Origin of the sequence: Rhizobium leguminosarum bv. viciae USDA 2370, assembly GCF_002008365.1 — a bacterium.
In the GTDB taxonomy this organism is placed as follows: domain Bacteria; phylum Pseudomonadota; class Alphaproteobacteria; order Rhizobiales; family Rhizobiaceae; genus Rhizobium; species Rhizobium leguminosarum.
The window spans coordinates 1-55,622 of sequence record NZ_MRDL01000032.1; the positions used below are offsets into that span (position 1 = coordinate 1).

61 protein-coding genes and 4 tRNA genes (1 of these 65 running past the window's edge) are annotated in these 55,622 nt (G+C 60.4%); 14 read left to right on the plus strand and 51 right to left on the minus strand.

Going from position 1 to position 55,622, the window contains the following annotated elements:
• On the plus strand, positions 1-205 hold a 205-nt coding region (locus BS629_RS39480), incomplete at its 5' end, for a hypothetical protein (RefSeq protein ID WP_205928668.1).
• Here the strand turns inward: BS629_RS39480 and rplQ are convergent.
• From rplQ to rpsL, 31 genes are all read right to left on the minus strand, one after another.
• Positions 202-624 carry a 50S ribosomal protein L17 gene (rplQ, locus tag BS629_RS13610; RefSeq protein ID WP_003558556.1) on the minus strand — a complete coding sequence of 141 codons (423 nt, stop codon included), beginning with the start codon at positions 622-624 and terminating at the stop codon, positions 202-204. The two genes, BS629_RS39480 and rplQ, sit on opposite strands and share 4 nt — an antisense overlap.
• Before the next feature lie 123 nt (positions 625-747).
• The gene (locus BS629_RS13615) at positions 748-1,758 is read right to left on the minus strand and encodes a DNA-directed RNA polymerase subunit alpha (RefSeq protein WP_003547579.1); all 1,011 of its coding nucleotides are present in this window, start codon (positions 1,756-1,758) and stop codon (positions 748-750) included.
• Positions 1,759-1,855: 97 nt separating this feature from the next.
• Positions 1,856-2,245, minus strand: a complete 390-nt coding sequence (rpsK, locus tag BS629_RS13620; protein ID WP_003547577.1) for a 30S ribosomal protein S11 — start codon at positions 2,243-2,245, stop codon at positions 1,856-1,858.
• A gap of 133 nt (positions 2,246-2,378) precedes the next feature.
• Positions 2,379-2,747: a 30S ribosomal protein S13 gene (rpsM, locus tag BS629_RS13625; protein ID WP_003573772.1), complete on the minus strand. Its 369-nt coding sequence runs from the start codon at positions 2,745-2,747 to the stop codon at positions 2,379-2,381.
• A gap of 222 nt (positions 2,748-2,969) precedes the next feature.
• Positions 2,970-3,620 (minus strand): adenylate kinase, encoded by a 651-nt coding sequence (locus BS629_RS13630; RefSeq protein WP_017963910.1) that lies wholly within the window; start codon positions 3,618-3,620, stop codon positions 2,970-2,972.
• On the minus strand, positions 3,617-4,957 hold the full coding sequence (gene secY, locus BS629_RS13635) for a preprotein translocase subunit SecY (RefSeq protein ID WP_018241644.1): 1,341 nt from the start codon (positions 4,955-4,957) through the stop codon (positions 3,617-3,619). The genes BS629_RS13630 and secY overlap by 4 nt, the downstream gene beginning before the upstream one ends.
• A 235-nt stretch (positions 4,958-5,192) precedes the next feature.
• Positions 5,193-5,669 carry a 50S ribosomal protein L15 gene (rplO, locus tag BS629_RS13640; RefSeq protein WP_003547567.1) on the minus strand — a complete coding sequence of 159 codons (477 nt, stop codon included), beginning with the start codon at positions 5,667-5,669 and terminating at the stop codon, positions 5,193-5,195.
• Positions 5,670-5,685: 16 nt separating this feature from the next.
• A complete protein-coding gene (rpmD, locus tag BS629_RS13645; protein WP_003547566.1) occupies positions 5,686-5,895 on the minus strand; it encodes a 50S ribosomal protein L30 in 210 nt (69 codons plus the stop codon).
• 14 nt (positions 5,896-5,909) lie between these two features.
• Positions 5,910-6,479 carry a 30S ribosomal protein S5 gene (gene rpsE / locus BS629_RS13650; RefSeq protein WP_017963908.1) on the minus strand — a complete coding sequence of 190 codons (570 nt, stop codon included), beginning with the start codon at positions 6,477-6,479 and terminating at the stop codon, positions 5,910-5,912.
• 130 nt (positions 6,480-6,609) lie between these two features.
• Positions 6,610-6,972 carry a 50S ribosomal protein L18 gene (gene rplR / locus BS629_RS13655; protein ID WP_018241643.1) on the minus strand — a complete coding sequence of 121 codons (363 nt, stop codon included), beginning with the start codon at positions 6,970-6,972 and terminating at the stop codon, positions 6,610-6,612.
• 12 nt (positions 6,973-6,984) lie between these two features.
• On the minus strand, positions 6,985-7,518 hold the full coding sequence (gene rplF / locus BS629_RS13660; RefSeq protein WP_017963907.1) for a 50S ribosomal protein L6: 534 nt from the start codon (positions 7,516-7,518) through the stop codon (positions 6,985-6,987).
• A 42-nt stretch (positions 7,519-7,560) separates the two neighbouring features.
• Positions 7,561-7,959: a 30S ribosomal protein S8 gene (rpsH, locus tag BS629_RS13665; protein WP_003547562.1), complete on the minus strand. Its 399-nt coding sequence runs from the start codon at positions 7,957-7,959 to the stop codon at positions 7,561-7,563.
• 12 nt (positions 7,960-7,971) lie between these two features.
• Positions 7,972-8,277, minus strand: a complete 306-nt coding sequence (gene rpsN / locus BS629_RS13670) for a 30S ribosomal protein S14 (RefSeq protein WP_003547561.1) — start codon at positions 8,275-8,277, stop codon at positions 7,972-7,974.
• A 32-nt stretch (positions 8,278-8,309) separates the two neighbouring features.
• Positions 8,310-8,867, minus strand: coding sequence for a 50S ribosomal protein L5 (gene rplE / locus BS629_RS13675; RefSeq protein WP_018067987.1), 558 nt, complete (start codon positions 8,865-8,867; stop codon positions 8,310-8,312).
• Positions 8,860-9,168 carry a 50S ribosomal protein L24 gene (gene rplX / locus BS629_RS13680; protein ID WP_003547559.1) on the minus strand — a complete coding sequence of 103 codons (309 nt, stop codon included), beginning with the start codon at positions 9,166-9,168 and terminating at the stop codon, positions 8,860-8,862. Before rplX ends, rplE begins: the two co-directional genes overlap by 8 nt.
• A gap of 11 nt (positions 9,169-9,179) precedes the next feature.
• Positions 9,180-9,548 (minus strand): 50S ribosomal protein L14, encoded by a 369-nt coding sequence (rplN, locus tag BS629_RS13685; RefSeq protein ID WP_003573790.1) that lies wholly within the window; start codon positions 9,546-9,548, stop codon positions 9,180-9,182.
• Positions 9,549-9,807: 259 nt separating this feature from the next.
• Entirely contained in the window at positions 9,808-10,047 is a 240-nt protein-coding gene (gene rpsQ / locus BS629_RS13690; RefSeq protein ID WP_003547557.1) for a 30S ribosomal protein S17, read from the minus strand.
• A 12-nt stretch (positions 10,048-10,059) separates the two neighbouring features.
• Positions 10,060-10,260, minus strand: a complete 201-nt coding sequence (rpmC, locus tag BS629_RS13695; protein WP_018241642.1) for a 50S ribosomal protein L29 — start codon at positions 10,258-10,260, stop codon at positions 10,060-10,062.
• A gap of 12 nt (positions 10,261-10,272) precedes the next feature.
• The gene (gene rplP / locus BS629_RS13700; protein WP_003573792.1) at positions 10,273-10,686 is read right to left on the minus strand and encodes a 50S ribosomal protein L16; all 414 of its coding nucleotides are present in this window, start codon (positions 10,684-10,686) and stop codon (positions 10,273-10,275) included.
• Between the two features lie 36 nt (positions 10,687-10,722).
• On the minus strand, positions 10,723-11,454 hold the full coding sequence (rpsC, locus tag BS629_RS13705) for a 30S ribosomal protein S3 (protein ID WP_003547554.1): 732 nt from the start codon (positions 11,452-11,454) through the stop codon (positions 10,723-10,725).
• Entirely contained in the window at positions 11,454-11,843 is a 390-nt protein-coding gene (rplV, locus tag BS629_RS13710) for a 50S ribosomal protein L22 (protein WP_003547553.1), read from the minus strand. Before rplV ends, rpsC begins: the two co-directional genes overlap by 1 nt.
• A gap of 2 nt (positions 11,844-11,845) precedes the next feature.
• Positions 11,846-12,124, minus strand: a complete 279-nt coding sequence (gene rpsS / locus BS629_RS13715) for a 30S ribosomal protein S19 (protein WP_003547552.1) — start codon at positions 12,122-12,124, stop codon at positions 11,846-11,848.
• Between the two features lie 15 nt (positions 12,125-12,139).
• Complete coding sequence (gene rplB / locus BS629_RS13720; RefSeq protein WP_018241641.1) at positions 12,140-12,976, minus strand: 50S ribosomal protein L2; 837 nt, start codon at positions 12,974-12,976, stop codon at positions 12,140-12,142.
• A gap of 11 nt (positions 12,977-12,987) precedes the next feature.
• On the minus strand, positions 12,988-13,281 hold the full coding sequence (locus BS629_RS13725; RefSeq protein ID WP_003547550.1) for a 50S ribosomal protein L23: 294 nt from the start codon (positions 13,279-13,281) through the stop codon (positions 12,988-12,990).
• Positions 13,278-13,898: a 50S ribosomal protein L4 gene (gene rplD / locus BS629_RS13730; RefSeq protein ID WP_003573800.1), complete on the minus strand. Its 621-nt coding sequence runs from the start codon at positions 13,896-13,898 to the stop codon at positions 13,278-13,280. The genes BS629_RS13725 and rplD overlap by 4 nt, the downstream gene beginning before the upstream one ends.
• Positions 13,899-13,911: 13 nt before the next feature.
• A complete protein-coding gene (gene rplC, locus BS629_RS13735; protein WP_018067989.1) occupies positions 13,912-14,553 on the minus strand; it encodes a 50S ribosomal protein L3 in 642 nt (213 codons plus the stop codon).
• 39 nt (positions 14,554-14,592) lie between these two features.
• Complete coding sequence (gene rpsJ / locus BS629_RS13740; protein WP_003547547.1) at positions 14,593-14,901, minus strand: 30S ribosomal protein S10; 309 nt, start codon at positions 14,899-14,901, stop codon at positions 14,593-14,595.
• Between the two features lie 154 nt (positions 14,902-15,055).
• On the minus strand, positions 15,056-16,231 hold the full coding sequence (tuf, locus tag BS629_RS13745; protein ID WP_018241634.1) for an elongation factor Tu: 1,176 nt from the start codon (positions 16,229-16,231) through the stop codon (positions 15,056-15,058).
• A gap of 68 nt (positions 16,232-16,299) precedes the next feature.
• Positions 16,300-18,399, minus strand: coding sequence for an elongation factor G (fusA, locus tag BS629_RS13750; protein ID WP_018241640.1), 2,100 nt, complete (start codon positions 18,397-18,399; stop codon positions 16,300-16,302).
• Between the two features lie 29 nt (positions 18,400-18,428).
• On the minus strand, positions 18,429-18,899 hold the full coding sequence (rpsG, locus tag BS629_RS13755) for a 30S ribosomal protein S7 (protein ID WP_003547538.1): 471 nt from the start codon (positions 18,897-18,899) through the stop codon (positions 18,429-18,431).
• A gap of 77 nt (positions 18,900-18,976) precedes the next feature.
• Positions 18,977-19,348, minus strand: a complete 372-nt coding sequence (gene rpsL / locus BS629_RS13760) for a 30S ribosomal protein S12 (protein WP_003547537.1) — start codon at positions 19,346-19,348, stop codon at positions 18,977-18,979.
• 495 nt (positions 19,349-19,843) lie between these two features.
• Between rpsL and BS629_RS13765 the strand changes: the two genes are divergently transcribed.
• A complete protein-coding gene (locus BS629_RS13765; RefSeq protein WP_018241639.1) occupies positions 19,844-20,137 on the plus strand; it encodes a hypothetical protein in 294 nt (97 codons plus the stop codon).
• 139 nt (positions 20,138-20,276) lie between these two features.
• On the opposite strand, the gene rpoC is transcribed toward BS629_RS13765, so the two are convergent.
• The 14 genes from rpoC to BS629_RS13830 all read right to left on the minus strand — a co-directional run bounded on the left by rpoC (position 20,277) and on the right by BS629_RS13830 (position 35,974).
• The gene (gene rpoC / locus BS629_RS13770) at positions 20,277-24,485 is read right to left on the minus strand and encodes a DNA-directed RNA polymerase subunit beta' (RefSeq protein ID WP_018241638.1); all 4,209 of its coding nucleotides are present in this window, start codon (positions 24,483-24,485) and stop codon (positions 20,277-20,279) included.
• A gap of 190 nt (positions 24,486-24,675) precedes the next feature.
• A complete protein-coding gene (gene rpoB, locus BS629_RS13775) occupies positions 24,676-28,815 on the minus strand; it encodes a DNA-directed RNA polymerase subunit beta (RefSeq protein WP_018241637.1) in 4,140 nt (1,379 codons plus the stop codon).
• A gap of 262 nt (positions 28,816-29,077) precedes the next feature.
• Entirely contained in the window at positions 29,078-29,458 is a 381-nt protein-coding gene (rplL, locus tag BS629_RS13780) for a 50S ribosomal protein L7/L12 (protein ID WP_018241636.1), read from the minus strand.
• Between the two features lie 58 nt (positions 29,459-29,516).
• Entirely contained in the window at positions 29,517-30,035 is a 519-nt protein-coding gene (gene rplJ / locus BS629_RS13785; protein ID WP_003547522.1) for a 50S ribosomal protein L10, read from the minus strand.
• A 329-nt stretch (positions 30,036-30,364) separates the two neighbouring features.
• The gene (gene rplA / locus BS629_RS13790) at positions 30,365-31,066 is read right to left on the minus strand and encodes a 50S ribosomal protein L1 (protein WP_012757015.1); all 702 of its coding nucleotides are present in this window, start codon (positions 31,064-31,066) and stop codon (positions 30,365-30,367) included.
• A gap of 4 nt (positions 31,067-31,070) precedes the next feature.
• Positions 31,071-31,502: a 50S ribosomal protein L11 gene (gene rplK / locus BS629_RS13795; RefSeq protein WP_003547518.1), complete on the minus strand. Its 432-nt coding sequence runs from the start codon at positions 31,500-31,502 to the stop codon at positions 31,071-31,073.
• 177 nt (positions 31,503-31,679) lie between these two features.
• Positions 31,680-32,210 (minus strand): transcription termination/antitermination protein NusG, encoded by a 531-nt coding sequence (nusG, locus tag BS629_RS13800; protein ID WP_003547516.1) that lies wholly within the window; start codon positions 32,208-32,210, stop codon positions 31,680-31,682.
• A gap of 17 nt (positions 32,211-32,227) precedes the next feature.
• Complete coding sequence (gene secE, locus BS629_RS13805) at positions 32,228-32,428, minus strand: preprotein translocase subunit SecE (RefSeq protein ID WP_003547514.1); 201 nt, start codon at positions 32,426-32,428, stop codon at positions 32,228-32,230.
• Positions 32,429-32,623: 195 nt separating this feature from the next.
• Positions 32,624-32,699 (minus strand) — tRNA-Trp (locus BS629_RS13810).
• 167 nt (positions 32,700-32,866) lie between these two features.
• Positions 32,867-33,760, minus strand: coding sequence for an NAD-dependent epimerase/dehydratase family protein (locus BS629_RS13815; RefSeq protein ID WP_018241635.1), 894 nt, complete (start codon positions 33,758-33,760; stop codon positions 32,867-32,869).
• Between the two features lie 171 nt (positions 33,761-33,931).
• Positions 33,932-34,066, minus strand: a complete 135-nt coding sequence (locus BS629_RS40220) for a hypothetical protein (RefSeq protein ID WP_003547509.1) — start codon at positions 34,064-34,066, stop codon at positions 33,932-33,934.
• 202 nt (positions 34,067-34,268) lie between these two features.
• On the minus strand, positions 34,269-35,444 hold the full coding sequence (gene tuf, locus BS629_RS13820; protein ID WP_018241634.1) for an elongation factor Tu: 1,176 nt from the start codon (positions 35,442-35,444) through the stop codon (positions 34,269-34,271).
• 347 nt (positions 35,445-35,791) lie between these two features.
• Positions 35,792-35,865: transfer RNA gene (locus BS629_RS13825), tRNA-Gly, on the minus strand.
• A gap of 24 nt (positions 35,866-35,889) precedes the next feature.
• Positions 35,890-35,974 (minus strand) — tRNA-Tyr (locus tag BS629_RS13830).
• Positions 35,975-36,175: 201 nt separating this feature from the next.
• On the opposite strand from BS629_RS13830, the gene rlmB reads away from it, so the two are divergent.
• The 3 genes from rlmB (at position 36,176) to BS629_RS39210 (ending at position 37,754) form a co-directional block, all read left to right on the plus strand.
• Complete coding sequence (rlmB, locus tag BS629_RS13835) at positions 36,176-37,066, plus strand: 23S rRNA (guanosine(2251)-2'-O)-methyltransferase RlmB (protein ID WP_018241633.1); 891 nt, start codon at positions 36,176-36,178, stop codon at positions 37,064-37,066.
• 327 nt (positions 37,067-37,393) lie between these two features.
• On the plus strand, positions 37,394-37,552 hold the full coding sequence (locus BS629_RS39205) for a hypothetical protein (RefSeq protein ID WP_003558513.1): 159 nt from the start codon (positions 37,394-37,396) through the stop codon (positions 37,550-37,552).
• Between the two features lie 64 nt (positions 37,553-37,616).
• Entirely contained in the window at positions 37,617-37,754 is a 138-nt protein-coding gene (locus BS629_RS39210) for a hypothetical protein (protein WP_018241632.1), read from the plus strand.
• Positions 37,755-37,786: 32 nt separating this feature from the next.
• Here the strand turns inward: BS629_RS39210 and BS629_RS13840 are convergent, their stop codons facing one another.
• Together BS629_RS13840 and BS629_RS13845 are read right to left on the minus strand one after the other, a co-directional pair.
• A complete protein-coding gene (locus BS629_RS13840; RefSeq protein ID WP_172643992.1) occupies positions 37,787-38,206 on the minus strand; it encodes a hypothetical protein in 420 nt (139 codons plus the stop codon).
• 195 nt (positions 38,207-38,401) lie between these two features.
• A tRNA-Thr gene (locus BS629_RS13845) sits at positions 38,402-38,477 on the minus strand.
• Positions 38,478-38,635: 158 nt separating this feature from the next.
• On the opposite strand from BS629_RS13845, the gene BS629_RS13850 reads away from it, so the two are divergent.
• The 3 genes from BS629_RS13850 to BS629_RS13860 are packed head-to-tail and all read left to right on the plus strand — an operon-like array spanning position 38,636 to position 40,979.
• Positions 38,636-39,409 carry an NAD kinase gene (locus BS629_RS13850; protein WP_018241630.1) on the plus strand — a complete coding sequence of 258 codons (774 nt, stop codon included), beginning with the start codon at positions 38,636-38,638 and terminating at the stop codon, positions 39,407-39,409.
• A 4-nt stretch (positions 39,410-39,413) separates the two neighbouring features.
• Complete coding sequence (locus tag BS629_RS13855; RefSeq protein ID WP_018241629.1) at positions 39,414-39,929, plus strand: hypothetical protein; 516 nt, start codon at positions 39,414-39,416, stop codon at positions 39,927-39,929.
• Between the two features lie 33 nt (positions 39,930-39,962).
• Complete coding sequence (locus BS629_RS13860) at positions 39,963-40,979, plus strand: alpha/beta hydrolase family protein (RefSeq protein ID WP_018241628.1); 1,017 nt, start codon at positions 39,963-39,965, stop codon at positions 40,977-40,979.
• A gap of 57 nt (positions 40,980-41,036) precedes the next feature.
• Here the strand turns inward: BS629_RS13860 and prfB are convergent.
• From prfB to BS629_RS13875, 3 genes are all read right to left on the minus strand, one after another.
• Positions 41,037-42,168 (minus strand): peptide chain release factor 2 gene (gene prfB / locus BS629_RS13865; RefSeq protein ID WP_104891241.1). Its coding sequence is split into 2 segments (ribosomal slippage): positions 41,037-42,098 and positions 42,100-42,168, totalling 1,131 coding nucleotides; the frame shifts between segments, so codons are not numbered across the junction.
• Between the two features lie 100 nt (positions 42,169-42,268).
• Positions 42,269-44,728 carry a penicillin-binding protein 1A gene (locus BS629_RS13870; RefSeq protein WP_018241626.1) on the minus strand — a complete coding sequence of 820 codons (2,460 nt, stop codon included), beginning with the start codon at positions 44,726-44,728 and terminating at the stop codon, positions 42,269-42,271.
• Between the two features lie 375 nt (positions 44,729-45,103).
• Positions 45,104-46,360 carry an N-acetylmuramoyl-L-alanine amidase gene (locus tag BS629_RS13875; RefSeq protein WP_018241625.1) on the minus strand — a complete coding sequence of 419 codons (1,257 nt, stop codon included), beginning with the start codon at positions 46,358-46,360 and terminating at the stop codon, positions 45,104-45,106.
• A gap of 623 nt (positions 46,361-46,983) precedes the next feature.
• On the opposite strand from BS629_RS13875, the gene BS629_RS13880 reads away from it, so the two are divergent.
• Positions 46,984-49,842 carry an Rne/Rng family ribonuclease gene (locus BS629_RS13880; protein WP_018241624.1) on the plus strand — a complete coding sequence of 953 codons (2,859 nt, stop codon included), beginning with the start codon at positions 46,984-46,986 and terminating at the stop codon, positions 49,840-49,842.
• Between the two features lie 144 nt (positions 49,843-49,986).
• Positions 49,987-50,097, plus strand: coding sequence for a type II toxin-antitoxin system VapB family antitoxin (locus BS629_RS40225; RefSeq protein WP_018447561.1), 111 nt, complete (start codon positions 49,987-49,989; stop codon positions 50,095-50,097).
• A gap of 162 nt (positions 50,098-50,259) precedes the next feature.
• Here BS629_RS40225 and BS629_RS13890 read toward each other — a convergent pair whose 3' ends face one another.
• On the minus strand, positions 50,260-51,918 hold the full coding sequence (locus tag BS629_RS13890) for an acyl-CoA dehydrogenase family protein (protein WP_018241623.1): 1,659 nt from the start codon (positions 51,916-51,918) through the stop codon (positions 50,260-50,262).
• Positions 51,919-52,097: 179 nt separating this feature from the next.
• Here BS629_RS13890 and BS629_RS13895 point away from each other — a divergent pair, with 179 nt between their 5' ends.
• From BS629_RS13895 to dprA, 4 genes are all read left to right on the plus strand, one after another.
• Entirely contained in the window at positions 52,098-53,054 is a 957-nt protein-coding gene (locus tag BS629_RS13895) for an aspartate carbamoyltransferase catalytic subunit (RefSeq protein WP_018241622.1), read from the plus strand.
• Entirely contained in the window at positions 53,051-54,340 is a 1,290-nt protein-coding gene (locus BS629_RS13900) for a dihydroorotase (protein ID WP_018241621.1), read from the plus strand. Before BS629_RS13895 ends, BS629_RS13900 begins: the two co-directional genes overlap by 4 nt.
• A gap of 293 nt (positions 54,341-54,633) precedes the next feature.
• Positions 54,634-55,254, plus strand: coding sequence for a glycerol-3-phosphate 1-O-acyltransferase PlsY (gene plsY / locus BS629_RS13905; protein ID WP_018241620.1), 621 nt, complete (start codon positions 54,634-54,636; stop codon positions 55,252-55,254).
• Positions 55,254-55,622, plus strand: the start of a protein-coding gene (dprA, locus tag BS629_RS13910; RefSeq protein WP_018241619.1) for a DNA-processing protein DprA. It continues 774 nt past the right edge of the window; only the first 369 of its 1,143 coding nucleotides appear in the window; the start codon lies at positions 55,254-55,256; its stop codon lies off the right edge, out of view. The genes plsY and dprA overlap by 1 nt, the downstream gene beginning before the upstream one ends.

Consider the following 55,622-nt stretch of genomic DNA (forward strand, 5'->3'; position numbering starts at 1 on the left):
AACTGCTTCCATGGAACTGGACACCGCCGACCATCGACGCTCAAGCGGCGTGACCAGCGGCCTTCACCGTATGCTTACGAAGGAACTGCGGAGAGCGAGTCTGAATGATTTTGCGCAATGGAGCCGGTCTCGTCACTATATCAGAAACAAAAACAGCCGGGCTTTGCAGCCCGGCTGTTCTGTTTCCGCAGGAGCGGAAGATTAAGCGGCGACAGCCTGCTCTTCGGCAGCGACCCGGGCCTTGTCGGCTGCGCCCTTGGCATAGGCATCGCGATCCACGAATTCGATCACAGCCATGGCGGCATTGTCGCCCTGGCGGAAGCCGGCCTTCATGATGCGCAGGTAGCCGCCGTTGCGGGTGGCGTAGCGCGTTGCGATCGTGTCGAACAGCTTCGAGACGACAGCGGCATCGCGGATCTGCGAGATCGCCTGACGGCGAGCGTGCAGGTCGCCGCGCTTGCCGAGCGTGACGAGCTTCTCGACGATCGGACGGATTTCCTTGGCCTTCGGCAGGGTCGTGACGATCTGCTCGTGGGTAATCAGCGAAGCCGCCATGTTGGCGAACATCGCCTTGCGGTGGCTTGCAGTTCTATTCAGCTTGCGGCCGGCTTTACCATGGCGCATTGCTATTCTCCTTTAATGCAGGTGCCCTTACGCTAAGTGGGCCTGCCGTTTCCTGGCACATGCAGGCGATCGGCCTGCTGTTTGACGGGGAAAGGCAGCCGAAAGAGCCTGCCTTTTGTTTTCTCAGTATTGGTCTTCGTAACGCTTGGCGAGATCTTCGATGTTCTCGGGCGGCCATGCCGGCACTTCCATACCGAGGTGCAGGCCCATGGAAGCGAGAACTTCCTTGATTTCGTTCAGCGACTTGCGACCAAAATTCGGTGTGCGGAGCATTTCTGCTTCGGTCTTCTGAATGAGGTCGCCGATGTAGACGATGTTGTCGTTCTTCAGGCAGTTTGCCGAACGGACCGACAGTTCGAGTTCGTCCACCTTCTTCAGGAGAGCCGGGTTGAAAGCGAGTTCGGTGACTGCTTCCTCTTCGGTTTCCTTCTGCGGCTCGTCGAAGTTGACGAAGACGCCAAGCTGATCCTGGAGGATGCGCGCCGCAAAAGCGACGGCGTCTTCGCCGGTGATCGAGCCATCGGTTTCGATGGTCATGTTCAGCTTGTCGTAGTCGAGAACCTGTCCTTCGCGGGTATTTTCAACCTTGTAGGACACCTTCTTGACCGGCGAATAGAGGCTGTCGACCGGGATGAGACCGATCGGAGCATCTTCCGCACGATTGCGTTCGGCCGGAACGTAGCCCTTGCCGTTGTTGACGGTGAACTCCATGCGGATCTCGGCGCCCTCGTCGAGCGTGCAGATGACATGCTCGGGGTTGAGGATTTCGATATCGCCGACCGTCTGAATGTCGCCAGCCGTGACAACGCCCGGGCCCTGCTTGCGCACGACCATGCGCTTTGCATCATCGCCATCCATCTTGATGGCGATTTCCTTGATGTTGAGCACGATGTCCGTCACGTCTTCGCGGACGCCCGGGATCGAGGAGAATTCATGCAGCACGCCATCGATCTGCACCGCCGTGACGGCAGCACCGCGCAGCGAGGAGAGCAGAACGCGGCGAAGCGCGTTGCCGAGCGTGAGGCCGAAGCCGCGCTCCAGCGGTTCGGCAACAAGCGTCGCCCTGGTGCGCGAGCTCGAAGAGAACTCCACCTTGTTCGGCTTGATCAGTTCCTGCCAGTTCTTCTGAATCATGAGTTTGCCTTCCGTTCGTTGCCACCATCCAATCGTGGCAACCGAGCTTGAAAACCACCGGGAGCGCGAAGGCGCTCACCGGTGACGAGAGCGATGATCAGACGCGGCGCTTCTTGCGCGGACGGCAGCCATTGTGCGGGATCGGGGTCACGTCGCGGATGGACGTGATCATGAAACCTGCAGCCTGGAGCGCGCGCAGAGCCGATTCACGACCCGAACCCGGACCGCAAACTTCGACTTCCAGCGACTTCATGCCGTGCTCCTGGGCCTTCTTGGCGCAGTCTTCGGCAGCGATCTGGGCGGCGAACGGGGTCGACTTGCGCGAGCCCTTGAAGCCCTTGGCGCCAGCCGACGACCAGGCGATCGCATTGCCCTGCGCGTCGGTGATGGTGATCATCGTGTTGTTGAAGGTCGAGTTGACGTGAGCGACACCCGACGAGATGTTCTTGCGCTCGCGACGGCGAACGCGGACGGCTTCCTTAGCCATGGTATTCCTTTCGTTGATCTCTTCACCGCCGTAATGCCAGCGGCTACACCGGAACGGCGCCTATATGGTCCCGCTCCAAACTCAAAAGAGGCCGGCGCAGACCGCCAGCCTCCCCACCCCGGTTTCCCGGAAATTACTTCTTCTTGCCAGCGATTGCCTTTGCCGGACCCTTGCGGGTGCGGGCATTGGTGTGCGTGCGCTGACCGCGAACCGGAAGGCCGCGGCGATGACGCAGGCCGCGGTAGCAGCCGAGGTCCATCAGACGCTTGATGTTCATCGCGGTATCACGACGAAGATCGCCTTCAACCTGATAGTCGCGGTCGATGGCTTCGCGGATCTGAAGGACTTCTGCGTCCGTCAGCTGATGCACACGACGTTCGGCCGGGATACCGACCTTTTCGACGATTTCCTGTGCGAATTTCGGACCGATCCCGTGAATGTAGGTCAGCGCGATAACAACGCGCTTCGCAGTCGGGATGTTGACGCCAGCGATACGTGCCACGCCTGTTCTCCTTGCATTCCAGTTGCCATCCGGCAAGTGGGCTTCGTTATGCGGCTCTTGAGAACCGCCCGTTCAGATTTACGTCCGTAACATGTCAAAACGACCGCACCCGGACTTCCCTGGGAAATCCGCGCCGATCGCATGGAATGTCGCGAGTTGGCGCGGTGTTTAGCGGAATCACTGCTGAAAAGCAACCGTTCCGCCAAGTTTATTTTCAAAGCCTTAAAGCTTGGAAAGAATGCTTTCGACCTCGGCCGTCACCTGATCGATCTCTGCCATGCCGTCCACGGACTTGAGCTTGCCCTTGGCATGGTAATAACCGATCAGCGGCGAGGTTTCCTTGTAGTAGACCTGCAGCCGAGCCGTCATGGTCTCCGGGGTGTCATCGGGACGGCGCTTGAAGTGCGTCGAACCGCACTTGTCGCACACGCCCTCAGCAGCCGGAACCTTATCGGTATCGTGATAGACGCTGCCACACTGTGCACAGGAGTAGCGACCGGCAACACGTCGGATCAATTCGTCATCATCGACACGGAATTCAATGACAACGGAGAGGCCGAGACCCTTTGCCTTCAGCATCGCCTCGGTGGCATCAGCCTGGACGAGCGTCCTGGGGAAGCCGTCGAGAATGAAGCCGTTGGCGCAATCGGGTTGATCGATTCGCTCGGAAACGATGGCAATGACGATCTCATCCGAGACGAGCTTGCCGGCGTCCATAACCGCCTTCGCGCGCTTGCCGACATCCGTGCCGGCGTTAACCGCTGCACGCAGCATGTCCCCCGTGGAAAGCTGCGGAATGCCGTGCTTTTCCACGATCCGCTGGGCCTGGGTTCCCTTACCCGCGCCCGGCGGCCCCAAAAGGATAAGTCTCATCGCCCCCTCTTTCCTCCACGCAACTTCGATTTCTTGATCAGGCCTTCGTATTGCTGCGCGATCAGGTGACCCTGGATCTGTGCAACCGTATCAAGAGTTACGCTAACCACGATCAAAAGCGAAGTCCCACCAAGGGCTAATGGAATGCCGGTTTGCGACACCAGAATCTCTGGGAGAATGCAGACGAAGACGAGATAGATCGCGCCGATCACCGTGATGCGGGTCAGCACGTAGTCGATATATTCGGCAGTGCGCTCGCCCGGGCGGATGCCGGGAATGAAGCCGCCATGCTTCTTCAAATTGTCGGCCGTGTCCTTCGGATTGAAGACGATAGCCGTATAGAAGAAGGCGAAGAAGGCGATCAGCGCGCCGTACAGCACCATGTAGAGCGGCTGGCCATGACCGAGGGCCGCGACGATCGATGTCGCCCAGGAAGGCATTGCCGTGGTATTGGCGAAACCCGCGACCGTTGCCGGCAGCAGCAGCAGAGACGACGCGAAGATCGCCGGAATGACACCTGAAGTGTTGAGCTTCAGCGGCAGGTGCGAGGTATCGCCCTGGAACATCCGATTGCCAACCTGCCGCTTCGGATACTGAATCAGCAGCCGGCGCTGGGCGCGTTCGACGAAGACGATGATGCCGATGACGGCGATCGCGACGATGATGACGAGCAGGATGAGGAAGGTCGACAGCGCACCGGTGCGGCCGAGTTCGAGCGTGCCGGCAAGAGCAGTGGGAAGGCCGGCGGCGATGCCGGCGAAAATGATCAGCGAGATGCCGTTGCCGATGCCGCGCGAGGTGATCTGCTCGCCGAGCCACATCAGGAACATCGTGCCGCCAAGCAGCGTCAGAACGGTGGAAACACGGAAGAACCAGCCTGGCTCGACGACGAGGCCCTGACCGCTTTCAAGGCCGGCGGCAATGCCATAGGCCTGGAGCGCACCGAGGATGACGGTGCCATAGCGGGTATACTGGTTGATGATCTTACGGCCCTGCTCGCCTTCCTTCTTGAGGTTTTCGAGCGCCGGCACGACCGAGGTCATGAGCTGCACGATAATCGAAGCGGAGATATAGGGCATGATGCCGAGCGCGAAGATCGCCATGCGCTGAACAGCGCCGCCCGAGAACATGTTGAAAAGGCCGAGAATGCCGCCTGACTGGCCGCGGAAAGCCTGGGCATAGGCTTCGGGATTGAGACCCGGAAGCGGAATATGCGTGCCGAGTCGGTAGACGAGGAGAGCTGCCAGTGTGAACCACAGGCGCTTCTTCAAATCCTCGGCTTTGGCGAAGGTCGAAAAATTGAGGTTGGATGCCAATTGTTCCGCTGCAGAAGCCATGCGTTTCTCCGCGCTACCAATTCCGGCGTCTCTGGGGGACAGACCGGACCCGGAATCAGTATGAAATTATTCAAAACCGGGCTCAGGACGGATTGCGGCGCAACCCCTTGCCTCACCCTTGTTTTCGAGTCTTACCGGCATGACGCGGGCGCGCCAGCCAAGTTTTTGTGAGGCCCACATATGGGAGCAAAATCGCCCGGTGTGAAGCACCCCGGGCGATATATCATCAGATTATTTATTCGGCTGCAGCCGGAGCCGAAAGCAGCGTCACGGTGCCGCCGGCCTTTTCGATCTTCTCGACAGCAGGCTTGGAGGCGCCTGCAACGACGATGGTGATCTTGGCCTTGATCTCGCCGTCGGCGAGAACGCGAACGCCGTCCTTGACGCGGCGGATGACACCAGCAGCCTTGAGGGCAGCTGCGTCAACGGTCGTCTTGGCATCGAGCTTGCCGGCGTCGATCGCCGTCTGGATACGGGCCAGCGACACGACAACAAAATCGGAAGCGAAAATGTTGTTGAAGCCGCGCTTCGGCAGGCGACGATAGATCGGCATCTGGCCGCCTTCGAAGCCGTTGATGGCGACGCCCGAACGGGACTTCTGACCCTTCACGCCGCGACCACCTGTCTTGCCCGAGCCCGAACCGATACCGCGGCCGAGGCGCTTGCGGCTGTGGGTCGAGCCTTCGTTGTCCTTGATTTCATTGAGTTTCATGAGCGTTTCCTCCGTCTCACTTCTCGTCGACGACGCGAACGAGATGCTGGACAGCACGGATCATGCCACGAACCGAAGGAGTATCCTCCAGCGTGCGGCGACGGTGCATCTTGTTCAGTCCGAGACCGATCAGCGTGCGCTGCTGGACGTCCGGACGGCGAATCGGGCTGCCGATCTGTTCGATCGTGACAGTCTTCGCTTCAGCCTTCTTGGTAGCCTTGGCCATCTGTCAAACTCCTCTTATTCTTCAGAGGCGTTGCCGGAGGCGCCACGACGAGCCTGCAGCGTTGCATACTTGATGCCGCGCTGAGCTGCGATGTCCTTCGGGTGAACCTGGTGCTTCAGAGCGTCGAAGGTGGCGCGAACCATGTTGTAGGGGTTCGACGAACCGGTCGACTTGGCGACGACGTCGTGCATGCCGAGCGTCTCGAATACGGCGCGCATCGGACCGCCGGCGATGATGCCGGTGCCGACCTTGGCCGAGCGCAGCAGAACCTTGCCGGCGCCGTGGCGGCCATGAACGTCGTGATGCAGCGTACGGCCGTCACGCAGCGGTACGAAGATCAGCTCGCGCTTGGCGGCTTCGGTTGCCTTGCGGATGGCTTCCGGCACTTCACGTGCCTTGCCATGGCCGAAGCCGACGCGGCCCTTCTGGTCGCCAACGACGACGAGTGCTGCGAAACCGAAACGACGGCCGCCCTTGACGACCTTGGCGACGCGGTTGATCGCGACAAGCTTGTCGACGAATTCGCTATCGCGCTCTTCACGGCTCTGGCGGTCGTCCCGCTGCGGCCTTCTTTCCTGTGCCATTGTCCTCTTCCTTTTTCTTTTCCGGGTGCAATCGGCAAACAAATGTGGACCGCATCAGCCTCCCCTTTCGGAGAGTGCCTGCGGTCCGGCGAAAATCCGGCCGGCGCTTGAGCGTCCGGCCGGAAACTGATCAGAAGGTGAGACCGCCTTCGCGGGCCGCTTCGGCGAGAGCCTTGATGCGGCCGTGATAGATGAAGGCGCCACGGTCGAACACGACTTCCGTAACACCGGCCTTGGAGGCGCGCTCTGCGAGGAGCTTGCCCACAACGGCAGCGGCGGCGGTATCGGCACCGGTCTTCAGAGAACCGCGCAGATCCTTCTCGAGAGTGGAGGCAGACGCAAGCGTCTTGCCGGCCACATCATCGATGACCTGGGCGTAGATGTTCTTCGAGGAGCGATGAACCGACAGGCGCGGACGGCCATTGGCCACCGACTTGAGATGACGGCGCACGCGGTTGGCACGACGTGCAAGTGCTTCTTTCCTGCTAGCCATTTCGCGTGATCCTTACTTCTTCTTGCCTTCTTTGCGGACGATCCGCTCGTCAGCGTACTTGACGCCCTTGCCCTTGTAAGGCTCGGGACCGCGGTATTCGCGGATTTCGGCGGCAACCTGACCGACCTGCTGCTTGTTGATGCCGCTGACGACGATTTCCGTCGGCTTCGGAACAACGATCGAGATACCGACCGGCGGCTCGTAGATCACGTCGTGGCTGAAACCGAGAGCGAGCTGCAGGTTCTTGCCCTGCATGGCGGCGCGGTAACCGACGCCGTTGATTTCAAGCTTGCGCTCGAAACCGTCCTTGACGCCCTTGAAGATGCCTTCGATCATCGTGCGGGACATGCCCCACTTTGCGCGCGCATCCTTGGTCTGGTTCACCGGCGTCACGACGACGGCGTTATTTTCAAGCTTGAGGCTGATTTCGTCGTTAGCAACGAAAAACAGCTCGCCCTTCGGGCCCTTTGCAGTCACCTTCTGGCCATCGACCGTAGCCGTGATCCCAGCAGGCACCTGAACGGGCTTTTTACCGATACGAGACATGTTTCAATCCTGTCTGTTCGCTATGGAGATCCCTGCCCGATCTTAGAAGACCGAGCAAAGAACCTCGCCACCAACGTTCTGTTCGCGAGCCTGGTGATCGGCCATCACACCCTTCGGAGTCGAAAGGATGGTGATGCCGAGACCGTTCGCGACCTGCGGAATGGACTTGACCGAGACATAAACCCGGCGGCCCGGCTTGGACACACGGCCGATCTCACGGATCACCGATGCGCCTTCATAATATTTCAGCTCGATGCTGAGTTCCGACTTGCCATTGCCGAAATCGACAACGGAATAGCCACGGATGTAGCCTTCGGACTGCAGAACATCGAGAACACGTGCACGGAGCTTCGAAGCAGGCGTCGAGACCGACGACTTGCGGCGGGAAGCGCCGTTACGGATGCGAGTGAGCATATCGCCCAACGGATCAGTCATTGTCATGTAACCTGCTCCTTACCAGCTCGACTTGACGATACCCGGCACCTTGCCGAGATTGCCGAGTTCACGCAGCGCAATACGCGACATGCGCAGTTTGCGGTAATATGCGCGCGGACGCCCCGAAACTTCGCAACGGTTGCGAATACGGGTCTTCGATCCATCACGCGGCAGGGATGCCAGCTTGATCGAGGCCTTGAACCGCTCTTCGATCGGAAGAGCCTGGTTCATGATGATCGCCTTCAAACCAGCCCGCTTAGCGGCCTGGTTGGCGACCGTAGTACGGCGGCGCTTGTTCTTTTCAACTGCGCTTGTCTTCGCCATGTCAGGTTCCTTTTCTACGCTCGTCGTTACGGTTATTGACGGAACGGGAAGCTGAACTCTTTCAGAAGAGCCCGTGCTTCGTCGTCGGTCGTCGCCGTCGTGCAAACGATGATGTCCATGCCCCACATCTGATCAACCTTGTCGTAGTTGATCTCAGGGAACACAATGTGCTCCTTGATGCCCATGGCGAAGTTGCCACGGCCGTCAAAGCTCTTCGGGTTCAGGCCGCGGAAGTCGCGAACGCGCGGGAGCGCGATGTTCACGAGGCGGTCCATGAACTCGTACATGCGGGCGCCGCGCAGGGTGACCTTCGCGCCGATCGGCATCTGTTCGCGGACCTTGAAGCCTGCGATAGAGTTACGTGCGCGGGTGATGACCGGCTTCTGGCCGGCGATCGCAGCGAGGTCGGCGGCAGCTACCGTCGGCTTCTTCGAGTCAGCGGTCGCTTCGCCGACACCCATGTTGATCACGATCTTGTCGAGCTTCGGGATCATCATCTCGTTGGCGTAGGAGAACTGCTCCTGCATCGCCTTGCGGATGCGCTCGACATATTCCTTCTTGAGCCGCGGCTCATATTTTGCCTCAGCCATCGATCACTTCTCCAGAACGCTTGGCCACACGGACCTTCTTGCCGTCAACAACCTTGAAACCGACGCGGGTCGGCTTGCCGTCCTTGTCGATGATTGCAACGTTGGACAGGTGAACCGGGGCTTCCTTGTTGATGATGCCGGCTTCCTGGGTCTGCGTCTGGCGCTGGTGGCGCTTGACGACGTTGACGCCACGAACAACGGCACGATCTTCCTTCGGCATGACCTGGACAACTTCGCCGGTACGGCCCTTGTCCTTGCCAGCGAGCATGACGACCTTGTCGCCCTTACGAATCTTCTGCATCGCTTCGCTCCTTACAGTACTTCGGGAGCCAGCGAGATGATCTTCATGTGGTTCTTGGCGCGAAGTTCGCGCGGAACCGGTCCGAAGATACGGGTGCCGATCGGCTCTTTCTTGTTGTCGATGAGGACTGCTGCGTTGGTGTCGAAGCGGATGACGGAGCCATCCGGACGACGGATATCCTTAGCGGTGCGAACGACAACCGCCTTCATCACGTCACCCTTCTTCACACGGCCGCGCGGGATCGCTTCCTTGATCGAAACGACGATGACGTCGCCGATCGAGGCATACTTGCGCTTCGAGCCGCCCAGCACCTTGATGCACATGACACGACGTGCGCCGGAATTATCCGCGACGTCGAGGTTTGTTTGCATCTGAATCATATCAGGTCGCCTTCTTGGTTTACCGGAATGGTTGGGCTAGCCCCCTACTCCGGCTTATGAAAATTTTCGCCGGCCGAGCTGCCATGACGGCAGCACAGACGCGGCAATAGCTGAATAGCGCGGGATCGATCGTGCCAGGGTGGTTTCCCGAACGGGACCTTCCGTGCGCTCAAAGCAAAAGAACGCCCGGCATTCGAGCGTTCTGACGCTGCTTCATACAGATATTTCGGCGAGACGCAAGGCCTCGCGCAAAATTCTGTTACTTGCCCTGGGCGGAAATCACCGTCCAGCGCTTGTCCTTGGAAATCGGCGCGCATTCCTCGATGGATACGGTATCGCCGATCTTGTACTGGTTGTTCTCGTCGTGGGCCTTGTACTTCTTGGAACGACGAACGGTCTTCTGGAGCAGCGGGTGAGCGAAACGACGCTCGACACGAACCACTACCGTCTTCTCGTTCTTGTCGCCAACGACGACGCCCTGCAGGATGCGCTTCGGCATATTTTTCTTCCTTTAGGCCTTAACTTCTGCCGCCTTCTGGCGGGCAATGGTTTTCACGCGGGCGATATCCTTACGGACTTCGTTGATGCGCGAGGACTTTTCGAGCTGGCCGGTTGCCTTCTGAAAGCGCAGGTTGAACTGCTCTTTCTTCAGCTTGGCAAGCTCGTCCTTGAGTTGGTCAGCGCTGAACGCGCGAACGTCTGAGGCTTTCATGAGCTCAATCCCTTACTCTGCAATGCGCTGAACGAAGCGCGTCTTGACCGAGAGCTTGGCAGAGCCGAGGCGAAGCGCCTCACGGGCGATTTCTTCGCTGACACCGTCGATCTCGAACATCATACGGCCGGGCTTGACCTTGCATGCCCAGTATTCAACGGAGCCCTTACCCTTACCCATACGGACTTCGGTCGGCTTTGCGGTTACCGGAACGTCCGGGAACACGCGGATCCATACACGGCCGGCGCGCTTCATATAACGCGTGATCGCGCGGCGGGCCGCTTCGATCTCGCGCGCGTTGACGCGGTTGGGTTCCTGTGCCTTCAGGCCGAATTCGCCGAATGCCAGGTCAGAACCGCCCTTGGCGACGCCCTTGATGCGGCCCTTGAACTGCTTGCGGTACTTGGTACGCTTTGGCTGCAACATTTTCTTATTCTCCGAACTTCTCTGCCACGCGCGCTATCAAGCGTTGTCGCGGCGACGGTCTCTGTCGCGGTCACGATCACGGCTTGCCGGACCCTGGGCGTCACCTTCCATCGCACGGCGCTCGGAAGCCATCGGATCATGCTCAAGGATTTCGCCCTTGAAGATCCAGACCTTGATGCCGCAGATGCCGAATGCGGTTTCTGCTTCAGCCGTGCCGTAGTCGATGTCGGCGCGCAGCGTGTGCAACGGCACACGACCTTCGCGGTACCATTCCGTACGGGCGATTTCAGCACCGCCGAGACGGCCGGCGCAGGTGATCTTGATGCCTTCGGCGCCAAGACGCATCGCCGACTGAACGGCGCGCTTCATGGCGCGGCGGAAAGCCACGCGACGCTCGAGCTGCTGGGCGATCGACTGAGCGACCAGCGTCGCATCGACTTCGGGCTTGCGCACTTCGACGATGTTGAGGTGCGTTTCCGAATTCGTCATCTCCGACAGCTTCTTGCGGAGCTTGTCGATGTCTGCGCCCTTGCGGCCGATGATCAGGCCCGGACGTGCCGAGTGGATCGTGACCCGGCACTTCTTGTGCGGACGCTCGATGACCACCTTGGAGATCCCGGCCTGCTTCAGTTCGCTCATGACGAACTTGCGCATCTTCAGGTCTTCGTGCAGCAGTTGGCCGTACTCGGCATTGTCCGCAAACCAGCGGCTATCCCAGGTACGGTTGATGCCGAGGCGGAAACCGATTGGATTGATTTTCTGACCCATTATGCGGCCTCCTCTGCTGCCTGCACTTCACGAACGACGATCGTCAGGTGCGCGAAGGGCTTTTCAATGCGCGACGCACGACCGCGGCCACGAGCGTGGAAACGCTTCATGACGATCGACTTGCCCACATAGGCCTCGGCGACAACCAGCGAGTCGACGTCGAGATCGTGGTTGTTCTCGGCGTTGGCGATCGCAGATTCGAGCGTCTTCTTGACGGCGCCTGCGATGCGCTTGCGGGAGAACTCCAGCTCAGCGAGTGCGCGCTCGACCTTCTTGCCGCGGATAGCCGCAGCAACCAGGTTGAGCTTCTGGGGGCTGACGCGGAGCGTGCGGGCGACTGCTTGCGCCTCGTTGTCCTTCAGCCGGCGTTCGGCTTTTGCCTTGCCCATTGTTACTTCCTCTTCGCCTTCTTGTCCGCGCCGTGACCGTAGTAGGTGCGGGTCGGAGAGAATTCACCGAATTTGTGGCCGACCATGTCTTCATTGACGCTGACCGGGATATGCTTGCTGCCGTTGTAGACGCCGAAGGTGAGACCGACGAACTGCGGCAGGATCGTGGAGCGACGGCTCCAGATCTTGATCACTTCACTGCGACCGCCTTCACGAACCTTCTCAGCCTTCTTGAGAAGATAGCCGTCAACGAACGGACCTTTCCATACTGAACGAGCCATTGGAGACTTCCTCTCTTACTTCTTACGCTGATGACGCGAGCGCATGATCATCTTGTCGGTCGACTTGTTCGACCGGGTGCGCTTGCCCTTGGTCGGCTTGCCCCACGGTGTCACCGGATGGCGACCACCAGAGGTGCGGCCTTCACCACCGCCGTGCGGATGGTCGACCGGGTTCATGACAACACCGCGGTTATGCGGACGCTTGCCGCGCCAAACGGTACGACCGGCCTTGCCGTCGTTGATGTTGGCGTGGTCAGGGTTGGAGACGGCGCCGATCGAAGCAAGGCAGGAGCCATGAACGAGACGCTGTTCACCGGAGTTCAGGCGAAGGATCGCCATGCCCTGGTCGCGGCCGACGAGCTGTGCGTAGCCACCGGCGGAGCGAGCGATCTGACCACCCTTGCCCGGCTTCATTTCCACGTTGTGGATGATGGAGCCGACCGGGATGAACTGCAGCGGCATGGTGTTGCCGGGCTTGACGTCGACAGCCTTCTCGGAAGCGATAACCTTGTCACCGGCAGCCAGGCGCTGAGGAGCGAGGATATAAGCCTTTTCGCCGTCAGCATAGTTCACCAGCGCGATGAAAGCCGTGCGGTTCGGATCGTATTCGATACGCTCGACCGTGCCTTCGATGTCGAACTTGCGACGCTTGAAGTCGATCAGACGATAGGTGCGCTTGTGACCGCCGCCGATGAAGCGGGCAGTGATGCGACCGAGGTTGTTACGACCGCCGCTCTTGGTCAGACCTTCCGTCAACGCCTTGACCGGCTTGCCCTTGTAGAGGGCCGAGCGGTCGACGATGACCAGCTGGCGCTGGCTCGGGGTGATCGGATTGAATGTTTTCAATGCCATTTTCTTATACCTCAGAGACCGGTGGAGACGTCGATCGTCTGGCCTTCAGCCAGCGTCACAACAGCCTTCTTCACGTCCTTCTGCTTGCCGACGAAACCGCGGAACCGCTTGGTCTTGCCCTTGCGCAGCAGAGTGTTGACAGCCGTGACCTTGACGCCGAACAGCGCCTCGACCGCAGCCTTGATTTCCGGCTTCGTCGCCTGCTTGGCGACATTGAAAACAACCTGGTTGTTTTCGGATACCAGCGTGGATTTTTCGGTGATCGCCGGAGAGACGATCACATCGTAGTGGCGAAGATCGGTCACTTGAATCGCTCCTCTAGCGCTTCAACCGCAGCCTTGGAAAGCACGAGCTTGCCGCGGCGCACGATGTCGTAAACGTTGATGCCCTGGATCGGCAGAACATCGATGTTCGGGATGTTCTGAGCTGCGAGCTTGAAGTTGCCGTCAAGCTCTGCGCCGCCGATGAAGAGGGCGTTGGTCAGGCCGAGCGTCTCGAAAACGGACGCGAGAGCCTTGGTCTTGGCTTCGGTGGCAACCAGGTTGTCGATGACGATGACGTCATCGGCCTTGATCTTGGCCGAAAGGGCGTGGCGAAGGCCGAGTGCACGAACCTTCTTCGGAAGATCGTGCTCGTGGCTGCGGACGACCGGGCCGTGGGCCTTGCCGCCGCCGCGGAACTGCGGAGCGCGAGCCGAATGGTGGCGGGCGCGGCCCGTACCCTTCTGCTTGTACATCTTGGCGCCGGTGCGCGAAACTTCAGCGCGGCCCTTAGCCTTATGCGTGCCCTGCTGCTTCTTGGCAAGCTGCCAGCGAATGACGCGGGCGAGAATGTCTTCACGGGGCTCGAGGCCGAAAATCGCGTCCGAAAGGGAAACCTTCCCGGCGTCTTTTCCCTCGAGGGTCTTGACGTTGAATTCCATTGATCTGGCTCCCTTACTTCGCGGCCGACTTGACGGCGTCGCGCACGATGATCCAAGCACCCTTGGAACCAGGAACAGCACCCTTGATCAGGATCAGACCACGATCTTCGTCGGTCGAAACCACTTCCAGGTTCTGCGTCGTGACGCGCGTCTGGCCCATGTGACCAGCCATCTTCTTGTTCTTGAAAACCTTGCCCGGATCCTGACGCGAGCCGGTCGAACCGTGCGAGCGGTGAGACACCGACACACCGTGCGTGGCACGCAGACCGCCGAAACCGTGACGCTTCATGGCGCCGGCAAAACCCTTACCGATCGTCGTGCCCGTCACGTCGACGAGCTGACCGGCTGCAAAGTGACCCGCCTTGATCTCAGTGCCGATCTCGAGCAGCTGATCTTCCGATACGCGGAATTCAGTGAGCTTGGCCTTCGGCTCGACGTTGGCAATGGCAAAGTTGCCACGCATCGCCTTCGACGTGTTCTTCACCTTCGCCTGGCCGGCACCGAGCTGAACTGCGGTATAGCCATTCTTTTCGACAGTGCGCGTGGCTACGACCTGGCAGCCTTCCATACGCAGTACCGTTACCGGGACATGCTCGCCGGCGTCGTTATAGACGCGGGTCATTCCCACCTTCTGTGCAATCACACCTGAACGCATCGGTTCAATCCTTCTCACTCAGCCCGAAGACCCGAGGTCTCAGAGCTTGATCTCAACATCGACACCGGCGGCGAGATCGAGCTTCATCAGCGCGTCTACCGTCTGCGGGGTCGGGTCAACGATATCGAGAAGGCGCTTATGCGTGCGCATCTCGAACTGTTCGCGGCTCTTCTTGTCGATGTGCGGGGACCGGTTGACCGTAAACTTCTCGATGCGGGTCGGAAGCGGAACGGGGCCCCGGACGCTTGCACCGGTGCGCTTAGCCGTCGATACGATCTCGCGCGTGGAGGCATCGAGAATCCGGTGATCGAACGCCTTCAGGCGGATGCGGATATTCTGGCCGTTCATTCGACTTTATCCTTGTGTCTGTTATCCGCGTGTCACCACTTAGGGACACGACTTACCTTCAGTTACGTTAGCGGGCCACCGGTTTCAAAGATCGAGAGGGACACCGAGATCGGCGTCCCTATCCTTTCCTTGGGCCTGGTGGCCCAGCCGCCAATTACTCGACGATCGACGCGACGATACCGGCGCCGACGGTGCGGCCGCCTTCGCGGATGGCGAAGCGCAGCTTTTCTTCCATCGCGATCGGAACGATCAGCTCGACGGCAACCGTGACGTTGTCGCCCGGCATCACCATCTCCGTGCCTTCCGGCAGCGTCACAATGCCCGTCACGTCGGTCGTGCGGAAGTAGAACTGCGGACGGTAGTTGGTGAAGAACGGCGTATGACGGCCACCCTCTTCCTTCGTCAGGATGTAGGCTTCTGCCATGAACTTCTTGTGCGGCTTGACAGAGCCGGGCTTCGCCAGGATCTGGCCACGCTCGACGCCGTCACGGTTCACACCGCGGATCAGCGCACCGATGTTGTCGCCAGCCTGGCCCTGATCGAGCAGCTTGCGGAACATTTCAACGCCGGTCACCGTCGTCTTCGAGGTCGGACGGATGCCGACGATCTCGACTTCTTCGCCAACCTTGACAATGCCACGCTCGACGCGGCCGGTCACAACCGTGCCGCGGCCCGAGATCGAGAACACGTCTTCGATCGGCATCAGGAACGGCTGGTCGATCGGACGCTCAGGCGTCGGGATGTAGGCGTCAACAGCAGCCATCAGTTCGCGGATCGCGTCTTCGCCGATCTTCTTGTCCGAGTCTTCAAGAGCAGCAAGTGCCGAACCCTTGACGACCGGGATATCGTCGCCCGGGAAGTCGTAGGACGACAGCAGTTCGCGAACTTCGAGCTCGACCAGCTCGAGAAGCTCGGCGTCGTCAACCTGGTCGACCTTGTTCAGGAACACCACGATTGCCGGAACGCCGACCTGGCGGGCCAGCAGGATGTGTTCGCGCGTCTGCGGCATCGGGCCGTCAGCGGCCGAGCACACCAGGATCGCGCCGTCCATCTGGGCAGCACCGGTGATCATGTTCTTGACGTAGTCGGCGTGGCCGGGGCAGTCGACGTGCGCGTAGTGGCGGGCCGGCGTCTCATACTCGACGTGCGCCGTCGAGATGGTGATGCCACGGGCCTTTTCTTCCGGAGCCGCGTCGATCTGATCGTACGCCTTGTACTCACCGAAGTACTTCGTGATCGCTGCCGTCAGAGACGTCTTGCCGTGGTCAACGTGGCCAATCGTGCCAATGTTGACGTGCGGCTTGTTGCGCTCAAACTTACTCTTTCCCATTTTCGGGTCTCCATTTTGCTAGTCCCCGAAGGGATCTAATTCTTGTTATCGGTCAATTGGTATTCCGGTCACTTCTGACCGGAATACTTTGCCTGGATTTCAGTTGCGACGTTCGACGGGACCGGCGAATAGTGATCGAAGGTCATCGTGTACTGGGCGCGGCCCTGGGACATGGAGCGCAGGTTGTCGACGTACTTGAACATGTTCGCGAGCGGGACGTTCGCGTTGATGACGACGGCGATACCGCGGCTTTCCTGGCCCTGGATCTGACCGCGACGGGAGTTCAGGTCGCCGATAACGTCGCCGACGTAATCTTCCGGGGTGACGACTTCGACCTTCATCATCGGCTCGAGCAGCTGAGCGCCGGCCTTCTTGGCTGCTTCACGGAAGCAGGCACGCGATGCAATTTCGAAGGCGAGAACCGAGGAGTCAACGTCGTGGAAGGCACCATCGATGAGGGTCGCCTTGACGCCGAGCATCGGGAAGCCTGCCAGCGGACCCGAAGACAGAACGCTTTCGATGCCCTTCTGGACGCCGGGGATGTATTCCTTCGGAACGGAACCGCCGACGATCTTCGATTCGAACTTGAATTCGTCGCCGTCCGGGTTCGGTTCGAAGACGATCTTGACGCGCGCGAACTGGCCGGTACCACCGGACTGCTTCTTGTGCGTGTAGTCTTCTTCATGCGTCCGGGTGATGGTTTCGCGGTAGGCAACCTGCGGCGCGCCGACAGTTGCTTCGACCTTGAATTCACGACGCATGCGGTCGACGATGATGTCGAGATGCAGTTCGCCCATGCCGGCGATGATGGTCTGGCCGGATTCCTGGTCGGTCTTGACGCGGAAGGACGGATCTTCAGCAGCCAGGCGGTTGAGCGCGAGGCCCATCTTTTCCTGGTCGCCCTTGGTCTTCGGCTCGATGGCGATCTGGATGACCGGCTCCGGGAATTCCATGCGCTCGAGGATAACCGGCTTCAGCGGATCGCAGAGCGTGTCGCCCGTCGTGGTTTCCTTGAGGCCGGCGAGAGCGACGATGTCACCTGCGAAGGCTTCTTCGATGTCTTCACGCGAGTTGGAGTGCATCTGCAGCATACGGCCGACGCGCTCGCGCTTGTCCTTGACCGTGTTGATGACCGACGCGCCCTTTTCAAGCTTGCCGGAGTAGATGCGAGCGAAGGTCAACGAACCGACGAAGGGGTCGTTCATGATCTTGAAGGCGAGCATGGAGAGCGGCTCGCTGTCATCGGCATGACGCTCGATTTCAGCTTCCGTCTTGAAGTCGATGCCCTTGATCGCCGGGATGTCCATTGGCGACGGCAGGTAGTCGACAACGGCGTCGAGCAGCGGCTGCACGCCCTTGTTCTTGAAGGCGGTGCCGCAGAACATCGGGTGGAACTTGACGTCGATCGTGCCGCGGCGAACCAGTGCACGGATCTGCTCGTTGTCGGGCAGAATGCCTTCGAGGTAAGCTTCGGTGGCGGCTTCGTCGATGTCGACAACCGTCTCGATCAGCTTTTCGCGATATTCTTCAGCCTTAGCCTTCATGTCCTCGGGGATCTCGACGACATCCCACTGGGCGCCGAGCGACTCGTCGCGCCAGATGAGTGCGTTCATCTCGACCAGGTCGATGACGCCCTTGAATTCGGTTTCTGCACCGATCGGCAGCTGCATGACGACAGCCGTTGCACCGAGACGGGTCTTGATCATCTCGACGGAGCGGTAGAAGTCGGCGCCGGTCTTGTCCATCTTGTTGCAGAAGATCATCCGCGGGACATTATACTTTTCGGCCTGGCGCCAGACGGTTTCCGTCTGCGGCTCAACACCGGCGTTGGCGTCGAGCAGCGCGATGGCGCCGTCGAGAACGCGCAGCGAACGCTCGACTTCAATGGTGAAGTCGACGTGGCCGGGAGTGTCGATGATGTTGAAGCGGCGCATTTTGCCGTCACGGCCCTTCCAGAAGGTCGTGGTGGCAGCAGAGGTGATCGTGATACCACGCTCCTGCTCCTGCTCCATCCAGTCCATGGTGGCTGCGCCGTCGTGGACTTCGCCGATCTTGTGCGACTTGCCGGTGTAATAAAGAATACGCTCGGTGGTCGTGGTCTTGCCGGCGTCGATATGCGCCATGATACCGAAATTACGGTAGTCTTCGATCTTATATTCGCGAGCCATTGTGGACTGCCTTTCGATACCGTTCGGAATTACCAGCGATAGTGCGAGAACGCGCGGTTGGCGTCAGCCATCTTGTGCGTGTCTTCGCGCTTCTTGACGGCGGAGCCGCGGTTGTTGGACGCATCGAGCAGTTCGCCGGAAAGGCGGTCAACCATAGTCGTTTCATTGCGCTTGCGGGCAGCAGCGATCAGCCAACGAATAGCAAGAGCCTGGCGGCGCTCCGGACGAACATCGACGGGGACCTGATAGGTCGCACCACCGACACGACGCGAGCGAACTTCAACGTGCGGGGCAATGTTCTCAAGCGCAGAATGGAAAACCGTGAGCGGCTCCTGCTTGGACTTGCCATGAACAACGTCGAACGCACCGTAGACGATGTTTTCAGCAACGGACTTCTTGCCGTCGAGCATGATGGCATTCATGAACTTGGTGACGACGAGATCACCGAACTTCGGGTCCGGATTGATCTCGCGCTTTTCTGCTTTATGACGTCTGGACATAGTTTTGTCTCTTCAACCGTTAAGGCGCTTCATGACGCGGAGGACCTCGCGCAGCGCCGGATTATTCAAAAGCCGAATTACTTCGGACGCTTCGCGCCGTACTTGGAGCGGCGCTGCTTGCGGTTCTTGACACCCTGGGTATCGAGAACGCCGCGGATGATGTGATAACGGACACCCGGAAGGTCCTTAACGCGGCCGCCACGGATCATGACGACGGAGTGTTCCTGAAGGTTGTGACCTTCGCCGGGGATGTAACCAATGACTTCGAAGCCGTTGGTCAGGCGGATCTTTGCGACCTTACGCAGAGCCGAGTTCGGCTTCTTCGGCGTCGTCGTGTAGACGCGCGTGCAAACGCCGCGCTTCTGCGGGTTCTCCTGGAGTGCGGGAACCTTGTTACGCTTTACGTTCGCCTGGCGAGGCTTGCGGATCAGCTGGTTTACGGTAGGCATTCAACCATCCCTTACGTTTTATCTCAGTACCCTTGCGGGCTTGAACTCGCGCCGTCTCCGGCAGTGACGCACTCTCCGTCAATGCGCAAAATATGGCCCGATCCGCTTCCGCAGATGGACCACAAGGAGCAGAGGACGCATAAAACATGCGTCGTGCGTGCAGCATCATGACTTCAACGTGCGTTTAGAACCTTGTTTGAGGTGAACTTCAGGGCGCGTCGCCCCGAACAGCCAAGCCTCACATGGGATCTGATGGCCGGGGTACTACTGGTTTCCACCCGTCTCGTCAAGGCCGGTTAAGAAATAAACTCGCCGTATCGCCTTGATATGGCGGCCCAACGCCCTGTTTCATCCTTCTAGACGAATTCACGGCTATGCACCAAGATAAAAACTTGGGCATTGCAGCAAAAACAGCTAAGGAATCAGCAATTGCGGCGTTCGGCCCTCACAGCAGGATTCGAGCGACCGAATCGTCAAAGAGCCGAAGGACAGGCGATGATCACGACACCTGATAACGACAATAATTTCGACGGCCCGATGATCTTCATCATTATCGGCAAGGGCTACGAGTCCGACGCCGGCGAAGGCATCGACCTGCACATCATGCTGAAGGCGCCTGACGACGACACCGCCGTACGCGAGGCCTTGAACGCCCTTGCCGAGGAAGGCTTCATCGAGGCCGATCTCGACCAGATCGGCATGCTGACCGAGGTCCCGGCCGAAGAGCCGCACGCCTCTGCCTATCAGGGCGCCGTCGAAGGCGAAGTCGCGATCATCCGGTTCAACTGAAAGGAGCCGCCGCTGACGCTGTCAAGGCAGCCTAAGCGAAGCAGCGCCTCCCTCCCCGCCAGACCAGTCAGAGCAAATAAAACAAAAACCGCCCGGATCGCTCCGGGCGGTTTTTCAATTCGTCGACTTCAGCCGCGGATTATTCCGCAGCCGGAGCCTTTTCGGCCATGTCCTGCAGCATCGGCGTGGCAACGGCAGCACCCGTGCCCTTGCGGCGCTCTTCGAGGATCATCTCGTCGCGCGACGTGGCGATGCGGCGGATCTGGGTCATGGTACCGCCGGTACCGGCCGGGATGAGGCGGCCGACGATGACGTTTTCCTTCAGACCCTGCAGACCGTCGGTCTTGCCGGCGATTGCAGCTTCCGTCAGCACCTTGGTCGTTTCCTGGAAGGATGCGGCCGAGATGAAGGACGGGGTCTGCAGCGACGCCTTGGTGATGCCGAGAAGAACCGGATCGCCGTAGGCTGGCTTCTTGCCCTGCTCGATCAGATGATCGTTGACGTCTTCGAGCTCGATCCGGTCGACATTGTCGCCGACGATATAGGTCGAGTCGCCTGCATCGGTGATTTCCACCTTCTGCAGCATCTGACGGACAATCACCTCGATGTGCTTGTCGTTGATGACGACGCCCTGCAGGCGGTAGACTTCCTGGATCTCGTTGACGAGGTAGGAGGCCAGAGCCTCCACGCCCTTGATCGCCAGGATGTCGTGCGGAGCCGGGTTACCGTCGAGGATGTAGTCACCCTTTTCGATATAGTCGCCTTCCTGAAGGTGGAAGGGCTTACCCTTCGGGATCAGGTATTCGACAGGCTCGACACCGTCTTCCGCCGGCTCGATGATGACGCGACGCTTGTTCTTGTAGTCGCGGCCGAGACGGATCGTACCATCGATCTCTGCGATGATGGCGTGGTCCTTCGGACGACGGGCTTCGAACAGCTCGGCAACACGCGGCAGACCGCCGGTGATGTCCTTGGTCTTGGCGCTTTCGAGCGGCGAACGGGCGAGAACGTCACCCTGGGAGACCTTCGTGCCCGGCTCGACCGACAAGATCGCATCGACCGAGAGCAGGAAGCGGGCATCACCACCACGGGACAGCTTGGCGATATTGCCGCTGGCATCCTTGATGACGATCGCCGGCTTGAGGTCCGAGCCGCGCGGGGTCGAACGCCAGTCGATGACCTGACGCTTGGTGATGCCGGTCGATTCGTCGGTCGCTTCCAGAACGGAGAGACCGTCGACCAGATCTTCAAACTGAACGGTACCGGCCACTTCCGTCATCATTGGACGGGTGTAGGGGTCCCACTCTGCCAGACGCTGGCCGCGCTTGACCTTGTCGCCTTCGTCGACATGCAGCTTCGAACCGTAGGCCACACGCTGCGACGACCGCTCGACACCACGTTCGTCCAGGATCTGGACGGTCATGTTGCGGCCCATGGCAACGAGATTGCCATCGGAGTTGCGCAGGATGTTGCGGTTCTTGATCTGCACCGTACCTTCGTACGAGGCTTCAAGGAACGACTGGTCGACCACGGTTGCCGTACCGCCAAGGTGGAAGGTACGCATGGTGAGCTGGGTGCCCGGCTCGCCGATCGACTGAGCAGCGATGACGCCGACGGCTTCGCCCATATTGACCGGCGTACCGCGCGCGAGGTCGCGGCCGTAGCAGACAGAGCAGACGCCCGTCTGGATTTCGCAGGTCAGTGCCGAGCGGATGCGGATCGACTGGATGCCGGCCTTTTCGATTTCGACGACGTCGGGCTCGAGGATCATCTTGCCGGCATCGACGATGCGCTCACCCGTGACCGGATGATCGATGTCGTCGAGCGCCGTGCGGCCGAGGATACGGGCGCCGATCGAGGCAACCACCTGGCCGGCATCGACGATGGCGGTCATGGTGAGGCCCGTCTGCGTTCCGCAGTCGACATGCGTGACGATGCAATCCTGCGCGACGTCGACGAGACGGCGGGTCAGGTAGCCGGAGTTGGCGGTCTTCAGGGCGGTGTCTGCCAGACCCTTACGGGCGCCGTGCGTCGAGTTGAAGTACTCGTTGACGGTCAGGCCTTCCTTGAAGTTCGAGATGATCGGGGTCTCGATGATTTCGCCCGACGGCTTGGCCATGAGGCCACGCATGCCGCCCAGCTGGCGCATCTGGTTCGGAGAACCGCGGGCACCGGAGTGGCTCATCATGTAGATCGAGTTCATCGGCTTCTGGCGACCGGTCTTCTCATCGAATTCGACCGCCTTGATGCGCGCCATCATCTCTTCGGCGACCTTTTCGGTCGCCTTGCCCCAGGCGTCGACAACCTTGTTGTACTTCTCGCCCTGGGTGATGAGGCCGTCATTGTACTGCTGCTCGTATTCCTTCACCAGATTTTCGGTGTCGGCAACGATCTTGGCCTTGGCATCCGGAATGACCATGTCGTCCTTGCCGAACGAAATGCCGGCGCGGCAGGCGTGGGCGAAACCGAGCTGCATGATGCGGTCGCAGAAAATGACCGTGTCCTTCTGGCCGCAATGGCGATAGACCGTGTCGATCATCTTCGAGATGTTCTTCTTGGTCATTTCCTGGTTGCAGATATCGAAGGGCACCTTGCCGTTCTTCGGCAACAGTTCACCGATGAGCAGACGGCCAGGCGTCGTCTCGTAGATCTTCGAGTAAGGCTTGCCATCCTCGTCGACCGACTTGAAGCGGCCGCGGATCTTGGTGTGCAGCGTCACGACCTTGCTTTCGAGAGCGTGATGCAGCTCGCCGAGATCGGAGAAGGCCATGCCTTCACCCGGCTCGTTCTGGTTGAGGATCGACAGATAGTAGAGACCGAGAACCATGTCCTGCGAGGGAACGATGATCGGCGCGCCGTTGGCCGGGTGCAGGATGTTGTTGGTCGACATCATCAGCACGCGGGCTTCGAGCTGGGCTTCGAGCGACAGCGGCACGTGAACGGCCATCTGGTCACCGTCGAAGTCGGCGTTGAAGGCCGTGCAGACGAGCGGATGCAGCTGGATCGCCTTGCCTTCGACCAGGGTAGGTTCGAAGGCCTGGATGCCCAGGCGGTGCAGCGTCGGTGCGCGGTTCAAGAGAACCGGATGCTCGCGGATGACCTCGTCGAGGATATCCCAGACTTCCGGCTTTTCCTTTTCGACCAGCTTCTTGGCCTGCTTGACGGTCGAGGAGTAACCCTTGGCGTCGAGGCGGGCATAGATGAACGGCTTGAAGAGCTCGAGCGCCATCTTCTTCGGCAGGCCGCACTGGTGCAGCTTCAGTTCCGGACCGGTGACGATGACCGAACGACCGGAATAGTCGACGCGCTTGCCGAGCAGGTTCTGACGGAAGCGGCCCTGCTTGCCCTTCAGCATGTCGGAGAGCGACTTCAGCGGACGCTTGTTGGCGCCGGTGATGACGCGGCCGCGGCGGCCGTTGTCGAACAGCGCGTCAACGGATTCCTGCAGCATGCGCTTTTCGTTGCGGATGATGATGCCAGGCGCACGAAGCTCGATCAGGCGCTTCAGACGGTTGTTGCGGTTGATGACGCGGCGGTAGAGATCGTTCAGATCCGACGTCGCGAAACGGCCGCCGTCGAGCGGAACCAGCGGACGCAGGTCCGGCGGGATGACCGGAACGACCTTCATGATCATCCATTCCGGACGATTGCCCGACTCCATGAAGTTCTCGACGATCTTCAGGCGCTTCATCAGCTTCTTCTGCTTGAGATCCGACGTGGTGTCGGCAAGCTCAGCGCGCAGGTCGCCAGCGATCTTCTCGAGGTTCATCGAGGCCAGCATCTCGTAGATCGCCTCGGCGCCGATCATCGCGGTGAACTGGTCTTCGCCGTATTCGTCGACGGCGAGCATGTACTCTTCTTCCGAGAGGAGCTGGTGCTCCTTCAGGGCGGTCAGGCCCGGCTCGGTGACGATGTAGTTTTCGAAGTAGAGGACGCGCTCGACATCCTTCAGCGTCATGTCGAGCAGCGTCGAAATGCGGCTCGGCAGCGACTTCAGGAACCAGATATGGGCAACGGGAGCGGCGAGCTCGATATGGCCCATGCGCTCACGGCGAACGCGCGACAGCGTGACTTCGACGCCGCACTTTTCGCAGATGATGCCCTTGTACTTCATGCGCTTGTACTTGCCGCACAGGCATTCGTAGTCCTTGATCGGCCCGAAGATGCGCGCGCAGAACAGACCGTCGCGTTCCGGCTTGAACGTACGGTAGTTGATGGTTTCCGGCTTCTTGATCTCACCGTAAGACCAGGAGAGGATCTTCTCCGGAGACGCGATCGAAATCCGAATAGAATCGAAATTCTGTGCAGGCACCTGCGGATTGAAAAGATTCATGACCTCTTGGTTCATGCCTGTCTCCTTCATGGGCTAAAGCGCCCTTAAAATGCGATGGTCGGCGGCAAATTCCCGGGAGCCGCCTCCCTCGCTTAAACGAGAATAACCGCGAGATGCGGCGAAACTTCCCTTCCGGGCCGACACGGATACGGCGCCCGGCGGGACCGGCGTGCGCCGCATTGGCAGCGCACGCCCTATCAAGTGCTTACTCGGCCGCGTCGGGCAGCTGAGCTGCCTGCGCCTCGTCAAGCTTTGTGTTCTCGAGCTCGACGCTGAGGCCTAGCGAGCGCATTTCCTTGACGAGAACGTTGAAGCTTTCCGGAATACCGGCTTCGAACGTGTCGTCTCCGCGAACAATGGCTTCGTAGACCTTGGTGCGGCCGGCGACGTCGTCCGACTTCACCGTTAGCATTTCCTGCAGCGTGTAGGCCGCGCCGTATGCTTCGAGCGCCCAGACCTCCATTTCGCCGAAGCGCTGACCGCCGAACTGCGCCTTGCCACCCAGCGGCTGCTGGGTCACGAGCGAGTAAGGACCGATCGAACGAGCATGGATCTTATCGTCGACCAGGTGGTTGAGCTTCAGCATGTAGATGTAGCCCACGGTCACCTGGCGGTCGAACTGCTCGCCGGTACGGCCGTCATAGAGCGTCGACTGACCGGTATCCTTGAGACCTGCCAGACGCAACATGTCGTTGACGTCGGCTTCGTTCGCACCGTCGAAAACAGGCGTCGCAATCGAAACGCCACGCTTCCACTGGTCGGCGAGACGCAGAACCGAATCATCGTCGAACTCATGGACCTGTTCGGCCTTCGGGCCGGTACCGACGACATCGCCGATGGTCTTGCGCAGCGGCTCAATGTTGCCATTGGCCTTGTATGCATCGATCAGTTCGCCGATCTGGCGACCCATGCCGGCGCAAGCCCAACCCAGATGGGTTTCGAGGATCTGGCCGACGTTCATGCGCGAAGGCACGCCGAGCGGGTTCAGAACGACGTCGACATGCGTGCCGTCTTCGAGGAACGGCATGTCTTCCACTGGCACAATGCGCGAGACGACGCCCTTGTTCCCGTGGCGGCCGGCCATCTTGTCGCCCGGCTGGATCTTGCGCTTTACGGCGACGAAGACCTTGACCATCTTCATGACGCCAGGAGGCATTTCATCGCCGCGCTGGACCTTTTCGACCTTGTCCATGAAGCGCTGTTCAAGGCGCGACTTGGATTCGTCGTACTGACCACGGAGCGCTTCGAGCTCGCTCTGGACCTTTTCGTCTTCGACCGCGAACATCCACCACTGCGAGCGGGGATATTCGGAGACGACGGCGTTCGAAAGCTCGCTGCCCTTCTTGAAGCCCTTCGGGCCGGCAATGGAAGCCTGGCCGCGCAGCATCTCGATCAGACGGCCGTAGACGTTACGGTCGAGGATCGCCTGCTCGTCGTCACGGTCCTTTGCCAGACGCTCGATTTCTTCGCGCTCGATCGCCATCGCGCGCTCGTCTTTTTCAACGCCGTGGCGGTTGAAGACGCGAACTTCGACGATCGTGCCGTAAGTGCCGGGCGGCATGCGCATGGAGGTGTCGCGCACGTCGGAGGCCTTTTCGCCGAAGATGGCGCGCAGAAGCTTTTCTTCCGGCGTCATCGGGCTTTCGCCCTTCGGTGTGATCTTGCCGACGAGGATATCGCCCGGCTGAACTTCAGCGCCGATATAGACGATGCCGGCTTCGTCGAGGTTCTTCAGCGCTTCTTCCGAAACGTTCGGAATATCGCGGGTGATTTCCTCAGGACCAAGCTTGGTGTCGCGCGCCATCACTTCGAATTCCTCGATGTGAATGGAGGTGAACACGTCGTCGGCAACGATACGCTCGGAGAGCAGGATCGAGTCTTCGTAGTTGTAGCCGTTCCAAGGCATGAACGCGACGAGCGCGTTGCGGCCGAGCGCCAGGTCGCCGAGATCGGTCGACGGGCCGTCGGCGAGGATGTCGCCGCGGTTGACCTCGTCACCGACGGTGACCAGCGGGCGCTGGTTGACGCAGGTGTTCTGGTTCGAACGCTGGAACTTCTGCAGGCGGTAGATATCGACGCCGGATTTGCCGGCTTCGAGGTCTTCCGTGGCGCGGATAACGATACGCGTCGCGTCGACCTGGTCGACCACGCCGCCGCGGCGGGCGCCGATGGCGGCACCGGAGTCACGGGCGACGACCGGTTCCATGCCGGTACCGACGAACGGAGCTTCGGCACGCAGCAGCGGCACTGCCTGACGCTGCATGTTCGAGCCCATGAGCGCGCGGTTGGCGTCGTCGTTTTCCAGGAACGGGATGAGCGCGGCCGCGACCGAAACGACCTGCTTCGGCGAGACGTCCATCAGGTTCATGCTGTCGCGCGGGGCGAGCATAACTTCACCGGCATGACGGCAGACGACGAATTCATCGACGAAGGAACCGTCAGCGTTCATCTCGGCGTTGGCCTGTGCGACGTAGTACTTCGCCTCTTCCATGGCGGAGAGGTAGAGCACGTCGTTCGTCACCTTGCCGTCGACGATGCGGCGGTACGGGCTTTCGATGAAGCCGTACTTGTTGACGCGGGCAAAGGTCGCAAGCGAGTTGATGAGACCGATGTTCGGGCCTTCCGGCGTTTCAATCGGGCAGATGCGGCCATAGTGGGTCGGATGCACGTCGCGGACTTCGAAACCGGCACGCTCACGGGTCAGACCGCCCGGGCCAAGAGCCGAAAGACGGCGCTTGTGGGTGATTTCCGAGAGCGGGTTGACCTGGTCCATGAACTGCGAGAGCTGCGAGGAACCGAAGAATTCGCGAACGGCAGCGGCGGCCGGCTTGGCGTTGATCAGGTCCTGCGGCATGACCGTGTCGATCTCGATCGAGGACATGCGTTCCTTGATCGCGCGCTCCATGCGCAGCAGGCCGAGACGGTACTGGTTTTCCATCAGCTCGCCGACCGAACGGACGCGGCGGTTGCCGAGGTTGTCGATGTCGTCGATCTCGCCCTTGCCATCGCGCAGTTCGACCAACATCCGGACCACGGCCAGGATGTCGTCCTTGCGCAGGATGCGGACGGTGTCTTCGACGGTCAGGTCGAGGCGCATGTTCATCTTGACGCGGCCGACGGCGGAGAGGTCGTAACGCTCCGCATCGAAGAACAGCGAGTTGAACATGGCTTCGGCCGATTCCATGGTCGGCGGCTCACCCGGACGCATGACGCGATAGATGTCGAACAGAGCGTCCTGACGGTTCTCGTTCTTGTCAGCTGTCAGCGTGTTGCGGATATAGGCGCCGACATTGATGTGATCGATGCCGAGAACCGGGATCTCGTCGAAACCATTCGCCAGGATGACGCCAAGCGTCTTCTCGTCGATTTCGTCGCCGGCCTCGAGGTAGATCTCACCCGTGGAGTAGTTGACGATGTCGCCGGCAAGGTAATTGCCGTAAAGATCGTCGTCGGCGGCCTTGAGTGCCTTCAGGCCCTTGTCGGAAAGCTGGCGCAGCAGGCGCGGGGTCAGCTTCTTGCCGGCTTCCACGACGACTTCGCCGGTATCGGCGTCGACCATCTCGGTGATCGCCTTGGCACCCTTCAGCGTTTCCGGCTTGAAGGGAATGCGCCAGCCTTCGCCGTCGCGCTTGTAGAGCGACTTCGTGTAAAAGGTGTCGAGGATTTCCTCGCCGTCCATGCCGAGCGCCATCAGCAGCGACGTCACGGGGATCTTGCGGCGGCGGTCGATACGGGCGTAGACGATGTCCTTGGCGTCGAATTCGATATCGAGCCAGGAACCGCGATAGGGGATGACGCGCGCAGCAAAGAGCAGCTTGCCGGAAGAATGGCTCTTGCCCTTGTCATGGTCGAAGAAGACGCCCGGCGAACGGTGCATCTGGGAAACGATCACGCGCTCGGTGCCGTTGACGATAAACGTGCCGTTGTTGGTCATGAGCGGCATGTCGCCCATGTAGACGGACTGTTCCTTGATGTCCTTGATCGACTTCGCGCCGGTATCCTCGTCGATATCGAACACGATGAGGCGCAGCGTCACCTTCAGCGGCGCGGCATAGGTCAGGTCGCGCTGACGGCATTCGTCAACGTCGAACTTCGGCGGTTCGAACTCGTAGGACACGAATTCCAGCATCGATGCACCGGAGAAATCGGTGATCGGGAAAACCGACTTGAAAACGGCCTGAAGACCTTCGTCGGGTCGGCCGCCCTTCGGCTCTTCAACCATTAGAAACTGGTCGTAGGACGCCTTCTGAACCTCGATGAGGTTCGGCATTTCTGCGACTTCGGGGATCTTACCAAAAAACTTGCGTACGCGCCTGCGACCATTGAACGAAAGGGTCTGAGCCATCGTCGCTCCTTCAAAATCTTGCACCCGGGCCTGCAACGGACGGGAACCGATGGCCAGTCGATCCCGTCAATCAATGAGTAGTTCAATCTCGTCCGACTCCAGAAAACGCTCAGCTCGGATTGCTGTGCTGCCCTCGGTGCGAGACCATCCTTTTGAAGAACCCATTACCCAAAAGCCGTTTCGACGCGGCTTTTGGGTAATTCGTTCAGAAAAACGGCAAATGGGAGGCAGTAGAAATACTGCCTCCCAAAGCAGTTCAAGATTACTTGACGTCGGCCTTGGCGCCAGCGTCTTCAAGCTTCTTCTTGATGTCAGCGGCTTCAGCCTTGTTGACGCCTTCCTTGACAGCCTTCGGAGCGGCTTCGACGAGGTCCTTGGCTTCCTTGAGGCCGAGACCCGTGATGGCGCGGACTTCCTTGATGACGTTGATCTTGTTGGCACCAGCTTCGACGAGGATGACGTCGAATTCGGTCTTTTCTTCTTCAACGACAGCAGCAGCGCCAGCACCGCCGGCAGCGGCAGCAACAGCTACCGGAGCAGCAGCGGAAACGCCCCACTTTTCTTCAAGAAGCTTCGACAGTTCTGCAGCTTCCAGAACGGTCAGCGAGGAGAGGTCGTCAACGATCTTTGCGAGATCAGCCATTTTACTAGTTCCTTTTGTTCGGTTCGAACCGGTTGATTATAAACAGCGAAAAACCGCCTTACGCGGCTTCGTCCTTCTTGGCGTAGGCCGCAAACACGCGGGCAAGCTGGCTTGCCGGTGCTGCAACAACCCCAGCGATGCGGGTAGCCGGTGTCTGGATCATGCCCAGCAGCTTCGCACGCAACTCATCGAGCGAAGGCAGGGTCGCAAGCGACTTGACTGCATCGGCGTTGAGCGTGGTTGTTCCCATGGCGCCGCCCAGAACAATGATCTTGTCATTGGTCTTGGCGAAATCCATGACGACTTTCGGAGCGGTGATCGGATCGGTGCTGTATGCAATCAGCGTCTGACCCTTGAAGAGATTGGACATCCCTTCCGCTTCCGTACCCTGAAGGGCGATCTTGGCCAGGCGGTTCTTCGCGACTTTGACGGTGCCGCCAGCTGCGCGCATCTTCGAACGAAAATCGTTCATCTGCGCGACTGTAGCACCAGCATAGTGGGCCACGACAACTGAGCCCGAAGCCTTGAAGACTTCGTTCAGTTCCGTGACGAATTCGCGTTTTTCCGCTCTTTCCACTGCCTATCTCCAGTTGGCGGGACCAAAAACGGGCCCGCCGGTTGCCTTTTGCCTCCTGGGATCATGCGAGATCCCAAGCGACGCTTGAGGATCCTGTCCCCCCGCGCTCTCGCGCCAATCAAGGCTAAAGAGGCACAAGGCATCCAAGGCTCGAACCGAGTTCCTAGAAGCGAACTTCATGCAATTCGGGTCTTACCCGTCTCATGCAGGCTAAGTGATTAAGGGAAAACCACCTGCAATCTCGGACAGGATTCCGGATTTCTCCGGAATATTCCGGCCCCTTGCGAGGCCGGAAATTCAGTCGCCGGATTTAAAGCCCGGCAGTAACCTTATGCGGCCGGCGCACCGGTGACCGAGCCGGGCTCGATCTTGACGCCCGGACCCATGGTCGAGGAAATCGCCACGCGCTTGACGTAGTTGCCCTTGGCGCCTGCCGGCTTCGCCTTGATGACGGCGTCAGCAAAGGCGCGGATGTTTTCTTCCAGAGCCTTGGCGTCGAAAGAGGCCTTGCCGATGCCGGCATGGACGATGCCAGCCTTCTCGACGCGGAACTCGACAGCACCACCCTTGGAAGCCTTGACAGCTCCGGCGACGTCCATGGTGACGGTGCCGACCTTCGGGTTCGGCATCATGCCGCGGGGGCCGAGAACCTTACCGAGACGGCCGACGAGCGGCATCATATCGGGGGTGGCGATGCAACGATCGAATTCGATCTTGCCGCCCTGGACGATCTCGACAAGCTCTTCGGCGCCGACGATATCGGCACCGGCGGCCTTGGCTTCGTCAGCCTTGGCGCCACGTGCGAAGACGGCAACGCGAACCGTACGGCCCGTGCCGTTCGGCAGGTTGACGACGCCGCGAACCATCTGGTCCGCATGGCGCGGGTCAACGCCGAGGTTCATCGAGACTTCGATGGTTTCGTCGAACTTGGCGACAGCCCGTTCCTTGACCATGCCGATGGCCAGGGTCAGAGCGTAGAGCTTGGTGGGATCAACACCTTCGTTGATCTTCTGCGTGCGCTTACCAGCCATGATCTTAACCCACCACTTCCAGGCCCATGGCGCGGGCAGAGCCCTCGATCATCGCCATTGCACCTTCGATATCCGCTGCGTTCAGATCCTTCATCTTGGCTTCTGCGATCGACTTGATCTGAGCCTTGGTGAGGGAGCCGGCCTTGGCGCCCTTGCCGGGCGTCTTGGAACCGGATGTGATCTTCGCTTCCTTCTTCAGCCAGTAGCTGACCGGCGGCTGCTTCATCGCGAAGGTGAAGGACTTGTCCTGGTAATAGGTAATGACGACCGGGATCGGCATACCCTTTTCCATTTCCTGCGTGGCGGCATTGAACGCCTTGCAGAATTCCATGATGTTAATGCCACGCTGACCAAGCGCCGGACCAATCGGCGGGGACGGGTTTGCCGATCCTGCCTTGACCTGAAGCTTGAGCTGGCCTGCAACTTTCTTAGCCATATCTCTCTGCCTTTCATGAACGGCCAGTCGCCCGGCCCGTGATGCCGGATCTCTCCGGCGGCTGCGGTTGCGTGGTACGGATCATCAGGGTCCGGCTAAGACCCCCTCACCTTCCACGCGGGTGCGGACAAGGTCCGCAGGAAACAGGCCGCAAGGGCCAGATTCCGGTTTCTGCAATCAGACCTTCTCGACCTGAGCGTATTCCAGCTCGACCGGCGTTGCGCGGCCGAAGATCGACACTTCCACCTTCAGGCGCGAACGCTCTTCGTCCACATCCTGAACCGTGCCATTGAACGACGCGAATGGGCCGTCGGAAACGCGGACCTGCTCGCCGATCTCGAAGGTAATGGAAGCCTTCGGCCGCTCGACACCTTCCTGGACCTGACCGAGAATGCGCTCGGCTTCGTAGTCGGGAATCGGAACGGGCTTATTGTCGGAGCCGAGGAAGCCCGTGACCTTCGGCGTATTCTTGATCAGATGGTAGGCTTCGTCCGTCAGATTGGCACGAACCATGACATAGCCCGGGAAGAACTTGCGCTCGGAATCGACCTTGCGGCCGCGACGCACTTCCACCACCTTTTCGGTCGGCACGAGGATCTTCTCGAACAGGTGCTCAAGCCCCTTCTGGCGAGCCTTGTTCTCGATATCTTCAGCCACCTTCTTTTCAAAATTAGAATATGCGTGGACGATGTACCAACGTGCCGCCATTTTCATCTCCACCCGTATCAGTTGCCGGTATTCAGCACGAAGCTCAGAGCCCAGCCGATCAGCTGGTCAGCGGCAAAGAAAAACAGCGCGGCGAAAACCACCATCACCAGCACCATGACCGTCGAGATCATGGTCTCGCGGCGCGATGGCCATGTAACTTTGGACGTCTCGGAGCGAACCTGCTGCAGAAACGCAAACGGATTGGATTTGGATGCCATCGACTGCCCACGCAATTACGGCGCGTAAAGCTGAAACTATCAGCCCCACGCACCGCGTGTCTGTTGAACCCTAAATAAACACCGATTTCCGAATACACAAGAGGGAAACCGAAGTTTAACGAAATTACTTACCACCAATCAATCCTCGGCCGGAAATGCCGCGAGCATATCCGCGCTGTCCCGCATCAAGGAAAATGGCAGGGGCAGTAGGGCTCGAACCTACGACCTGCGGTTTTGGAGACCGCCGCTCTACCAACTGAGCTATACCCCTTCATACCGATCATTCAGCGCCTGAGCCAAGGCCCGCAAATCGCTGCTGAAAAGCATGGCGCTCCCTTTAAGACGACGACACGGGATTGGCAAGCACGATTTTCGATTTTCAAAGCCATTCTCCTGATATGCGAACGATCGGCTTTTCAATCGCGTGACCAGATCCGTTCAGACCTTCACATATTTCCGCCAATCGTGCTCCTCCCTGAAGCCCAGCACCTCGCGGATCTTGCGGTTGGAGAGCAGGCTCTCATATTCGCCGATCTCGCGAGTGAAAGGCACGTTCGGAAAGAATCGCTTCGCAAGCTCCTTCGATGGCGTATTGGCCGATACGGTGTCATTGGCGGCATTGAAGACCTGATAGCCGAGGCCGTCCTTCTCGATGCAGAGATGGCAAATCTGTCCGAGGTCGCGGGCGTCGATATAGCTCCAGGCGATGCGCTTGCGCATCTCGGGATTGGCGAAATAGGTCGGGAACTTCTCGTAGTCGTCAGGCTCGATGACGTTGCCGATGCGCAGCGCATAGATGTCGAAGCCCGAACGTTCGGCAAAGGCGCGCGCCGTCTTTTCGTTGACCACCTTCGAAAGGCCGTAGGAATCCATCGGATTGACGTCGTAATCCTCCTCCAGCGGGAACTGGTGGAAATCGCGGTGGCCTTCGGCGAAGCAGACGCCGTAGGTCGTCTCGCTCGATGCGACGATGATCTTCCTGATGCCGAGCTTCACCGCCGCCTCGATGACATTATAGGTGCCCATCGTGTTGATCCTGAAGGTTTCGTTATCGGGCTTGATCAGGATGCGCGGGATGGCGGCGAAATGCACGACGGCGTCGAAGGGCTGCACGCCCCTGCCCGCGTCGAGATCGGGAAAATCGCGATGCATCGAGAGCGCGTTGAACACCTGACCGCTATCGGTGATGTCGGCGATGAGATTGGTGACGCCGGGGCTATCCAGCGGCACAAGATCGAGGTTGTGAACCTCGTAACCGGCATTGACGAGCCATGGCACAGCATGGCGACCTGCCTTGCCAGACCCGCCAGTGAACAGAATACGTCTTTTCATGGAATATCCTCCGCGTCATGAAATCGGAGGCATAGATAGACGCTTCCGCGCGAAGAGCAAGCGAGCGTCCTGCAAGGGTTCACCCCCGCGTCGCCAGGAGCATCCTATCCGGGAGCACCTGGCCGATCATTTCCGATCATCGCAGAACCCTGCGATGCTCGGCAAAGGTCGTCACTTGACGACACTTACCTCGCCAATCTGCACTACGGCAGACTGAACAACTTCTTGCGGAATTGCAGCGATGAAAAACATCGTGAAAACATACATCGCGAATATCGTCGCAGCGAATGTGGCCTTTGGAATCATCCGGGCTCTCCTCTTTGCAAGAAGGAGTCTGGACTACAATGGTCCAATCACAAACCGGTTTCTGAACGTGAGATGAACAAAATACTGTGACAGGCCAATTTAACGATATTTTTACAACACCTGTTAAGCCTACAGGAAGCCATGAAAATGAAAAACCCCGCTGTTTCCAGCGGGGTCTTCATAATTGCGGATAACTCGAAAGTTATTCGACGATCGACGCGACGATACCGGCGCCGACGGTGCGGCCGCCTTCGCGGATAGCGAAGCGCAGCTTTTCTTCCATCGCGATCGGAACGATCAGCTCGACGGCAACCGTGACGTTGTCGCCCGGCATCACCATCTCCGTGCCTTCCGGCAGCGTCACAATGCCCGTCACGTCGGTCGTGCGGAAGTAGAACTGCGGACGGTAGTTGGTGAAGAACGGCGTATGACGGCCACCCTCTTCCTTCGTCAGGATGTAGGCTTCTGCCATGAACTTCTTGTGCGGCTTGACTGAGCCGGGCTTGGCCAGGATCTGGCCACGCTCGACGCCGTCACGGTTCACACCGCGGATCAGCGCACCGATATTGTCGCCAGCCTGGCCCTGATCGAGCAGCTTGCGGAACATTTCAACGCCGGTCACCGTCGTCTTCGAGGTCGGGCGGATGCCGACGATCTCGACTTCTTCGCCAACCTTGACAATGCCACGCTCGACGCGGCCGGTCACAACCGTGCCGCGGCCCGAGATCGAGAACACGTCTTCGATCGGCATCAGGAACGGCTGGTCGATCGGACGCTCAGGCGTCGGGATGTAGGCGTCAACAGCAGCCATCAGTTCGCGGATCGCGTCTTCGCCGATCTTCTTGTCCGAATCTTCGAGAGCAGCAAGGGCCGAACCCTTGACGACCGGGATATCGTCGCCCGGGAAGTCGTAGGACGACAGCAGTTCGCGAACTTCGAGCTCGACCAGTTCGAGAAGCTCGGCGTCGTCTACCTGGTCGACCTTGTTCAGGAACACAACGATTGCCGGAACGCCGACCTGGCGAGCCAGCAGGATGTGTTCGCGCGTCTGCGGCATCGGGCCGTCAGCGGCCGAGCACACCAGGATCGCGCCGTCCATCTGGGCAGCACCGGTGATCATGTTCTTGACGTAGTCGGCGTGGCCGGGGCAGTCGACGTGCGCGTAGTGGCGGGCCGGCGTCTCATACTCGACGTGCGCCGTCGAGATGGTGATGCCACGGGCCTTTTCTTCCGGAGCCGCGTCGATCTGATCGTACGCCTTGTACTCACCGAAGTACTTCGTGATCGCTGCCGTCAGAGACGTCTTGCCGTGGTCAACGTGGCCAATCGTGCCAATGTTGACGTGCGGCTTGTTGCGCTCAAACTTACTCTTTCCCATTTGAATGCTTCCTGTGAACGAAAATGGTGGCCCCGGCGAACCGGTTTAGTGCCGCCGTTTAAGGCTTTCGGCGACATTGCGCAAGACTTAATTGCAGACGCCATTCTTGGCCTGAGAGCGCATATGGGAGACAATTCGCCGCCTGCAAGGCGATTCGCCAAAGCCCCCTCGAAAATCGCTGAAATCTTAAAGAAAATCGCATTGACCGCCGAAGACACACCATAGCCGTTCAGCGTCGAGCGCCTTCCCTGCCAGTCGATAATCGCAATCGTCAGCTTCTCCGCCCGCGCCGGAGACATCTCGGGGACTACGGCAGCAGCGGTCGAATAAAGTAGCGTAACGGAAACTGGAGCGGGTAGCGGGAATCGAACCCGCGTATTCAGCTTGGAAGGCTGCTGCTCTACCATTGAGCTATACCCGCGGGGTGGTCCGATCCGATGACGAATGGTGGAGAGAGTTGGATTTGAACCAACGTAGGCTGAGCCAACGGATTTACAGTCCGTCCCCTTTAACCACTCGGGCATCTCTCCAGTTTTCGTCCGGATCGCAAGACCAAGTTCGTCAGACTTCGAAGCGTTGCTGCCCGTCGTCTGCGCCGCGTATATGACCGGAGCATTTCAGTCTGTCAACACGATGACAACGGAAAAAACACGAAAAATTTCATTCGCCACCGAAAGCCGGCATATGAAAGAAAGCCTATGCGGCAGCGAGCGCCATGGCTATAAAGCTGCATGAGCAAAGACAACAAATCCGGCGGCAAGACCGCGACAGACCCATCCGCCAAGGATACGCATTACGCCACTCTGCGGCGCGCCCACCGCGACGCCAAGCGCGAACGCGGGGAGATTCCGACGCCTCAGCCGCAGAAGCGAAAGCGCGGCGGCGAAGACTGGAAGCCGCCGGCGCTTGCGCCCGACCAGGTGCATCTCTATGGCCTACATACGGTGCGCGCGGCGCTCGATAATCCCGAGCGCAAGAAGATCAAGCTGTTCGTGACGCAGAACGCGCTCGCGCGGCTCGAAGTCGACGTCGAGGCGCTCGGCATGCCCTTCGAGATCGTCTCGCCGCAGGATATCGACAAGGTGCTCGGCCCCGAGGCGATCCATCAGGGCGTGATGCTGGAAACAAGGCCACTCCCGGTACGCCGGCTCGAAGCTCTGAAGGACAGCCCCCTCCTGCTCGTCCTCGACCAAGTCACGGATCCGCACAATGTCGGCGCGATCATGCGCTCGGCCGTCGCCTTCAATGCGGGTGCGGTGATCACCACGCAGCGACACAGCCCGACCGAATCGGGCGTACTCGCCAAGTCCGCCTCCGGCGCGCTGGAACTGATACCTTATATACAAGTTACCAATCTCGCCGATGCGCTCGGCGAATTGCACAAGCTCGGTTTTTCCACCATCGGCCTCGATTCGGAAGGGCCGGCGCCGCTCGAAGGCACCTTCTCCGGCGGGAAAGTGGCGCTGGTGCTTGGCTCGGAGGGCAAGGGGCTTCGGCAGAAGACGCGGGAAACCGTCAACGCACTTGCCCGTCTCGACATGCCGGGCGCGATCAAATCGCTCAACGTCTCCAATGCGGCGGCGATCGCACTTTACGCGGCGCGGCTCCACCTGAAGGCATAGGCCGGCCCAAGCAAGGGCAGCCGGTCGGGTCCGTCCATCGGCCCGCGCCGTATCGCCTGCATAGGCCACTTCGACGGGATAGGCGATCATCCGTGACATACCGGCGTCGCGCGTCTTTTCTGACGCGCTATCGATTCGGATTTAAGGAGTTATGCAGGAGCTCGATCCGGCGCGACAAACGGAAACGGACACGCACAACGCTCGTGCAACGCCCGACCGATGCCAGAAAAATCCACTTTTGCCTTGGAATGACGCCCTGGGGCACTATGATCGGCCAATGATCGGTCGTAGCGACCGGCTCAGAAGCAAGAAGGAACGATCCCTATCATGGCCATTCGACCGCTGATTTTCGGTATCCTCTTCATCGCGGTCTTCGTCGTGATTATCATCAGTATCATCTGGGTGGACACGTCGCACCCCATCCACCAGCCCGATCCTCTGTCGCCGACGGCGCCCGGCCCAGCAACGCCGGGACAGGTGCAATAAGACCGGCAGGAACGCCGGCGGCGATCATGCGTTAATCCCGGAATCGAACGAGGATTGAACGCTTATGCGCATAATGATCGCCGTCGTCGCCTTCATGGTCGCCTCCGTGCTTAGCATCGCAATGATGTCGCCCTCCGGCGCCGGACAGACCGGCAATAGCGACAGGATCGAGGCGAGCGTCAACGAACCCGTCACTCACTAAAATAACGGCCCGGGTGATCCGGGCCGTTATTGTCAACCGCGGTAGAGCCAGAACGGCATACCGCGATCGCGATCACGCCACTCGCGGCGCTCCTGCCAACGCTCGGCACGCCACCGCCGCCAGTGACGGCGATCATCGCGCCAGTCGGACCGGCGCCAATCGCGCTCATCGCGCCAGCCACGGTCGTCACGGTCGCGATCACCTCGCCAGCCACGGTCGTCGCGGTCGCGATCACCTCGCCAGCCATCACGAATTTGAACGATATCGCCCTGCGCCGTCACCGCCGGCCGCTCGGCCGGCATGGCGGCAGCCGGTGCGACGGACGCGAAAGCCGCACCGACGGAAATGGTTGCGGCGAGAAAGAGATGTGCGAGCTTCATGGCTGTTTCCTCATTGCTGATGAGGCGAAGATAAGCGGTCGCGGCTGAATTGGCGGTGAAGCAGCCCTTCAGACGCGGTTCATCAAGCGATACGTGCCATCTGAAAAGCCGGTGCGATTGAGCGAGGCAGCCGTGAACCCAGGCTCTGTTTAGAAAGACGGTATCGTGGGGAAAGATAGTGCAGCTAACCGGAGCATTCTCGAACCAGTCCGCCTTCGCTTAGTTGCTCTCTTCGGCTCGCCGAGCCGAAGCTCACAGAGCGTAGGCTGGTGCCCCCGCCAGGGTTCGAACCCGGGACCCCCTGATTACAAATCAGGTGCTCTACCAACTGAGCTACAAGGGCAATAGTTGCCCAACTAGCAGATTCTGTGATTCTGTAAAGGGAAAATCCGTGCCTGCGCGGACAGTTCGGCTGCAGCTCAAAACGCTTCGCGATAGAAAACGTCCTTGTCGCGCAAGGCCTTTATCCTTTAGCTAGGGCAGCATCATAAAGGGCATTGCATGGGCCGTTCATTTCAGACGCTTTCCTTTCTCGCCTCACCAACGACGGAGGCGCTTGCCGCGCGCGAGGAGTTGATTCGCATCTATGGCGACGTCCCGGCTGACGAAGCCGACGTCATTGTCGCACTCGGCGGCGACGGTTTCATGCTGCAGACGCTGCACAACACCATGAACTCCGGCAAGCTGGTTTACGGTATGAATCGCGGCTCGGTCGGCTTCCTGATGAACGACTATCGCACCGACAAGCTTCAGGAGCGCATCTGCGTCGCCGTCGAAAACGTCTTCCGGCCATTGCAGATGACGACGGCCAACGCCGACGGCACCAACTCGACGGCGCTCGCCATCAACGAGGTCTATCTTTTTCGCCAGTCGTATCAGGCCGCGAATCTAAGGGTTATGGTGGATGGGCGCGTCCGTCTGGAAGAACTGATCTGCGACGGGCTGATGGTGGCGACACCTGCCGGATCGACGGCGTATAATCTTTCCGCCCATGGCCCGATCCTGCCGCTCGAGGCGCCGCTGCTCGCCATGACGCCGGTCAGCGCTTTCAGGCCTCGGCGCTGGAGGGGCGCTCTGCTTCCGAACAAGGTGACCGTCGATATCGACATTCTCGAGCCGGAGAAGCGACCGGTGAACGCAGTGGCCGACAATACCGAGGTCAAGTCGGTGCTGCATATTCGCATCGCCCAGTCGGAGCATGTGACGGCGCGCATCCTTTCTGATCCCGACCGCTCTTGGTCCGACCGGATTCTAGCCGAGCAGTTCAAGGATTGAGACGATGGCAATGCGACGGATATTGATGACCAGCCTCCTGCTTGCGGGATGGAGCATTGCAGCGGCGGCCGGCCCGGCGCAGGATGCCCTCCTGCCGGCATCGGTGATTTTCGCGACCAGTACCGGCTACTGGGAGGACGATGGCAATGCACCGGCGGTCGAGCGGGTGCCGACGAGCGCCGAGAGCGTCGCCAATCCCGAGGGAAAGGCCGCGCAGCGCCACGGCTACTACAAGCTCTTTGCCGTCCGCCAGCCGGACAGGACCTCGAAGATCTATCTGCAGCAGATTGCCCAGACCGAGACCGGCCCGGCGATCGCCTCGACCATCGAGCTGCAGGAGTTCAGCGACCTGAAGCCTTACGTTACCGATATACGCCCCGAGAATTCGAACGGCATCATCAAGGAACCGGGGCTCTTCGCCACGGTCTATCTGAAGACCGACCCTGCCGCGGAGCCGGATGGCTGGACCGTGCTGATCGACGAATTCGGCGACATCACCGTGGAGAAGGCGACGAATTGAACGGCTGGGACGTGTTCAAAGGGCATTCAAGAGATGAAACTGGGCTTTCGCGACGGCGTCCTCTACGACGAGAAAAGGTCGAACTGGGACGCAGCCGGCCCTAGACCGATCAGTTGGTCCCTCTGGTACCCCGCCGCCGATGACGCACAAAGCGACGTCCCGGAAAGAAGCTGGTTCCAGAGGGCGGACGTCGCCCGCGATGCACCCATCCGGCCGGAGGCCGGCCCCTATCCCCTCGTTCTGTTGTCGCATGGCACCGGCGGATCCGCGGCCGGACTGGAGTGGCTGGCGCGACGCCTGGTCGATCGCGGGTTTGCAGCGCTCGGCGTCAGCCACCACGGCAATACCGGCATCGAGCCCTATCGCGCTGAAGGCTTTGCCTGCCTTTGGGAGCGGGCGCCTGACCTAAGCTACATGCTCGACCACCGCGATGCATGGCTCAGCGATCTATCTGGCGATATCGATACGAACAGTGTCTTCGCAGCCGGATTTTCCGCCGGAGCTTATAGCGTGATGCTGCTTCTTGGGGCTGTTGCCCAGTTCTCGCAGTTCGAACCGTCCAGGATGAAGCCGGGTGGCGCGCGCGGACCGAGGGAGTTTCCCCACCTTGCCGATCATATCCCGGCATTGCTGCGCACCAGCGATGTGTTTCGCGATTCGTGGTCCCGGATGTCGAACTCCTACCGAGACGACAGAATCAAGGCCGCACTCATCTGCGCGCCGGGCCGGTCGGTTCTCGGTTTCAGCGAGGAAAGCCTGAAAGCTGTCGATGCACCTGCCCTTATCCTGGTCGGTGACGCCGACAGGGCGGCACCGGCCGAAGAATGTTCGTCGTGGCTGCATGCGCGGCTCCGGCGCAGCGCCCTTAAAATCTTCAGCGGCGGCCTTGGACATTATGTCTTCGTGGCAGAAGGCACGGCGCTCGGCCTTGCCTTTGCGGCAGAACTCTTTACCGATCCCCCGGGCATCGAGCGCGCGGCTATTCATGAAGAGATTGCCGATCTGTCGGCAGCGCTGTTTCAAGTCAGCGGTATAAGCGCGATGGCCTGAGCAAAACAAAAGCCCCGTCTCCGGGGCTTTTGTTATCTCAATGCATCGATAATCCGATCAGTCGACATCATCGACGACCGCGTCGGCGGCGCCGCTGATGCGATGGGCAAGTGCTGCTTCCATAAACTCGTTCAGGTCGCCGTCGAGAACGTCGTCCGGCGCGCTGCTGGCGACACCAGTGCGAAGGTCCTTGACCAGCTGGTAGGGCTGCAGCACGTAGGAGCGGATCTGGTGACCCCAGCCGATCTCCGTCTTCGAAGCGGCTTCGGCGCTAGCGGCATCCTCGCGCTTCTTCAGTTCCGCTTCGTACATGCGGGCGCGCAGCATGTCCCAGGCCTTGGCACGGTTCTTGTGCTGCGAACGCTCCTGCTGGCACTGCACGACGATGCCGGTCGGGATATGCGTGATGCGCACGGCCGAGTCGGTGGTGTTGACGTGCTGGCCGCCGGCGCCCGACGAACGGTAGGTATCGATGCGGCAGTCGCTTTCGTTGATCTCGATCTGGATCGAGTCGTCGACAACCGGATAGACCCAGATCGACGAAAAGGAGGTGTGGCGACGCGCATTGCTGTCGTAGGGCGAGATCCGCACCAGGCGGTGCACGCCCGATTCCGTTTTCAGCCAGCCATAGGCATTGTGGCCCTTGACGAGCAGGGTCGCGGACTTGATGCCAGCCTCTTCGCCGTCATGAACTTCGAGAAGCTCGACCTTGAAACGCTGGCGTTCAGCCCAGCGGGTGTACATGCGCAGAAGCATGTTCGCCCAGTCCTGGCTTTCGGTGCCGCCGGCGCCGGAATGGACTTCGAGATAAGTGTCGTTGCCATCGGCTTCGCCGGAGAGCATGGCTTCCACCTGGCGGCGTGCAGCCTCGGCCTTCAAGGCCTTCAGCGTGTCCTCGGCTTCCTTGACGACGCTCTGGTCGCCCTCTTCCTCGCCAAGCTCGATCAGCTCGATATTGTCGTTCAGCTGCTGTTCGAGCTGCTTGACACCGTTAATGCCGTCATCCAGCTGCTGGCGCTCGCGCATCAGCTTCTGCGCTTCGGAAGCGTCGTTCCAGAGGTTCGGATCCTCTGCCTTGTTGTTCAACCAGTCCAGCCGTCTTATCGCCTGGTCCCAGTCAAAGATGCCTCCTCAGCAGGGTGATAGCCTGCTTGGTTTCATCGACCACGTTTTCGATTTCCGCTCGCATTTTCCTGCTTCTCTGTCGGTCTTATTCAGGTGCTGGTGACATAGAGACGCCCGCCGCGGATGTAAAGGGCCGCGGCGGGCGTGCAAAATTCAGGCCTCGGTCAGAACAGGCCGGGCGTGCCGGTCTGGACGGCCTGGTTCGCCTGCGGCGAGGTCTTCAGGATCTCTTCCGGCGCCATGGTGCTGTCCATGCCGATCACGGAGAAGCTGTCGGCCGGGCCGGTGCCGGGCTTGAAGGCCTCGACGATGGTGTTCGGATCGCCGTCGCCAGCCGCCATGCCGGTTTTGCGGTCGATCGAAATCAGGTTCATGCCTGATGGAATGACGAACTTCGATTCGGGCGTGTCCTTGACGGCAGCCTGCATGAATTCGTTGAAGATCGGGGCGGACAAGACGCCACCGGTGCCGCCGCGGCCGAGCGGGGCCGGCGTATCGAAGCCCATATAGAGGCCTGCAACCAGATCCGGCGTGAAGCCGACGAACCAGGCATCCTTCTCGTCGTTGGTGGTGCCGGTCTTTCCGGCGACGTCGCGACCGCCGAGATCAATCTTGCCGGCAGCGGTGCCGCGCTGGATGACGCCCTGCATCATCGAGGTGATCTGGTAGGCGGTCATCGGGTCGAGAACGGTTTCGCGATTGTCGACGACATTCGGCTCTTCCTGGTTCTGCCAGTCGCCGGCATTGCAGCCCTCGCACACACGCTCCTCATGTTTGAAGATCGTCTTGCCGTAGCGGTCCTGGATGCGGTCGATCAATGTCGGCTTGATCTGCTTGCCGCCATTGGCGATGACCGAATAGGCCGAGACCATGCGCAGCACAGTCGTATCGCCGGCGCCGAGCGACATGGAAAGAACCGGCAGCATGTGATCGTAGATGCCGAAGCGCTCGGCATATTCGGCGACGATGTTCATGCCGAGATCGTTGGCGAGGCGCACCGTCATCAGATTGCGCGAATGCTCGATGCCCGAACGCAGCGTCGACGGGCCGCCGGATTCGCCGCCGTAGTTTTCCGGCCTCCAGACCTGGCCGCCCGAGACGATTTCGATCGGCGCATCCATGATGACGGAGGCCGGCGTATAACCATTGTCCATTGCCGCGGCGTAGACGAAGGGCTTGAACGAGGAGCCTGGCTGGCGCATCGCCTGGGTGGCGCGGTTGAATTCTGACTGGGCGTACGAGAAACCGCCGACCATGGCGAGCACGCGGCCGGTCTTCGGGTCCATCGCGACCAGTCCACCCTGGACCTTCGGTGGCTGCTGCAGGCGGTAGGAAGTCGACGCGTCGTCGCCGAGCTTTGCGACATAAACGACGTCACCAGGCGCTACGGCTCCGACCGGCGATTTCGTGGTCTTGCGGGCGCCGTCGGCCGAACGGAAGGCCCATTGCATGTTCTTGGCGTCGATGGTGCCGCGTTGACGGTCGGCCGCAACCTTGCCGCTTCCATCCTTGGCCGGCTGCAGGCCGATGTCGACGGTCGAGTCGGACACGGCGAGCACGACGGCGAGCCGCCATTCCGGAACGTCGGACAGGGTGGGAATATCGGCTAGCGCCTTGCCCCAGTCACCGCTTGCATCGATCTGCTTGATCGGGCCATGGAAACCGCGGCGCTCATCATAGGTGACCAGACCGTCCTGCAGCGCCTTGCGGGCAGCAAGCTGCATCTGGGGGTCGAGCGACGTGCGCACCGAAAGGCCGCCCTCATAGAGGACCTTTTCGCCGTATTGGTCGATCAGCTGACGACGCACTGCTTCGGCGAAATAATCCGAAGCGAAGAGCGAGGGGCCAGTGGTGCGGGCGGTGACGCCGAGCGGCTGCTTCTTGGCTTCCTCGCCGTCGCTCTGGCTGACATAACCGTTCTCGACCATCCGGTCGATCACCCAGTTACGGCGCTCGAGCGCCGCCTCGGGATGACGGAACGGATGATAATTGGCAGGCCCCTTCGGCAGCGATGCCAGATAGGCGGCTTCGGCGACGGTCAGTTCGGTGACGGATTTGTTGAAATAGGTGAGTGCTGCGCCGGCGATGCCATAGGAATTCAGACCGAAGAAGATCTCGTTCAGGTAGAGTTCGAGGATCTTGTCCTTGCTGTAGGCCTGCTCGATACGGAAGGAAAGGATCGCTTCCTTGATCTTGCGGTCGATGGTCTGGTCCGAGCTCAGAAGGAAATTCTTGGCCACCTGCTGGGTAATGGTCGAGGCACCGACCGGGCGGCGGCCGGAACCGAAATTCTGCAGGTTGACGAGGATGGCGCGGCCGAGGCCGGTGAGATCAACGCCCGGATGATTGTAGAAATTCTTGTCTTCGGCCGACAGGAAAGCGGCCTTCACGCGATCCGGAATGGCCTGGATCGGCAGGAAGAGACGCTTTTCCTTGGCGTATTCGGCCATCAAAGCGCCGTTGCCGGCATGGACGCGGGTCGTCACCGGTGGCGCATAGCTGTTCAGAACGGCATAGTCCGGAAGATCCTTCGCGACATTGGCGAGATAGATGGCAATACCCGCCGCCGCGACCAGAAACAGGACGCAGGCCATTCCGAAGAAATATCCAAAAAGTCTAACCATATTTCAGCTACCGGTCTTTTCGATCTTCAATCGGCGCAGCCGCAACGATTGTACAGATCAAGGCAATTTGCACGTTGCGCGGCTTACTCCATGAGCGTTACCGCCACAAGCCGATTCCGCGCTCAAGGCTTACGAAACATAAGCCGGAGTAACGGCGCGAATGTGAGCAAAATAGGGCTGTCTGCGCCGCATTCACCACTGCCGCCGCGTTTCATTAGAACTGTCACATCCAAGCAACGCCTGTCGCCGCCGCCAATCTGAGGTATCTTCCTCAGAATTTGATTCATGCGGCGCACTTAAATCTTTGTTTTTATGAATCTTTGTTTTTATGCGGCCGCCGTGCCGCAACCGCTACAGATTTTTAGGCGGTGACCGTCAGCCGCCATTCGCCATGACGGCGGCACGGTATCGCTTGACTGCGTCGGTCAAGAGACCGGCGATCTTGCCGCGCCAAGCCTCGTCGAGCAGCAATTTCTCATCCTCGGCATTCGAGAGGAACCCGATCTCGAGAAGGATCGAGGGCACGTCAGGGGCCTGCAGCACACGGAAGCCGGCATGACGATGCGGATTGTTGATGGTGCCGACCTGATCCTTGAAAGAATTCAGAACGCTCTCGGCCAGCGAGATCGAGAAGGCCTGCGTCTCGCGCCGCGTCAGATCGAGCAGGATGTCGGCGACCTCGGGCGGCTCGGCAACCGTCTCCTTGCCGGCGATCTGGTCGGAAAGGTTTTCCCGTTCGGCAAGGTCGGCGGCGAGCTTGTCGGATGCCTTGTCGGAGATCGTGTAGACGGTGGCGCCGCGGATATCCTTCTGCTTCAGCGTGTCGGCATGCAGCGAAATGAAAAGGCCGGCATGGTTCTGGCGGGCGATCAGCACACGCTGCGAAAGCGACAGGAACTCGTCATCCTCACGCGTCAGGAAAGCCTTGATGCCCGGCTCCTTGTTCAGCCGCTCGGTCAAAGCCTTGGCGAAGGCAAGCGTCACCTGCTTTTCCTCGGTCTTGGTGTCGACGCCGATCGCGCCGGTATCGATGCCGCCATGGCCTGCATCGACGGCGATGACGAAATCGCCGGGAGCAGCTTTTTCCGGTGCCGGAATGGCGCTGGTCGTCTGAGCCGCATCACCTCGATCGCTCCAGGATTGCGTCTTCACCAGTTCGGCAAAGGCCCGCTTGTCGATCATCTCGGCATCGAGCACGAGGCGATGACCCTTGCCAGCCTCGTCGGCCTGCACTTTGGCAAGCGCCAGCTTGACCGGCCCTGCCGTCGTCAGCACGATACGGGCGCTCTCCTCGTCCATCTTGCCGTAGCGGATATCCTTGAACAGGCCGCGGGCGGCAAGATCCTTGGCCGGAAAACCGAAGGCGGTCGCCGGAAGGTCGACGACGATGCGTTCCGGATTGGCGATATAGTGGACCGAGAAGCGCGGCTCGCGATCGAAATCGATGACGATGCGCGTCCTTGCATCGTCGCCGACGATGCGCGCGCCATAGGCAAGCAGCGGATCCCCGGCCTCGACGGAGCTGGCAGCGACCGGCAGGAGACTAGCGGCCAAAAGCGCCGCCAGAACCCGCCTTGCGATTGTCGATCGCCGCGCTGCGGATTTCGCCGCGATCCGAGCCCTCTTAAACAATAAACCGCACACCCTATTTGTATTGCGATGGACCCGACGCAGCTGCGGCCAGCGTCCCTGTGACGAAACACCCGCTGTGGCCTGCCGAATCGCGATCACTTTATCCCCAGTTTCTATGCGTTGCGAAATCCATCAATATTATGGCACATTTGGCTTTTCCCTTGCTATTGTGACACAGAAAACATACAACGAATTTCAGGGTAAAGTGTTGACGGGATAGAGTCGCCGCAAAGGCTGCCAGCCAGATCAGGACCTGGCGCCACACCGGTCATCGTCCGCCGTCTCATGCGCTTAATCCCTAGAACTGGATCCTGATTTTCCGGCTCATTGTCGGAATTCATTGGTGGATCAGCCACCACGCTCTCAGGGAGCAAACTCATCGGACCCGAACGGGTCTTCGTATTTGTCGATCACGCTTGGTTGTTGATGGTTTCGCAGCAGGTTTTATCTGAAGTGTACAGGCCCCGGACCGAAATGGTTCCGGTTGCGGTCTGGCTGCTGCCCTCCCCCTCGCATCAGGCGCGACTTTCATTATCCGGCGCGGCCACTGCGGACCGCATTCTTTCTGTCTCAACAGCAGTCGGGAATGCGCTCTCGCGGCCACGCCGAGGAGCACAGCTTACATGGCAGACAAAATGCTTATCGATGCGTCTCACGAGGAAGAGACGCGCGTCGTTGTTGTTCGCGGGAACCGCATAGAAGAATTTGACTTCGAGTCCCAGCACAAGAAGCAGATCCGCGGCAACATCTATCTTGCAAAGGTAACGAGGGTCGAGCCCTCGCTGCAAGCCGCCTTCGTCGACTACGGCGGCAACCGGCACGGCTTCCTGGCCTTCGCCGAAATCCATCCCGACTATTATCAGATACCGCTTGCCGACCGTCAGGCATTGCTTCGGGCCGAAGCCGAGGAGCATCGCCGCGACGAGGACGTCGAGCATGTCGAAACCGCACCGATGGTCGATCTTTCCAAGCAGGATCAGCCAGATGTCGGCATCGTGCCGGCAGAGGCGCCGGAAACGGCTGCCGTAACGGAAGAGACGGCAGCGGTAGAAGCCGCAGCATCTCCCGCGGCCGCCGAGGAAGCGCCGGCGAAGAAGGCAAGGCCGCGTCGCAGCCGCAAGAAGGCCGTAGAACCGGCCGCCGAAACGACCGCGACCGAAGACGCTGTTCCCACAGACGTTGAAGCCGAAGGCGCGTCGAGCGTCGACAACGAGGATGACGGCTCGACCGGCGGCGCGATGGCCGCGATGGTGGAAACCGACTCGATCTCCGAGGACGTCGATACCAGCAAGCGTCGCCACGATGATGACGACGATGATGACGATCACGGCGAAGAGGAAGTCATCGAATCCGTCGGCGCCGAAGACGCCATGGAAGAAGTGCCGGACCGCGTGCAGCGCAAGCCGCGCAAGCAGTACCGCATCCAGGAAGTCATCAAGCGCCGCCAGATCCTGCTCGTGCAGGTCGCCAAGGAAGAGCGCGGCAACAAGGGTGCAGCCCTTACCACCTATCTCTCGCTCGCCGGCCGCTATTCCGTCCTGATGCCGAACACGGCGCGCGGCGGCGGCATTTCCCGGAAGATCACCAATCCTGCCGACCGCAAGCGCCTGAAGGAAATCGCGCGCCTGCTCGAGGTGCCGCAGGGCATGGGCGTCATCCTTCGCACCGCCGGTGCCAACCGCACCAAGGTCGAGGTCAAGCGTGACTTCGAATATCTGATGCGCCTGTGGGAAAATGTGCGCACGCTGACGCTGGCGTCCACCGCTCCCTGCCTCGTCTATGAGGAAGGCTCGCTGATCAAGCGCTCGATCCGAGACCTCTACAATAAGGATATCAGCGAAGTCATCGTTTCCGGTGAAGAAGGCTATCGTGAAGCGAAAGACTTCATGAAGATGCTGATGCCGAGCCATGCCAAGGTGGTTCAGCCTTACCGCGACATCCACCCGATCTTCTCGCGCTCCGGCATCGAAGCTCAGCTCGATCGCATGTTGCAGCCGCAGGTGACGCTGAAGTCCGGCGGCTACCTGATCATGAACCAGACCGAAGCGCTGGTCTCGATCGACGTCAACTCCGGCCGCTCGACCCGCGAACATTCGATCGAAGACACCGCGCTGCAGACGAATCTCGAGGCTGCAGACGAAGTCGCCCGCCAGCTTCGCCTTCGCGACCTTGCCGGCCTGATCGTCATCGACTTCATCGACATGGAAGAGAAGCGCAACAACCGCGCTGTCGAGAAGAAGCTGAAGGAATGCCTGAAGAACGACCGCGCCCGCATCCAGGTCGGCCGGATCTCGCATTTCGGCCTGCTCGAAATGTCGCGACAGCGCATCCGCGCGTCGGTTCTCGAATCGACCACGCAGGTCTGCTCGCATTGCGGCGGCACCGGGCATGTGCGCTCGCAGTCCTCCGTCGCCCTGCATGTCCTGCGCGGTATCGAAGAATATCTGCTGAAGAACACCACGCACAACATCACCGTGCGCACCACGCCTGACATTGCGCTCTATCTGCTCAACCACAAGCGCCAGACGATCATCGATTACGAAAGCCGTTTCGGCGTCGCTATCGTCATCGATGCGGACGGTTCGGTCGGAGCACAGCATTTCGCGATCGATCGCGGCGAGCCGGTGGAAAACCCGGTCAAGATCGAAACGCTCTTCAACTTCGCAGCCATTCCCGAGGATGACGACGACGACATCGTCATCGAAGTGGATGAGGAGGAAGACGAGGAACTCGAGGAAAAGCCGGCCGTTGCCGAACGGCCCGTCGCAGCACGCTCGGAAGGCGAAGCTGACGGCAACCGCAAGCGCAAGCGCCGCAGGCGCCGCCGTGGCCGCAACGGCAATGCCGAGCAGCCGGCATCGGCAGCAGGCGAAGCCGGCGACGAGGATGAGGACGGTGACGACGAGGGCAGCGAAGGTGATGAAACCACCGAAGCTACGCCCGAGACACGCGCTGAAAGCGAAGAATCGCAGCGCCGCAAGCGGCGCCGTCGCGGCAAGCGTGGCGGCCGTCGCAATCGCGCCGAAGATGGCTCCGAACTGACAGCCGGCGAAGCCGGTGAAGACAATGGCGGCGACGAGGACGAAGGCGACGGCGCTCCGAGCGAAGCCGTAGCGGTCGAGGCGATTGCCGAGCCGGCCGACGAAGGCCAGGCCGCGATGGCAGCCGTCGAGAGCGCAACCGTCATAACCGAAGATGTGAAGCCCGCCCGCAGCCGCGGCCGCCGCAAACCGGCCGCAGCGCCGGTCGAGGAACCGGTTGCCGAGACTTCACCTGTGGCCGAGGCCGAACCGGAATTGGTTGAAGCCTCCGCCGATCTCGAAACATCCGTTCAGGAAGAGGCAAAGCCGGTTCGCGCCAACCGCGAATCCAACATTTCCTCCTCCGAGCCGACGGTGAAATCCACCCGCGTCGAGAATGGCGAAGGCGATGACGGCAAGCCGAAGAAAGCCGGCTGGTGGCAGCGCCGTGGCTTCTTTTGAACGCTGATTTTCGGACGTAAACACTGAAATCCGGCCGCGGCGACGCGGCCGGATTTTCGTTTATGGCGATGACATCGTCGCCGAGCTTGGACCGCCGTGACGTGGATGTGTATCTCTTATGATGATTGCACTTGGGGCGCGATCATGCGGACGAATATCGATATCGATGATGCCTTGCTCGACGCGGCAATGACCGCCACGGGGATTGGCGACAAAAAAGGCCACCGCCGACCGGGCCTTGCGAAGTCTCGTTGAGAGGCACCGCCGGAAAATGCGATCGCAGATCTCGCAGGGATAGATTGGGAACGCGACCTCGGCGCGATACGTCGCGACCGGCCGGAGACGATCTGTGATCGTCGTCGACAGGGCCCGATGGTCGAGCGTCGCGGCCTCGGGACCGCCTCAGCGCACTTGCGATCAGGCCGCCGGCGGATAGAGCAGGTCGACGATGTAGCTGGCGTCGAAGCGGGAATCGAGCATGCCGTAGGTGGAGCGCCAGCCGCCGGCAAGACGCGTCTCGATGAAGGCATCGGCAATGCGCCCAGCGCCCAGCCGATAGAGTTCGGCGGCACCGGCGGCGAGCGCCAGCTGCTCGACGAGCAGGCGGGCGGCGCCCTCATCCTGTTCACAGAGCGCGATTGCGGCGCGCAGCACGTCGATCGTCTTCTTGCCGGCAGGGCCGAGATCGCGGGCTAGGCCGGCGAAGACCGTTTCGAACAGATCCTTGCCGCGGTTGAGCACGCGCAGCACGTCGAGCGCCATGACGTTGCCGGAGCCTTCCCAGATGGCGTTGACGGGAGCCTCGCGGTAATGGCGGGCGATCGGGCGTTCTTCGATGTAGCCGTTGCCGCCAATACACTCCATCGCCTCGTAGATCAGCGCAGGCGCGATCTTGCAGCACCAATATTTGGCGACCGGCGTCATGACACGGGCATAGGCCGCTTCCTCGGCATTGCCGCGCGCCTTGTCGAAGGCGTCGGCTAGACGGAAGGACAGTGCCGTCGCGGCGGCGACGTCGAGCGCCATGTCGGCGAGCACCCTCGTCATGATCGGCTGGTTGACGAGCATCTTGCCGAAGACGCTGCGGCCGCGGGTGTGGTGCACGGCTTCGGCGAGCGAGGCGCGCATGATGCCTGACGAGGCCAGCGCGCAGTCGAGCCGGGTGAGCGTCACCATATCGAGGATCGTGCGGATGCCGGCATCCGGACCACCGAGCAGGAAACCGAACGTGTCAGTAAACTCGACCTCGGAAGAGGCGTTGGAGCGGTTGCCGACCTTGTCCTTCAGCCGCTGGAACTGCAGCCCATTGGCGGAACCATCCTCCAGAAGACGCGGCACGAGAAAGCAGCCCATGCCCTCCTTCGTCTGCGCCAGCATGATGAAGGCATCGCTCATCGGCGCCGACATGAACCATTTGTGCCCGGACAGCCGGTAGATGCCCTCGCTGACCTTTTCGGCAGCACTCCTGTTGGCGCGCACATCCGTGCCGCCCTGCTTTTCCGTCATGCCCATGCCGATGGTCACGGCGGATTTCTGCATGGCGGGCTTGTTCGACGAATCATATTTGCGCGAGAGAATTTTGGGCGCCCAGTCCTTCTGGACCGCGGGCGAGGCCGAGAGTGCCGCAACGGAGGCGCTCGTCATCGTCAGCGGGCAGAGATGGCCGGATTCCAGCTGCGACGTCAGATAAAACCGCGCGGCGCGAACCTTATGGGCCTCGTCCTTGGCATCGGTATCGGCCTGGGGATCCCAGACGGAGGAATGCAGGCCGACCGACATGGAGCGGCGCATCAGCGCATGCCAGGCGGGGTGAAACTCGACGACGTCGACGCGCTCACCGCGCGGACCGTGGGTGCGCAGCTGCGGCGCGCCCTGGTTCGCCATGCGCGCCATCTCCTGCGCCTCCGGCGAGGTGACGTAGCGGCCCATGTTTTCCAGGTCTTCGCGGATGCCGCGTGGCAGGGCCGCCGTCAGGTCGACGATCAGCGGATCGGACCGATAGGCGTTGATGCCGGACCACAGGCTCGGCTGGTTCAGTTCTGCGAGTTTGTCGTCAGTCCGGTTGGCGGAGGTCATAATTCGCTTCTAGTGTAAGAACCCGGCAAAGGGAAACCGGAAGTTATGATTCGGTTCATTCTGCTCTATCGGAATTCGGGCGAAAATGCATGGGGACATAAGCCTTTGCCCACAGCACATGCTTGCCCCGGCGGGCAGCACTCTTTATAGACCCGCCAGAGACAGCAAGAGGCAGGGTCATGGTCTTTTTCCCCCACCGCCACCTCATCGGCATCAAGGGCCTCACCGAGCAGGATATCACCTATCTTCTCGACAAGGCGGACGAGGCCGTCAAGATCAGCCGCCAGAGAGAAAAGAAAACGTCGACGCTGCGCGGGCTGACGCAGATCAACCTCTTCTTCGAGGCATCGACCCGCACGCAGGCCTCCTTCGAGCTTGCCGGCAAACGGCTCGGCGCCGACGTCATGAACATGTCGGTCGGCAATTCCTCGGTGAAGAAAGGCGAAACGCTGATCGACACGGCGATGACGTTGAATGCGATGCGCCCCGATGTGCTGGTGATCCGCCATTCAAGCGCCGGTGCGGCCGCCCTTCTCGCCCAGAAGGTCTCCTGCTCGGTCGTCAATGCCGGTGATGGGCAGCATGAACATCCGACCCAGGCGCTGCTCGACGCGCTGACGATCCGCCGCGCCAAGGGCAAGCTGTCGCGCATCATCGTGGCGATCTGCGGCGACGTGCTGCATTCGCGGGTGGCGCGCTCCAATATCCTTCTGCTCAACGCGATGGGCGCCCGCGTGCGTGTCGTCGCGCCTGCGACCCTCCTGCCCGCCGGCATCGCCGAGATGGGCGTCGAGGTCTTTCATTCGATGCAGGAAGGGCTGAAGGACGCCGACGTCGTGATGATGCTGCGGCTGCAGCGCGAGCGCATGTCCGGTGCCTTCGTGCCTTCGGTGCGCGAATACTATCACTTCTACGGGCTCGACGCCGAAACGCTGAAAGCGGCGAAGGACGACGCGCTGGTCATGCATCCCGGCCCGATGAACCGCGGCGTCGAAATCGCTTCGGAAGTGGCGGACGGGCCGCAGAGCGTGATCGCCGAACAGGTGGAGATGGGGGTCGCGGTGCGCATGGCAGTCATGGAGACGCTGCTCGTCTCGCAGAACCAGGGTCCCCGAAGCGATGGAATGATGGCATGAGCAACCCGATCGTCCTCAAGAACGTCCGCATCATCGATCCGTCGCGCAATCTCGACGAAGTCGGGACGATCATTGCCGAAAACGGCGTGATCATTGCCGCCGGCGGCAAGGCGCAGAACCAGGGTGCACCGGAAGGCGCCGTCATCCGCGACTGCACGGGCCTTGTCGCCACGCCCGGGCTCGTCGACGCGCGCGTCCATGTCGGCGAACCCGGCGGCGAGCACCGCGAAACGATCGCCTCGGCGAGCCGGGCGGCGGCGGCCGGCGGCGTCACCTCGATCATCATGATGCCGGACACCGATCCTGTTATCGACGACATTGCGCTCGTCGAATTCGTCAAGAAGACGGCGCGGGATACGGCCGCCGTCAACGTCTATCCGGCGGCCGCCATTACCAAGGGCCTTGCTGGCGAGGAGATGACGGAGATCGGCCTCTTGATGCAGGCAGGCGCCGTCGCCTTTACCGATGCCCATTCCAGCGTCCACGACACGCAGGTGCTGCGCCGGATCATGACCTATGCGCGCGAATTCGGCGCCGTCATCTCCTGCGAAACGCGCGACAAATATCTCGGCGCCAACGGCGTCATGCATGAGGGGCTTTTCGCCAGTTGGCTCGGGCTCTCCGGCATTCCAAGGGAAGCCGAGCTCATCCCGCTCGAACGCGATCTCAGGATCGCGCAGCTGACGCGCGGCCGTTATCACGCCGCAATGATCTCGGTGCCAGAATCGGTCGAGGCGATCGAACGCGCCCGCAGTCGTGGCGCCAAGGTGACCTGCGGCATCTCGATCAACAATCTGGCGCTCAACGAAAACGACATCGGCGAATACCGCACCTTCTTCAAGCTCTATCCGCCGCTGCGCCCGGAAGATGACCGGGTGGCCATGGCCGACGCCCTTGCGAGCGGCGCGATCGATATCATCGTCTCCTCGCACGACCCGCAGGATGTCGATACGAAGCGCCTGCCCTTTGGCGAGGCGGAGGACGGCGCGATCGGCCTCGAAACCATGTTGGCGGCAGCCCTCAGGCTTCACCATGGCGGCCAGGTGAGCCTGATGCGCCTGATCGACGCCATGTCCACCCGCCCCGCGCAAATCTTCGGCCTGGCGGCCGGCACGTTGAAGCCGGGCGCTGCGGCCGATATCGCGCTGATCGATCTCGATGAGCCTTGGCTTGTCGCCAAAGACATGCTTCTCTCCCGCTCGAAGAATACGCCGTTCGAGGATGCGCGTTTCAGCGGGCGGGCGGTCGCGACGTACGTCTCGGGAAAGCTTGTCCACGCACTCTAGAGCAATTCCTGATTTCTCTGAGTGACGGAAATGCTCTATCTTTTTGTTTTTACGCAATTCGGCACGCAAAACCGCTGCGCAGTTTTGCTGGAATTGCTCTAGAATTGGATGATTTTGGGCCTGGTCGGCCTAAAATCTGAATCCTGTTCTAAATTAAATAGTTAGAGCATGATGTCGTCCGAATACCGCTCACAGTTTTCGGCATCATGCTCTAGGATCGACACCATCGCCGTCCATCCCCCAGCGGGAGAAGGTTGACTCGAGGATAGGCCACGGAGGGGCTGAGGGGGCATATGTTATCCAATCTCATGTCATGGCAGATCACGCTGCCGATCGCGCTTGCCGCCGCCGTTATCGGCTATCTCTTCGGGTCGATACCCTTCGGCCTGATCCTCACGCGTGCCGCCGGCCTCGGCGACGTGCGCAGCATCGGCTCCGGCAATATCGGCGCAACCAATGTGCTCAGAACAGGAAACCGGACGCTCGCCGCGGCGACGCTGCTGCTCGACGCGCTGAAGGCATCGGCCGCAGCCTGGATCGTCGGCTATTTCCTCGGTGAGGAGGCAGCGATCATCGCCGGCTTCTTCGCCTTCATCGGCCATCTCTTCCCGGTCTGGATCGGCTTCAAGGGCGGCAAGGGTGTCGCCACCTATATCGGTACCCTGCTCGGCGTCGCGCCGATCATGGTCGTGCTCTTCGCCGCCGTCTGGCTAGCGGTCGCTTTCACCACCCGCTACTCCTCACTGTCAGCGTTGGTTGCCATGCTTGTCATTCCGGTTGCACTGTGGATACTGGGCAACGAAAAGGTTGCGGCAGTGATGGCGATCATGACCCTCATCTCCTACTGGAAGCACAAGGCGAATATTTCGCGCCTGATGAGCGGGACGGAAAGCAAGATCGGGGCAAAGGGATAATGGATGCGCTGAGCGCCGGACCAAAAGGCGTTGTTCTGACCGAACGGCAAAGAATTGCCTGGTTGCGCCTCATCCGTTCCGACAATATCGGCCCTGCCACCTTTCGCGACCTCATCAATCATTTCGGTTCGGCCGAGGCAGCACTTGCCGCACTGCCGGAGCTATCGGCGCGTGGCGGCGCCACGCGGGCAATCCGCATCGCCAGCGAGGCCGAGGCACATCGGGAACTCGAGGCGGCGCGTCGCTTCGGCGCCCGCTTCGTCGGCATCGGCGAGCCGGACTACCCGCAAGCTCTGAAGCAGATCGACGGCGCGCCGCCGCTTCTGGCCGTCAAGGGCGCGCTTGCCGCCGCCAAGCGACCGGCCGTC

Excerpts from the sequence above, each read along its gene's own strand:
- rplQ (WP_003558556.1), bottom strand. The coding sequence starts at position 624 with ATGCGCCATGGTAAAGCCGGCCGCAAGCTGAATAGAACTGCAAGCCAC.
- BS629_RS13615 (WP_003547579.1), bottom strand. The coding sequence starts at position 1,758 with ATGATTCAGAAGAACTGGCAGGAACTGATCAAGCCGAACAAGGTGGAG.
- rpsK (WP_003547577.1), bottom strand. The coding sequence starts at position 2,245 with ATGGCTAAGGAAGCCGTCCGCGTTCGCCGTCGCGAGCGCAAGAACATC.
- BS629_RS13630 (WP_017963910.1), bottom strand. The coding sequence starts at position 3,620 with ATGAGACTTATCCTTTTGGGGCCGCCGGGCGCGGGTAAGGGAACCCAG.
- secY (WP_018241644.1), bottom strand. The coding sequence starts at position 4,957 with ATGGCTTCTGCAGCGGAACAATTGGCATCCAACCTCAATTTTTCGACC.
- rplO (WP_003547567.1), bottom strand. The coding sequence starts at position 5,669 with ATGAAACTCAATGAAATCAAGGACAACGAAGGCTCGACCCACAGCCGC.
- rpmD (WP_003547566.1), bottom strand. The coding sequence starts at position 5,895 with ATGGCCAAGGCTACCAAGAAGGCTGAAGCGAAGACTGTCACGATCGAA.
- rpsE (WP_017963908.1), bottom strand. The coding sequence starts at position 6,479 with ATGGCACAGGAAAGAAGGCCGCAGCGGGACGACCGCCAGAGCCGTGAA.
- rplR (WP_018241643.1), bottom strand. The coding sequence starts at position 6,972 with ATGGCTAGCAGGAAAGAAGCACTTGCACGTCGTGCCAACCGCGTGCGC.
- rplF (WP_017963907.1), bottom strand. The coding sequence starts at position 7,518 with ATGTCTCGTATCGGTAAAAAGCCCGTTCAGGTGCCTGCTGGGATCACG.
- rpsH (WP_003547562.1), bottom strand. The coding sequence starts at position 7,959 with ATGACAATGACTGATCCGTTGGGCGATATGCTCACTCGCATCCGTAAC.
- rpsN (WP_003547561.1), bottom strand. The coding sequence starts at position 8,277 with ATGGCGAAGACAAGCGCAGTTGAAAAGAACAAGCGCCGCCGTACTACG.
- rplE (WP_018067987.1), bottom strand. The coding sequence starts at position 8,867 with ATGGCTGAGGCAAAATATGAGCCGCGGCTCAAGAAGGAATATGTCGAG.
- rplX (WP_003547559.1), bottom strand. The coding sequence starts at position 9,168 with ATGCAGAAGATTCGTAAGGGCGACAAGGTCGTCATGCTCGCTGGCAAG.
- rplN (WP_003573790.1), bottom strand. The coding sequence starts at position 9,548 with ATGATTCAGATGCAAACAAACCTCGACGTCGCGGATAATTCCGGCGCA.
- rpsQ (WP_003547557.1), bottom strand. The coding sequence starts at position 10,047 with ATGCCGAAGCGCATCCTGCAGGGCGTCGTCGTTGGCGACAAGAACGAG.
- rpmC (WP_018241642.1), bottom strand. The coding sequence starts at position 10,260 with ATGAAAGCCTCAGACGTTCGCGCGTTCAGCGCTGACCAACTCAAGGAC.
- rplP (WP_003573792.1), bottom strand. The coding sequence starts at position 10,686 with ATGTTGCAGCCAAAGCGTACCAAGTACCGCAAGCAGTTCAAGGGCCGC.
- rpsC (WP_003547554.1), bottom strand. The coding sequence starts at position 11,454 with ATGGGTCAGAAAATCAATCCAATCGGTTTCCGCCTCGGCATCAACCGT.
- rplV (WP_003547553.1), bottom strand. The coding sequence starts at position 11,843 with ATGGGCAAGGCAAAAGCCGAACGCCGGCTGAAGGACAACGAGGCGCAA.
- rpsS (WP_003547552.1), bottom strand. The coding sequence starts at position 12,124 with ATGGCTCGTTCAGTATGGAAAGGTCCGTTCGTTGACGGCTATCTTCTC.
- rplB (WP_018241641.1), bottom strand. The coding sequence starts at position 12,976 with ATGGCATTGAAAACATTCAATCCGATCACCCCGAGCCAGCGCCAGCTG.
- rplD (WP_003573800.1), bottom strand. The coding sequence starts at position 13,898 with ATGGAATTCAACGTCAAGACCCTCGAGGGAAAAGACGCCGGGAAGGTT.
- rplC (WP_018067989.1), bottom strand. The coding sequence starts at position 14,553 with ATGCGTTCAGGTGTGATTGCACAGAAGGTGGGAATGACCCGCGTCTAT.
- rpsJ (WP_003547547.1), bottom strand. The coding sequence starts at position 14,901 with ATGAACGGCCAGAATATCCGCATCCGCCTGAAGGCGTTCGATCACCGG.
- tuf (WP_018241634.1), bottom strand. The coding sequence starts at position 16,231 with ATGGGAAAGAGTAAGTTTGAGCGCAACAAGCCGCACGTCAACATTGGC.
- fusA (WP_018241640.1), bottom strand. The coding sequence starts at position 18,399 with ATGGCTCGCGAATATAAGATCGAAGACTACCGTAATTTCGGTATCATG.
- rpsG (WP_003547538.1), bottom strand. The coding sequence starts at position 18,899 with ATGTCCAGACGTCATAAAGCAGAAAAGCGCGAGATCAATCCGGACCCG.
- rpsL (WP_003547537.1), bottom strand. The coding sequence starts at position 19,348 with ATGCCTACCGTAAACCAGCTGATCCGCAAGCCTCGCCAGGCGAACGTA.
- BS629_RS13765 (WP_018241639.1), top strand. The coding sequence starts at position 19,844 with ATGATCACGACACCTGATAACGACAATAATTTCGACGGCCCGATGATC.
- rpoC (WP_018241638.1), bottom strand. The coding sequence starts at position 24,485 with ATGAACCAAGAGGTCATGAATCTTTTCAATCCGCAGGTGCCTGCACAG.
- rpoB (WP_018241637.1), bottom strand. The coding sequence starts at position 28,815 with ATGGCTCAGACCCTTTCGTTCAATGGTCGCAGGCGCGTACGCAAGTTT.
- rplL (WP_018241636.1), bottom strand. The coding sequence starts at position 29,458 with ATGGCTGATCTCGCAAAGATCGTTGACGACCTCTCCTCGCTGACCGTT.
- rplA (WP_012757015.1), bottom strand. The coding sequence starts at position 31,066 with ATGGCTGGTAAGCGCACGCAGAAGATCAACGAAGGTGTTGATCCCACC.
- rplK (WP_003547518.1), bottom strand. The coding sequence starts at position 31,502 with ATGGCTAAGAAAGTTGCAGGCCAGCTCAAGCTTCAGGTCAAGGCAGGA.
- nusG (WP_003547516.1), bottom strand. The coding sequence starts at position 32,210 with ATGGCGGCACGTTGGTACATCGTCCACGCATATTCTAATTTTGAAAAG.
- secE (WP_003547514.1), bottom strand. The coding sequence starts at position 32,428 with ATGGCATCCAAATCCAATCCGTTTGCGTTTCTGCAGCAGGTTCGCTCC.
- BS629_RS13815 (WP_018241635.1), bottom strand. The coding sequence starts at position 33,760 with ATGAAAAGACGTATTCTGTTCACTGGCGGGTCTGGCAAGGCAGGTCGC.
- BS629_RS40220 (WP_003547509.1), bottom strand. The coding sequence starts at position 34,066 with ATGATTCCAAAGGCCACATTCGCTGCGACGATATTCGCGATGTATGTT.
- tuf (WP_018241634.1), bottom strand. The coding sequence starts at position 35,444 with ATGGGAAAGAGTAAGTTTGAGCGCAACAAGCCGCACGTCAACATTGGC.
- rlmB (WP_018241633.1), top strand. The coding sequence starts at position 36,176 with ATGAGCAAAGACAACAAATCCGGCGGCAAGACCGCGACAGACCCATCC.
- BS629_RS39205 (WP_003558513.1), top strand. The coding sequence starts at position 37,394 with ATGGCCATTCGACCGCTGATTTTCGGTATCCTCTTCATCGCGGTCTTC.
- BS629_RS39210 (WP_018241632.1), top strand. The coding sequence starts at position 37,617 with ATGCGCATAATGATCGCCGTCGTCGCCTTCATGGTCGCCTCCGTGCTT.
- BS629_RS13850 (WP_018241630.1), top strand. The coding sequence starts at position 38,636 with ATGGGCCGTTCATTTCAGACGCTTTCCTTTCTCGCCTCACCAACGACG.
- BS629_RS13855 (WP_018241629.1), top strand. The coding sequence starts at position 39,414 with ATGGCAATGCGACGGATATTGATGACCAGCCTCCTGCTTGCGGGATGG.
- BS629_RS13860 (WP_018241628.1), top strand. The coding sequence starts at position 39,963 with ATGAAACTGGGCTTTCGCGACGGCGTCCTCTACGACGAGAAAAGGTCG.
- BS629_RS13870 (WP_018241626.1), bottom strand. The coding sequence starts at position 44,728 with ATGGTTAGACTTTTTGGATATTTCTTCGGAATGGCCTGCGTCCTGTTT.
- BS629_RS13880 (WP_018241624.1), top strand. The coding sequence starts at position 46,984 with ATGGCAGACAAAATGCTTATCGATGCGTCTCACGAGGAAGAGACGCGC.
- BS629_RS40225 (WP_018447561.1), top strand. The coding sequence starts at position 49,987 with ATGCGGACGAATATCGATATCGATGATGCCTTGCTCGACGCGGCAATG.
- BS629_RS13890 (WP_018241623.1), bottom strand. The coding sequence starts at position 51,918 with ATGACCTCCGCCAACCGGACTGACGACAAACTCGCAGAACTGAACCAG.
- BS629_RS13895 (WP_018241622.1), top strand. The coding sequence starts at position 52,098 with ATGGTCTTTTTCCCCCACCGCCACCTCATCGGCATCAAGGGCCTCACC.
- BS629_RS13900 (WP_018241621.1), top strand. The coding sequence starts at position 53,051 with ATGAGCAACCCGATCGTCCTCAAGAACGTCCGCATCATCGATCCGTCG.
- plsY (WP_018241620.1), top strand. The coding sequence starts at position 54,634 with ATGTTATCCAATCTCATGTCATGGCAGATCACGCTGCCGATCGCGCTT.